Annotated in this window: 53 protein-coding genes and 1 tRNA gene (1 of these 54 running past the window's edge); 26 read left to right on the forward strand and 28 right to left on the reverse strand. The window is 66.2% G+C overall.

The window, feature by feature from the left end; translation table 11 throughout:
- Nucleotides 1–579: energy transducer TonB family protein (locus K1Y73_RS05560; protein WP_225027071.1), on the forward strand; the 579-nt coding region annotated here is incomplete at its 5' end.
- Here K1Y73_RS05560 and K1Y73_RS05565 read toward each other — a convergent pair.
- The 5 genes from K1Y73_RS05565 to K1Y73_RS05585 all read right to left on the reverse strand — a co-directional run bounded on the left by K1Y73_RS05565 (nt 580) and on the right by K1Y73_RS05585 (nt 9,137).
- Nucleotides 580–1,788, reverse strand: a complete 1,209-nt coding sequence (locus tag K1Y73_RS05565; RefSeq protein ID WP_225027073.1) for an ABC transporter permease — start codon at nt 1,786–1,788, stop codon at nt 580–582.
- Nucleotides 1,788–2,522, reverse strand: coding sequence for an ABC transporter ATP-binding protein (locus K1Y73_RS05570; protein ID WP_225027076.1), 735 nt, complete (start codon nt 2,520–2,522; stop codon nt 1,788–1,790). Before K1Y73_RS05570 ends, K1Y73_RS05565 begins: the two co-directional genes overlap by 1 nt.
- Nucleotide 2,523: 1 nt before the next feature.
- Nucleotides 2,524–3,774, reverse strand: a complete 1,251-nt coding sequence (locus tag K1Y73_RS05575; protein ID WP_225027077.1) for an efflux RND transporter periplasmic adaptor subunit — start codon at nt 3,772–3,774, stop codon at nt 2,524–2,526.
- 312 nt (nt 3,775–4,086) lie between these two features.
- Nucleotides 4,087–7,773 (reverse strand): vitamin B12-dependent ribonucleotide reductase, encoded by a 3,687-nt coding sequence (locus tag K1Y73_RS05580; RefSeq protein WP_225027078.1) that lies wholly within the window; start codon nt 7,771–7,773, stop codon nt 4,087–4,089.
- A gap of 467 nt (nt 7,774–8,240) precedes the next feature.
- The gene (locus tag K1Y73_RS05585; RefSeq protein ID WP_225027079.1) at nt 8,241–9,137 is read right to left on the reverse strand and encodes a DMT family transporter; all 897 of its coding nucleotides are present in this window, start codon (nt 9,135–9,137) and stop codon (nt 8,241–8,243) included.
- A gap of 138 nt (nt 9,138–9,275) precedes the next feature.
- Between K1Y73_RS05585 and K1Y73_RS05590 the strand changes: the two genes are divergently transcribed.
- Together K1Y73_RS05590 and eno are read left to right on the forward strand one after the other, a co-directional pair.
- Nucleotides 9,276–10,193, forward strand: coding sequence for a DMT family transporter (locus K1Y73_RS05590; protein ID WP_225027080.1), 918 nt, complete (start codon nt 9,276–9,278; stop codon nt 10,191–10,193).
- A 32-nt stretch (nt 10,194–10,225) separates the two neighbouring features.
- Nucleotides 10,226–11,503: a phosphopyruvate hydratase gene (gene eno, locus K1Y73_RS05595; protein WP_225027081.1), complete on the forward strand. Its 1,278-nt coding sequence runs from the start codon at nt 10,226–10,228 to the stop codon at nt 11,501–11,503.
- A gap of 34 nt (nt 11,504–11,537) precedes the next feature.
- Here the strand turns inward: eno and K1Y73_RS05600 are convergent, their stop codons facing one another.
- Nucleotides 11,538–12,641 carry an NAD(P)/FAD-dependent oxidoreductase gene (locus tag K1Y73_RS05600; protein WP_225027082.1) on the reverse strand — a complete coding sequence of 368 codons (1,104 nt, stop codon included), beginning with the start codon at nt 12,639–12,641 and terminating at the stop codon, nt 11,538–11,540.
- 63 nt (nt 12,642–12,704) lie between these two features.
- On the opposite strand from K1Y73_RS05600, the gene K1Y73_RS05605 reads away from it, so the two are divergent.
- The 3 genes from K1Y73_RS05605 (at nt 12,705) to rarD (ending at nt 14,637) form a co-directional block, all read left to right on the forward strand.
- Entirely contained in the window at nt 12,705–13,241 is a 537-nt protein-coding gene (locus K1Y73_RS05605) for a pseudouridine synthase (RefSeq protein ID WP_225027083.1), read from the forward strand.
- Nucleotides 13,238–13,660 carry a cupin domain-containing protein gene (locus K1Y73_RS05610; protein ID WP_225027084.1) on the forward strand — a complete coding sequence of 141 codons (423 nt, stop codon included), beginning with the start codon at nt 13,238–13,240 and terminating at the stop codon, nt 13,658–13,660. The genes K1Y73_RS05605 and K1Y73_RS05610 overlap by 4 nt, the downstream gene beginning before the upstream one ends.
- Nucleotides 13,661–13,743: 83 nt before the next feature.
- Nucleotides 13,744–14,637: an EamA family transporter RarD gene (gene rarD / locus K1Y73_RS05615; protein ID WP_225027085.1), complete on the forward strand. Its 894-nt coding sequence runs from the start codon at nt 13,744–13,746 to the stop codon at nt 14,635–14,637.
- Here rarD and K1Y73_RS05620 read toward each other — a convergent pair.
- A complete protein-coding gene (locus tag K1Y73_RS05620) occupies nt 14,634–15,608 on the reverse strand; it encodes a DUF808 domain-containing protein (RefSeq protein ID WP_225027086.1) in 975 nt (324 codons plus the stop codon). The two genes, rarD and K1Y73_RS05620, sit on opposite strands and share 4 nt — an antisense overlap.
- Nucleotides 15,609–15,790: 182 nt before the next feature.
- Here K1Y73_RS05620 and gap (K1Y73_RS05625) point away from each other — a divergent pair, with 182 nt between their 5' ends.
- From gap (K1Y73_RS05625) to K1Y73_RS05640, 4 genes are all read left to right on the forward strand, one after another.
- Nucleotides 15,791–16,792, forward strand: a complete 1,002-nt coding sequence (gene gap, locus K1Y73_RS05625; protein ID WP_225027087.1) for a type I glyceraldehyde-3-phosphate dehydrogenase — start codon at nt 15,791–15,793, stop codon at nt 16,790–16,792.
- Between the two features lie 10 nt (nt 16,793–16,802).
- Nucleotides 16,803–16,946 (forward strand): hypothetical protein, encoded by a 144-nt coding sequence (locus K1Y73_RS05630; protein ID WP_225027088.1) that lies wholly within the window; start codon nt 16,803–16,805, stop codon nt 16,944–16,946.
- An 88-nt stretch (nt 16,947–17,034) separates the two neighbouring features.
- Nucleotides 17,035–18,042: a type I glyceraldehyde-3-phosphate dehydrogenase gene (gene gap, locus K1Y73_RS05635; protein ID WP_225027089.1), complete on the forward strand. Its 1,008-nt coding sequence runs from the start codon at nt 17,035–17,037 to the stop codon at nt 18,040–18,042.
- A 170-nt stretch (nt 18,043–18,212) separates the two neighbouring features.
- The gene (locus tag K1Y73_RS05640) at nt 18,213–18,377 is read left to right on the forward strand and encodes a hypothetical protein (protein ID WP_225027090.1); all 165 of its coding nucleotides are present in this window, start codon (nt 18,213–18,215) and stop codon (nt 18,375–18,377) included.
- A gap of 63 nt (nt 18,378–18,440) precedes the next feature.
- On the opposite strand, the gene coaD is transcribed toward K1Y73_RS05640, so the two are convergent.
- From coaD to K1Y73_RS05655, 3 genes are all read right to left on the reverse strand, one after another.
- Complete coding sequence (gene coaD / locus K1Y73_RS05645) at nt 18,441–18,935, reverse strand: pantetheine-phosphate adenylyltransferase (RefSeq protein ID WP_225027091.1); 495 nt, start codon at nt 18,933–18,935, stop codon at nt 18,441–18,443.
- Nucleotides 18,936–19,045: 110 nt separating this feature from the next.
- Nucleotides 19,046–19,480, reverse strand: coding sequence for a CBS domain-containing protein (locus tag K1Y73_RS05650; protein WP_225027092.1), 435 nt, complete (start codon nt 19,478–19,480; stop codon nt 19,046–19,048).
- 41 nt (nt 19,481–19,521) lie between these two features.
- A complete protein-coding gene (locus tag K1Y73_RS05655) occupies nt 19,522–20,445 on the reverse strand; it encodes a LysR family transcriptional regulator (protein ID WP_225027093.1) in 924 nt (307 codons plus the stop codon).
- A gap of 102 nt (nt 20,446–20,547) precedes the next feature.
- On the opposite strand from K1Y73_RS05655, the gene K1Y73_RS05660 reads away from it, so the two are divergent.
- The 7 genes from K1Y73_RS05660 to K1Y73_RS05685 all read left to right on the forward strand — a co-directional run bounded on the left by K1Y73_RS05660 (nt 20,548) and on the right by K1Y73_RS05685 (nt 34,711).
- A complete protein-coding gene (locus tag K1Y73_RS05660; protein WP_225027094.1) occupies nt 20,548–22,047 on the forward strand; it encodes a CoA-acylating methylmalonate-semialdehyde dehydrogenase in 1,500 nt (499 codons plus the stop codon).
- Nucleotides 22,048–22,267: 220 nt separating this feature from the next.
- Entirely contained in the window at nt 22,268–22,468 is a 201-nt protein-coding gene (locus K1Y73_RS05665) for a hypothetical protein (protein ID WP_225027095.1), read from the forward strand.
- A gap of 235 nt (nt 22,469–22,703) precedes the next feature.
- Nucleotides 22,704–22,913, forward strand: coding sequence for a YgaP family membrane protein (locus K1Y73_RS05670; protein ID WP_225027135.1), 210 nt, complete (start codon nt 22,704–22,706; stop codon nt 22,911–22,913).
- 222 nt (nt 22,914–23,135) lie between these two features.
- Complete coding sequence (locus K1Y73_RS21995; RefSeq protein WP_263626527.1) at nt 23,136–23,267, forward strand: hypothetical protein; 132 nt, start codon at nt 23,136–23,138, stop codon at nt 23,265–23,267.
- Nucleotides 23,268–23,379: 112 nt separating this feature from the next.
- Nucleotides 23,380–31,986, forward strand: a complete 8,607-nt coding sequence (locus K1Y73_RS05675) for a GH36-type glycosyl hydrolase domain-containing protein (protein ID WP_225027096.1) — start codon at nt 23,380–23,382, stop codon at nt 31,984–31,986.
- On the forward strand, nt 31,983–32,855 hold the full coding sequence (locus K1Y73_RS05680; protein WP_225027097.1) for a transglutaminase family protein: 873 nt from the start codon (nt 31,983–31,985) through the stop codon (nt 32,853–32,855). The genes K1Y73_RS05675 and K1Y73_RS05680 overlap by 4 nt, the downstream gene beginning before the upstream one ends.
- A 74-nt stretch (nt 32,856–32,929) precedes the next feature.
- On the forward strand, nt 32,930–34,711 hold the full coding sequence (locus K1Y73_RS05685; RefSeq protein WP_225027098.1) for an SLC13 family permease: 1,782 nt from the start codon (nt 32,930–32,932) through the stop codon (nt 34,709–34,711).
- Nucleotides 34,712–34,735: 24 nt separating this feature from the next.
- Here K1Y73_RS05685 and K1Y73_RS05690 read toward each other — a convergent pair whose 3' ends face one another.
- Nucleotides 34,736–35,470, reverse strand: coding sequence for a Crp/Fnr family transcriptional regulator (locus K1Y73_RS05690; RefSeq protein ID WP_225027099.1), 735 nt, complete (start codon nt 35,468–35,470; stop codon nt 34,736–34,738).
- A 150-nt stretch (nt 35,471–35,620) separates the two neighbouring features.
- Between K1Y73_RS05690 and K1Y73_RS05695 the strand changes: the two genes are divergently transcribed.
- A complete protein-coding gene (locus K1Y73_RS05695; RefSeq protein ID WP_225027100.1) occupies nt 35,621–35,863 on the forward strand; it encodes a hypothetical protein in 243 nt (80 codons plus the stop codon).
- 23 nt (nt 35,864–35,886) lie between these two features.
- On the opposite strand, the gene K1Y73_RS05700 is transcribed toward K1Y73_RS05695, so the two are convergent.
- The 15 genes from K1Y73_RS05700 to K1Y73_RS05770 form a co-directional block, all read right to left on the reverse strand.
- Nucleotides 35,887–36,081 (reverse strand): hypothetical protein, encoded by a 195-nt coding sequence (locus K1Y73_RS05700; protein ID WP_225027101.1) that lies wholly within the window; start codon nt 36,079–36,081, stop codon nt 35,887–35,889.
- Complete coding sequence (locus K1Y73_RS05705; RefSeq protein ID WP_225027102.1) at nt 36,078–36,389, reverse strand: hypothetical protein; 312 nt, start codon at nt 36,387–36,389, stop codon at nt 36,078–36,080. The genes K1Y73_RS05700 and K1Y73_RS05705 overlap by 4 nt, the downstream gene beginning before the upstream one ends.
- Before the next feature lie 66 nt (nt 36,390–36,455).
- Nucleotides 36,456–37,256 carry a transglutaminase-like domain-containing protein gene (locus K1Y73_RS05710; protein WP_225027103.1) on the reverse strand — a complete coding sequence of 267 codons (801 nt, stop codon included), beginning with the start codon at nt 37,254–37,256 and terminating at the stop codon, nt 36,456–36,458.
- Nucleotides 37,257–37,499: 243 nt separating this feature from the next.
- Nucleotides 37,500–37,844, reverse strand: coding sequence for a hypothetical protein (locus tag K1Y73_RS05715; RefSeq protein ID WP_225027104.1), 345 nt, complete (start codon nt 37,842–37,844; stop codon nt 37,500–37,502).
- Nucleotides 37,841–38,149, reverse strand: coding sequence for a hypothetical protein (locus tag K1Y73_RS05720; protein WP_225027105.1), 309 nt, complete (start codon nt 38,147–38,149; stop codon nt 37,841–37,843). The genes K1Y73_RS05715 and K1Y73_RS05720 overlap by 4 nt, the downstream gene beginning before the upstream one ends.
- A 235-nt stretch (nt 38,150–38,384) precedes the next feature.
- A tRNA-Arg gene (locus K1Y73_RS05725) sits at nt 38,385–38,461 on the reverse strand.
- 64 nt (nt 38,462–38,525) lie between these two features.
- A complete protein-coding gene (locus K1Y73_RS05730; RefSeq protein WP_225027106.1) occupies nt 38,526–39,746 on the reverse strand; it encodes a cysteine desulfurase in 1,221 nt (406 codons plus the stop codon).
- Between the two features lie 21 nt (nt 39,747–39,767).
- Nucleotides 39,768–40,262, reverse strand: a complete 495-nt coding sequence (locus K1Y73_RS05735; protein ID WP_225027107.1) for a YIP1 family protein — start codon at nt 40,260–40,262, stop codon at nt 39,768–39,770.
- A complete protein-coding gene (locus K1Y73_RS05740; protein ID WP_225027108.1) occupies nt 40,262–41,542 on the reverse strand; it encodes a SufB/SufD family protein in 1,281 nt (426 codons plus the stop codon). Before K1Y73_RS05740 ends, K1Y73_RS05735 begins: the two co-directional genes overlap by 1 nt.
- Nucleotides 41,542–42,309, reverse strand: coding sequence for a Fe-S cluster assembly ATPase SufC (sufC, locus tag K1Y73_RS05745; protein ID WP_225027109.1), 768 nt, complete (start codon nt 42,307–42,309; stop codon nt 41,542–41,544). The genes K1Y73_RS05740 and sufC overlap by 1 nt, the downstream gene beginning before the upstream one ends.
- A 10-nt stretch (nt 42,310–42,319) precedes the next feature.
- On the reverse strand, nt 42,320–42,916 hold the full coding sequence (locus tag K1Y73_RS05750) for a hypothetical protein (protein ID WP_225027110.1): 597 nt from the start codon (nt 42,914–42,916) through the stop codon (nt 42,320–42,322).
- A 75-nt stretch (nt 42,917–42,991) separates the two neighbouring features.
- On the reverse strand, nt 42,992–43,207 hold the full coding sequence (locus K1Y73_RS05755; RefSeq protein ID WP_225027111.1) for a hypothetical protein: 216 nt from the start codon (nt 43,205–43,207) through the stop codon (nt 42,992–42,994).
- Between the two features lie 95 nt (nt 43,208–43,302).
- Nucleotides 43,303–44,814 carry a Fe-S cluster assembly protein SufB gene (gene sufB / locus K1Y73_RS05760; protein ID WP_225027112.1) on the reverse strand — a complete coding sequence of 504 codons (1,512 nt, stop codon included), beginning with the start codon at nt 44,812–44,814 and terminating at the stop codon, nt 43,303–43,305.
- A gap of 13 nt (nt 44,815–44,827) precedes the next feature.
- On the reverse strand, nt 44,828–45,877 hold the full coding sequence (locus K1Y73_RS05765) for a cysteine desulfurase family protein (protein WP_225027113.1): 1,050 nt from the start codon (nt 45,875–45,877) through the stop codon (nt 44,828–44,830).
- Entirely contained in the window at nt 45,874–46,335 is a 462-nt protein-coding gene (locus K1Y73_RS05770) for a Fe-S cluster assembly transcriptional regulator IscR (RefSeq protein ID WP_225027114.1), read from the reverse strand. Before K1Y73_RS05770 ends, K1Y73_RS05765 begins: the two co-directional genes overlap by 4 nt.
- Before the next feature lie 164 nt (nt 46,336–46,499).
- Here K1Y73_RS05770 and K1Y73_RS05775 point away from each other — a divergent pair, with 164 nt between their 5' ends.
- The 4 genes from K1Y73_RS05775 to K1Y73_RS05790 all read left to right on the forward strand — a co-directional run bounded on the left by K1Y73_RS05775 (nt 46,500) and on the right by K1Y73_RS05790 (nt 49,406).
- Nucleotides 46,500–47,159 (forward strand): alpha/beta hydrolase, encoded by a 660-nt coding sequence (locus tag K1Y73_RS05775; protein WP_225027115.1) that lies wholly within the window; start codon nt 46,500–46,502, stop codon nt 47,157–47,159.
- The gene (locus K1Y73_RS05780) at nt 47,159–47,419 is read left to right on the forward strand and encodes a hypothetical protein (protein WP_225027116.1); all 261 of its coding nucleotides are present in this window, start codon (nt 47,159–47,161) and stop codon (nt 47,417–47,419) included. The genes K1Y73_RS05775 and K1Y73_RS05780 overlap by 1 nt, the downstream gene beginning before the upstream one ends.
- Nucleotides 47,420–47,439: 20 nt before the next feature.
- Nucleotides 47,440–48,036, forward strand: coding sequence for an HD domain-containing protein (locus tag K1Y73_RS05785; RefSeq protein WP_225027117.1), 597 nt, complete (start codon nt 47,440–47,442; stop codon nt 48,034–48,036).
- 155 nt (nt 48,037–48,191) lie between these two features.
- A complete protein-coding gene (locus tag K1Y73_RS05790; protein ID WP_225027118.1) occupies nt 48,192–49,406 on the forward strand; it encodes an NADP-dependent isocitrate dehydrogenase in 1,215 nt (404 codons plus the stop codon).
- Nucleotides 49,407–49,450: 44 nt separating this feature from the next.
- On the opposite strand, the gene K1Y73_RS05795 is transcribed toward K1Y73_RS05790, so the two are convergent.
- Complete coding sequence (locus K1Y73_RS05795) at nt 49,451–49,699, reverse strand: hypothetical protein (RefSeq protein ID WP_225027119.1); 249 nt, start codon at nt 49,697–49,699, stop codon at nt 49,451–49,453.
- A 430-nt stretch (nt 49,700–50,129) separates the two neighbouring features.
- On the opposite strand from K1Y73_RS05795, the gene K1Y73_RS05800 reads away from it, so the two are divergent.
- The 4 genes from K1Y73_RS05800 (at nt 50,130) to K1Y73_RS05815 (ending at nt 53,818) form a co-directional block, all read left to right on the forward strand.
- Nucleotides 50,130–50,741: a YitT family protein gene (locus tag K1Y73_RS05800; RefSeq protein ID WP_225027120.1), complete on the forward strand. Its 612-nt coding sequence runs from the start codon at nt 50,130–50,132 to the stop codon at nt 50,739–50,741.
- Between the two features lie 39 nt (nt 50,742–50,780).
- Entirely contained in the window at nt 50,781–51,383 is a 603-nt protein-coding gene (locus K1Y73_RS05805; RefSeq protein ID WP_225027121.1) for a YitT family protein, read from the forward strand.
- A gap of 134 nt (nt 51,384–51,517) precedes the next feature.
- Entirely contained in the window at nt 51,518–53,335 is a 1,818-nt protein-coding gene (gene typA, locus K1Y73_RS05810; RefSeq protein WP_225027122.1) for a translational GTPase TypA, read from the forward strand.
- Nucleotides 53,336–53,434: 99 nt separating this feature from the next.
- Complete coding sequence (locus K1Y73_RS05815) at nt 53,435–53,818, forward strand: hypothetical protein (protein ID WP_225027123.1); 384 nt, start codon at nt 53,435–53,437, stop codon at nt 53,816–53,818.
- A 20-nt stretch (nt 53,819–53,838) separates the two neighbouring features.
- Here K1Y73_RS05815 and uvrA read toward each other — a convergent pair whose 3' ends face one another.
- Nucleotides 53,839–55,961, reverse strand: partial view of an excinuclease ABC subunit UvrA gene (gene uvrA, locus K1Y73_RS05820; RefSeq protein WP_225027124.1) — the 3' portion only. 733 nt of this gene lie beyond the right edge of the window; the window shows 2,123 of its 2,856 coding nt (coding positions 734–2,856); its start codon lies beyond the right edge, outside the window; the stop codon is at nt 53,839–53,841.

The following is a 55,961-nucleotide window of genomic DNA, read 5'->3' on the forward strand; positions in this document are numbered from 1 at the left end:
CCCCCGCCCGAGGCGCTGCCCGATCTGCCCAGGCCCGCGCCGCAGCTGGCGCTGCTGTCCTCTGACACCGCGCCCGCAGCCGAGACCGCACCCCCGCCGCCAAAGCCGAAACCCAAGGCCGACGCCAAGCCGCCTGCCCCGGAAAAGCCGGCAAAACCGCCGGTGCAAAAGGCAAAACCGCCCGCCGGCCCGGCCCCGTCTGGCGCAAAGGCGGCTGGCAGCGGCGGCGGCACGACATCCGGCAGGGGCGGCAAGGCCGAAGCCTCGGGCCTGTCGAAATCGGAAGTTGCCGATCTGAAAGCCGCCTGGGGCGCGAAGATCCAGGCCCAGATCGAAAGGCGCCGCACCTACCCGCGCGATGCCGGCAGGGCCGAGGGGGTGGTGCGGCTGGAGCTGACCGTCGCGCCCTCGGGCGCGCTGCTGGCGGTGCGGGTGATCAAATCCTCGGGCGCGGCCGTGCTGGACCGCGCCGCCGTGAAGGCCGCGCAATCGGCCGGCCGCTTTCCCAAGGCGCCGGCCCAGCTGACCGGCCCTGCCTATAAGCTGATCCTGCAGTTGAAGTACGACCGGCGCGGCTGATCACTGGTGCCGCAGCGCCTCGATCGGGTCCATCTGCGCGGCGCGGCGGGCGGGGAAATAGCCGAAGACCACCCCCACCACCGCCGAGAAACAGAAGGCCAGCGCGATGACCGGGGCCGAAGGCGTGAAGGGGATCGCCATGAACACCCCCGCCCCCCAGGCCAGCGCCAGCCCGACCAGAATGCCGATCACGCCCCCCATCAGCGACAGGACCACCGCCTCGACCAGGAATTGCGTCAGCACCTGCCGCCCCGTCGCCCCGATCGCCAGACGGATGCCGATTTCGCGCGTGCGTTCGGTGACCGAGACCAGCATGATGTTCATGATCCCGATCCCGCCGACCAGCAGACTGACCGCCGCGACCGAAGACAGCATGCCCGACAGGACCGAATTCACCGAATTCAGCATCGAGGCCAGTTCCTTCATGTCGGTGACCGAGAAGTCATCTTCTTGCCCGAAGCCGATCTTGCGCCGTTCGCGCATCAGATCCTCGATCTGGGCGATGGCGGCCTCGGTCGGAACATTGTCGGCCACCGCCGCCTGAATGGTGCTGACATCATCATTGCCGTTCAACCGCCGCTGCACCAGCCGGATCGGCATCACCACGATATCGTCCTGATCCTGGCCGAAACTTCCCGCGCCCTTTTCTTCCAGCAGGCCCACCACCTGGCAGGCAATCGCCTTGACCCGGATCTGCTGGCCCACCGGATCCGCGGCGCCGAAAAGTTTCTCGCGCACGGTCTGGCCGATCACGCAGACCGCCGCGCCCGAGCGGGCCTCGTTCGCGGTCAGATTGCGGCCCGAGGCGAAGGTCCAGCCGGAAATCTCGGCCCAGGCCTCATTCGTGCCGGTGATCGAGGTCGAGGTATTGGCATTGCCATAGACCACGGTCTCGCTGGAGGTGGCCTGCGGCGCCACCGCGCGCAGGCGGGTCAGTTCGGCCAGCGCATCGGCATCGCGCAGGTTGAAGCGGCGCACCGGCGTGCCGCCCGAGGGCGGGCCGAAGCCGCGCTGTCCGGGGCGGATCACCAGCACGTCCGAGCCCAGGCTTTCGACACTGGCCGAGACCTGCGCCGACGAGCCCTGCCCCACGGTCACCATGGCGATCACTGCGGCCACGCCGATCACCACGCCCAGAATGGTCAGGAAACTGCGCAGCTTGTTGCGGAAGATCGACCGCAGCGCCAGACGGATGGCCTCAAGAAGCATCAGACCGCCTCCGCCGCGGTCTCGGTCGCCGCGGCCGTCACCGGCTCGTCCTTGACGATCTTGCCATCGGTGAAGATGACCAGCCGCTTGGCATAGGCCGCGATATCCGGCTCATGCGTGACCATGACGATGGTGATGCCGTCCTTGCGGTTCAATTCCTGCAGCAGAAGCAGGATCTCATGGCTGCGGTGACTGTCGAGATTGCCCGTCGGCTCGTCCGCCAGGATCACCATCGGGTCGCCCGCCAGCGCCCGCGCGATCGCGACCCGCTGCTGCTGGCCGCCCGACAATTGCGAGGGCTGGTGGTGTTCGCGCCCGTCCAGCCCGACTTTGGCCAGCGCCGAGCGGGCGCGCGCGATGCGCTCGGCCGCGGGCAGGCCCTTGTAGATCATCGGCAATTCCACATTCTCCTGCGCCGAACTGCGCGGCAGAAGATTGAAGCCCTGGAAGACGAAACCCAGATAATGCCGCCGCAGCAGCGCCAGCGCATCGGGCGACAGGTCCTGCACCGGCGTGCCCTCGAACAGGTAATCCCCTGCGCTGGGCCGGTCGAGACAGCCGATGATGTTCATCGCGGTCGACTTGCCCGAGCCCGAGGGGCCCATGATCGCCACGAATTCGCCGCGGCAGATCTGCAGATCCACCCCGTCCAGGGCGCGCACCTCGGCCTCGCCGGTGCCGTAGATCCGGCTGACCTTGCGAAACTCGATCAGCGGCGGGGTCGCGTCGACCATCTCAGCCGCCCGCGCTTTGCGACAGGATCACCGCGTCGCCGGGCTTCAATTCGTCCGAGGTCACGGCGATGCGGCTGCCATCGGTCGCGCCCGGGGTGATCTTGACCTGCACCGGCTGGCCCGCGCGCAGCACCCAAAGGCTGGAGCCGTCGACCTTGCCGGTCGTGCCCGCGCCGGGCCGGCTGGGCATGATCATCCCCAGAAGCCCGCTGCCCCGGCGCGACTCGGTCGTGGTGACCGGCGGGGCATAGCGCAGCGCGGCGGTGGGCACGATCAGGGCATCGGTCTGTTCGGCCACCGTGATCGTCGCCGTCGCGGTCATGCCCGGCCGCAACAACAGCCGATCGTTTTCCACCGACAGCACGCCGGTATAGGTGACCACGCCATCGGTCGTCTGCGGCGCATAGCGCAGGCTGGTGATCTCGGCTTCAAAGCGCTTGCCGGCATGGGCATCGACGGTGAAACTGGCCTTCTGCCCCACCGCGACCCGGCCGATATCGGCCTCGTCGATATCGACCTGCAACTCCATATGGGTCAGATCCTCGGCCAGGGTGAACAGGACCGGCGCCTCCAGCGAGGCGGCGACGATCTGGCCCTTCTCGGCCGTGCGGTTCAGCACAATGCCGTTGATCGGCGAGCGGATCACCGCCTTTTCCAGATCGGCCTGCTGCAGGTCCAGATTGGCCTCGGCCAGAAGGACATCGGCCCTGGCCGAGTCCACCGCCGCAAGCGCCCGGTCATGCGCGGCCTTGGCGGGCACCACCACATTGCGGGTGGTCAGGCCGCGCTTGTCCAGCGCCATGGCCGAATCCAGCGCATCGGCAGTTTCCGCAACCGTCGCCTCGGCCGAAGCCAGCTTGGCCTTGGCCGAAGCCAGCTGCGCCTGGGCATTGGTCAGCTGCGCCTTCAGCTTGGTGTCGTCCAGCCGCGCCAGGATCTGCCCCTCGGCGACCTCGTCGTTGAAATCGGCCTCGACCGCGGCGACGGTGCCCGACAGTTCCGACGAGATATCGACCTGCGTCGTCGGCTGCACCGTGCCGGTGGCCACCACCGTCACGGTCAGCGCGCCTTCGGTGACTTCGGCGGTCTCATAGCGCACAGGTGCTGCGGGCTGGTTCAGATAATACCAGCCGCCGCCGGCCAGAAGCGCCAGCACAAGCCCAAGCCAAAGCCAGCGCCGGCCCTTGCGGCCGGACCGCATGCGGCCAAGACTGGCGATATCGGGGCGGGTTTCGGTCTTCGTTTCGCTCAAGGTCCTCGTCCCGGGTTTGCTGCGGGCTGTTGATCAACAACGTCGCCGCGCGGGGTTTCCGTCGCGACGGGTGTGATCACGCCGCACTATAGGGGGCGCATCGGGCGCGGGAAATCACGAAGCCGCATATCGCGGCGATGAGGCCGGGCACAAGTTTTCCAAGATGTGAAATCGGATCAGGGCCTTGCCATGCGATATTCAGAAATCACATGAGGGTGCGGCATTCCTGACCCGCCGTGCGGACCCGGTGGCGCAAAGGACAAGGGGCGCCGGATCGCGCCGGCGCCCCCTGGATGTTCCGAACCCGACCGATCAGCTGCAGCCGGTGGTCGAGCCGCAGGTGTTGCATTTCAGGCAGGTGCCGTTGCGCACCAGGGTGTAATTGCCGCATTCGCCGCAGGGATCGCCGGTATAGCCCTGCATCTTCGCCTTGGTCCGCGCCGCATCGACCGAGGCCGTGCCCAGGGCTAAGCTCGACGTGCCCTCGGACAGGCCCGACACCCGCGCCGTATCGGGCAGCAGCGCGGTCACCGTGTCGGTGCCGGTCGCCAGTGCCGTGGCACCGATTCCGCCCTGAAACACCATCAGCTCTTGCGGCAGGCGCTTGCGCAGATAGCCGGTCGAGGAGATCGACTTCAGCAATTCCACCGATTTGGTGGCGGCCGCTTCGGAAACCTCGCCCAGGTTGCGCTTGCCTTCCTCATTGCCATGGCCCAGCTCGTCGAAGGCATGGCCCTTGGGGGCGACATGCGCCAGATCGGTGCGGTCCAGATAGCTGATCGCCAACTCGCGGAAGATGTAGTCCAGGATCGAGGTCGCGTTCTTCACGCTGTCATTGCCCTGCACCATGCCCGCGGGTTCAAAGCGGGTGAAGGTGAAGGCTTCGACGAATTCCTCAAGCGGAACACCGTATTGCAGGCCGACGCTCACCGCGATTGCGAAGTTGTTCATCATCGCGCGGAAGCCGGCGCCTTCCTTGTGCATGTCGATGAAGATCTCGCCCAGCGAGCCGTCCTGATATTCGCCGGTGCGCAAATAGACCTTGTGCCCGCCAACGATCGCCTTCTGGGTATAGCCCTTGCGGCGTTCCGGCAGCTTTTCGCGATGCGAGCGGACGATTTCCTTGACGATCACCTTCTCGACGATCTTCTCGGCGATGACCTGGGCCTTTTCCTGCGGCGTGCCGGTGGCCAGGATTTCCTCGGCCTCCTCGTCATCCTCGATCAGCGCCGAGGCCAGCGGCTGGCTGAGCTTGGACCCGTCGCGATACAGCGCATTGGCCTTGATCCCCAGCGAATGCGACAGTTCGTAAGCCGCCAGCGTTTCCTCGATCGTCGCCGTGTTCGGCATGTTGATCGTCTTGGAGATCGCGCCCGAGATGAAGGACTGCGCCGCCGCCATCATGTAGATATGGCTGTCAACCGACAGGAAACGCTTGCCTTTCTTCCCGCAGGGATTGGCGCAATCGAAGACCGACAGATGTTCGGGCTTCAGGAAAGGCGCGCCTTCCAGCGTCATCGTCCCGCAGACATGGTCGTTCGCGGCGTCGATCTGGGCCTTCGAGAAGCCAAGGTGGCGCAGCAGATCGAAGGTCGGGTCGTTCAGCTTTTCCGAAGGAATCCCAAGGGTTCCGGTGCAGAACTCAGCGCCAAGCGTCCATTGGTTGAAGACGAAGCGGATGTCGAAGGCGGTCGGCAGCGCGGCCTCGACCTTCTCGATCTCGCGCGGGCCGAAGCCGTGGCCGATCAGCGAGGTGTGGTTCACGCCCGGCGCCTGCGCCAGCGAGCCATGGCCCACCGCATAGGCCACCATCTCGGCCACCTGATGGCCGGCATAGCCCAGCTTTTCCAAAGCCGCCGGAACGGATTGGTTGATGATCTTGAAGTAGCCGCCGCCGGCCAGCTTCTTGAACTTCACCAGGGCGAAATCCGGCTCGATCCCGGTCGTGTCGCAATCCATCACCAGGCCAATCGTGCCGGTGGGCGCGATGACCGTGGTCTGGGCGTTGCGGTAGCCATGCTGTTCGCCAAGCGCCAGCGCCTCGTCCCAGATCGACTTCGACAGCGCGATCAGGGTCTGGTCGGGGCAATTCGCCGCGTCCAGCGCCACCGGGTTGACGTTCAGCGCCTCATAGCCCGCGGTCTTGCCCCAGGCCGCGGCCCGGTGGTTGCGGATGACGCGCAGCATGTGGTCGCGGTTGCGCTCATAGCCCGGGAAGGGCCCCAGCTCCTTGGCCATTTCGGCCGAGGTGGCATAGGCGACGCCGGTCATGATCGCGGTCAGCGCGCCGCACAGCGCCCGGCCTTCGGCCGAGTCGTAGCCCAGCCCCATGTTCATCAACAGGCCGCCGATATTGGCGTAGCCCAGGCCAAGGGTGCGGAAATCATAGGAAAGCTGGGCGATTTCCTTCGAGGGGAACTGCGCCATCATCACCGAGATTTCCAGCGTCACCGTCCACAGACGGCTGGCATGGACATAGGCCTCGGCCTCGAAAGCGCCGTCCTTGAAGAAGGTCAGCAGGTTCATCGAGGCCAGGTTGCAGGCCGTGTCATCGAGGAACATGTATTCCGAACAGGGGTTCGAGCCGCGGATCGGCCCGTCTTCCGGGCAGGTATGCCAGGCATTCACCGTGTCATGGAACTGGATACCCGGATCGGCGCAGGCCCAGGCGGCATGGCCAACCTGTTGCCACAGATCGCGCGCCTTCACCTCGCGGGCGACCTTGCCGTCGGTGCGGCGGATCAGCTCCCAGGTCAGGTCTTCCTTGACCGCGGTCAGGAAGGCGTCGGTCACGCGGACCGAATTGTTGGAATTCTGGCCCGAGACGGTGACATAGGCTTCCGAATCCCAGTCGGTGTCATAGGTCGGGAATTCGATCGAGCCATAGCCCTGCGCCGCGTATTGCAGCACGCGGTTGGTGTAGGTGTCGGGGATCATCGCCTTCTTGGCGCCCCGGATCGCCGCTTTCAGCGCGGCATTCTTGGCCGGGTCGCAGGCATCGGCCTCGGCCCCGTCCCATTGGCGGATCGCGGCGAAGATCTCGTTCAGGCGCATTTCATGCGCCTTGGAACCGGCCACCAGCGAGGCAACCTTCTGCTCTTCGATCACCTTCCAGTTGATGAACTGTTCGATATCCGGGTGATCCATGTCGCAGATCACCATCTTCGCGGCCCGACGCGTGGTGCCGCCCGATTTGATCGCTCCGGCCGCACGGTCCCCAATCTTCAGGAAACCCATGAGGCCGGAGGACTTGCCGCCGCCCGACAGCTTCTCGCCCTCTCCGCGGAGCGATGAGAAATTGGTGCCCGTGCCCGAGCCGTATTTGAACAGGCGCGCCTCGCGGACCCAAAGGTCCATGATGCCGCCCTCGTTCACCAGATCGTCCGAGACGGACTGGATGAAGCAGGCATGCGGCTGCGGATGTTCATAGGCCGAGTTCGACTTGGTCAGCTTGCCGGTGACATGGTCGACATAGAAATGCCCCTGCGACGGGCCGTCGATGCCATAGGCCCAATGCAGGCCGGTGTTGAACCACTGGGGCGAATTCGGCGCCGCCATCTGGCGGGCCAGCATGAAGCGCATCTCGTCGAAATAGGCGCGGGCATCGGCTTCGGTGGTGAAATAGCCACCCTTCCAGCCCCAATAGGCCCAGGCGCCGGCCAGACGGTCGAAGACCTGCTTGGCCGAGGTTTCGCCGACATAGCGCTGCGCCGCCGGCAGTTTCGCCAGCGCCTCCTCATCGGGAACCGAGCGCCACAGGAAATCGGGCACGCCCTTTTCCCGCACGCGCTTCAGCGCCGCCGGAACCCCCGCCTTGCGGAAATACTTCTGGGCCAGAACGTCCGAGGCCACCTGGCTCCAGCCATCCGGCACTTCGACCGCGTCATTCTTGAACACGGTTTTGCCATCGGGATTGCGGATTTCCGAGGTGGTCACCGCGAAATCCAGGGCCCCATAGGCGCCGGTCTCTTCGCTGGTGAATCTGCGCTCGATCTTCATGCCCCTAGGTCCCTTTGCGTGAGGCCGCCATTCGGCGCGCCGGTTGATCATGTCTCGTGCGGCCGGGGCCAGGGGATCGAACGACCAAGACCCGGATCGTTTGACACGATCGGGACGCGGCACCAGTGATACGGGCGCCAGAAATGCGGTCTGTCGGCTTCCCCCTGCCCTACCAGATATTGTGTCTGTTCGGGCCGCTTCGTCAAACTGTCGCAATCGGTCGCAAGCTTCAATTGAAATTTTGGCCCTTGGGGGCGATTTTTCGGCTTGACGGGGTCGCTCAACCTATGGGCGACCAGGCGGCGCCGACCGGGGGGCTGTGGGTAGGGCTGTGGATGAAACTTGGAGCAGTTTCTGAAGAGAGGCGGATTTGCCAGAAACCCGGCCCCTTTGGCGCGCGCAGTGCAGATCGGGGCTGAGCTTGGGATAAGATCTGCAGCCGAGATGCGTCGATTCTCAGGGCCCGATCAGCCGCGCGCCGACTGTGGCGCCGCTGCCCGGTTGATCAGCACGATCCCGGCCGCCACCAGCCCCAGCGCGACCAGAATCGCCGGGCTCAGCGACTCGCCGAAGATCGCCCAGCCCAGGAAAACCGCCAGCACCGGCGTCAGGAAGGAAAAGCTGGCCACCGTTGAGGACGGATAGACCGACATCAGCCAAAGCCACAGGATGAAGCCGCCGCAGACCACCACCACGGATTGGAACACAAGACCTAGTAGGTGGATGGGCGCCAGATCCCGGATCAGGGGGCCGAACAGCGGCGCGGCCAAAAGAAGGATCGGGGCCGAGACCAGCACCATCCAGAACAGCTGCATCTCGGCGCCCTCGGCCCGCATCACCGGACGGCGCGCGATATAGGCGGTAACCGCCCAGCCAAGCGCCGCCCCCAGCGCACAAAGATCGCCCGCCAGGCTGCCGCCCCCGCCCGCCCCGCGCGACAGGATCGCCCAGGCGCAACCCGCGAAGGCCAGGCCCAGCCCAAGCGCCTTTTGCGGCGTCACCCGCTCGGCCAGGCCGTAATGTGCCAGGATCGCGAACCAGACCGGCATGGAATACATGATCACCGAGGCGCGCCCGACCGTGGTCAGATCCAGCGCGACGAACAGGCACAGGAACTCGGCCGCGAAGACGGCGCCGATCAGCAGCCCCGGCCCCAGCGCCGCGCGGCTGAAGCGCGGCGGGCGGCCGCGCCAGACCATCCAGGCCCAAAGGAAGGCCACAGCCAGGGCCGAGCGCAGCCCGGCAAAGAACACCGGCTGCAGCCCGGCATTGACCAGCTTCACCACGACCTGATTGAGCCCCAGGATCAGCTGCACCCCCAGCAGCATCGCCACGCCCGCCGCATCCAGCCTGTCCTTGCGCATCGCCTGCCCCTTTTCGTGCGGCCTCAATGCCCGCGTGGCCGCTCTGCCGCGCGCCCGAAGCCGACACAAGGGGTCGCGGATGGGGTTACGCCGGGGCGCCGCCCGCGCTACGAGAGCGCAGCAGGCAGGGAGACGCGCATGACCACGGCGGCAGCACAGATCGCGGGCGAGAACGCCCGGGCGACGCTGTGGATGGTGGGCGCGATGGCCGGCTTTGCCGTCGAGGATCTGTTCCTGAAACAGGCCGCGGGCGTGGTGCCTCCGGGCCTGGTCCTGCTGATCAATGGCGGGATCGGCGGGCTGATCTTCTGGATCATCGCGCAATCGCGCGGCGAGAAGGTGTTCTCGCTTGAGGCGTTTCGCGGCGCCGCCTTGGTGCGCAATCTGAGCGAGTGCTTCGCGGCCTTCTTCTACATCGTCGCCCTGGCCCTGGCGCCGCTGGCCATGGCCTCGGCGCTGTTGCAGGCCTCGCCCTTGATCGTGACGATGGGCGCGGCGCTGGTTCTGGGCGAAACCGTGGGCTGGCGGCGCTGGCTGGCGGTGGGCCTGGGCTTTGTCGGCGTTCTGGTGATCCTGGCGCCCTGGCGCTCGGGCTTTGACCTTGCCGGCCTGTCGATGGTGGTCTGCGTGATCGCGCTGGCGGCGCGCGATCTGGCGACGCGGCGGATGAAAGCCTCGCTTGGCACGTTCTCGGTCTCGGCCTGGGGCTATCTTGCCTCGGTTCCGGCGGGGCTGCTGCTTCTGGCAGTGCGCGGCGAGGCGCCGGTCATGCCGCCGCCCGGCACCGCGCTGAACCTGGGCGGCGCGCTGCTTTTCGGTCTGATCGCCTATTACGCGATCGTGCATGCGATGCGCATCGGCGAGGTCTCGGCCATTGCGCCCTTCCGCTACACGCGGCTGGTCTTCGCGGTGATCCTGGCCGTCCTGGTTCTGGGCGAGCGGCCCGAGGCGCATGTGCTGATCGGCTCGGCAATCGTCGTCTTGTCCGGACTTTATGCCTTCGCGCGCGAGCGCAAGCGCAAGGCTGCGCTTTCCTTGCAGGCAAAGGGCGGCTAAACGGGGGCAAATCCAGCCCCACGAGGTTTGCCATGAGCACGATTGTCGACATCCATGCCCGCGAGATCCTGGACAGCCGGGGCAACCCGACCGTCGAGGTGGATGTGCATCTGGAATCGGGCGCCATGGGCCGCGCCGCGGTGCCCTCGGGCGCCTCGACCGGCGCGCATGAGGCGAATGAGCGTCGCGATGGCGATGCGTCGCGCTACATGGGCAAGGGCGTTCTGGAAGCCGTGGCCGCGGTGAATGGCGAGATCGCCGAGGAACTGGTGGGCTATGATGCGACCGAGCAGGTCGGCATCGACCGCACGATGATCGAAATGGACGGCACGCCGAACAAGTCGCGGCTGGGCGCCAATGCCATTCTGGGCGTGTCGCTGGCCGTGGCCAAGGCGGCCGCGGAATATACCGGGCAGCCGCTGTATCGCTATATCGGCGGCACCTCGGCGCGCGTTCTGCCGGTGCCGATGATGAATATCATCAATGGCGGCGCCCATGCCGACAACCCGATCGACATCCAGGAATTCATGATCATGCCGGTCGGCGCGCAGGACATCCGCGAGGCGGTGCGCATGGGCAGCGAGGTCTTCCACACGCTGAAAAAGGAACTGTCGGCGGCGGGTCTGGCCACGGGTGTGGGCGACGAAGGCGGCTTCGCGCCGAACCTGAAATCCACCCGCGTCGCGCTGGACTTCATCCTGAAGGCGATCGAGAAGGCCGGCTACCGCCCGGGCGAGGATATGTTCCTGGCGCTGGACTGCGCCTCGACCGAATATTTCATCGAAGGCAGCTATGTGCTGGCCGGCGAGAAGAAGACGCTGACGCCGGCGAAGAATGTCGATTACCTGGCCCGTCTGGTGGCCGACTATCCGATCATCTCGATCGAGGATGGCTGCGCCGAGGATGACTGGGAAGGCTGGAAGATGCTGACCGACAAGCTGGGCTCGAAGGTGCAGCTGGTGGGCGACGACCTGTTCGTGACCAATCCGCGCCGCCTGGCCGAAGGCATCTCGCGCGGGGTGGCGAATTCGATGCTGGTGAAGGTCAACCAGATCGGCACCCTGACCGAGACGCTGGAAGCCGTCGATATGGCGCATCGCGCCCGCTACACCAATGTGATGTCGCACCGCTCGGGCGAGACCGAGGATGCGACGATCGCCGATCTGGCGGTGGCCACGAATTGCGGGCAGATCAAGACCGGGTCGCTGGCGCGCTCGGACCGGCTGGCCAAGTATAACCAGCTGATCCGCATCGAGGAAATGCTGGGCGAGACGGCGGAATATGCCGGCGATTCGATTCTGAAGGGCTAAGCCGGGCCTGAAGGGCTAAGGTCGGGCCGAAGGGCTAAGGCCGGGGGCAATTTTTCGTACAAAAATCGGCGCCCGACCGGGCGAAACGCGACAATCGGAACGGGGCGAGGATCGGCTGATCTTCGCCCCCATCCATTTCCGCGGCGATCCGCTCGGCCGCAACCGCGGCCAGTGTGGCGCCCGAATGCATCACGGCCAGCCACAGGCCCGGCGCCGCCGGCCCGATCACCGGCAGCCCGTCGCCCGGCACCGGGCGGAAGGCCAGTGCGACCTCGGCCCAGTCCAGCGCCAACGCCGGAAACAGCGCCTGCAGCCCCGCCAAGGCCCGGTCGGCATGCGCCCCGGCCAGGCCCGAGACATCTTCGGCCGCATCGCCCTGATGGCCCGCGGCGGTGGGCATCAGGATCCGCCCTGCCCCATCCTGCCGGATCTCGCCCGCCGGGGTGACCAGGATCCGCGGCAAGGCGGGCGGCAGCGGGCGGGTGGCCAGCATCAGGCCGGGCCGCGTCAGCATCGGCAGGTCCAGCCCCAGAGGCGCCAGCAAGGCCGGGCTGCCGGTTCCGGCCGCCACCACCACCGCATCGGCGCCAACCACGCCCTCTGCGGTTTGCACCCCCGTCACCCGCCCCGCGCGCTGCACCAGACCCAGCACCGCAACGCCGCGCCACAGCCGCGCGCCCGACGCCGCCAGCAGGCACCGCGCCAGCGCGGCCGGGTCGACCGCGCCCTCGGCGGGGAACAGCAGCGCCTCGGCCGGCGGATCGGCCAGGGCGGGCACGGTGGCCTCGATCTGGGCCCGGGTCAGCCGCTGCAGCGGATAGCCCAGCCGCGCCAGATCCGCCTCGGTCGCGGCCAGCGCCTCGCCCTGGGTTTCGAACAACAGCGTGCCGGGCCAGCTTGTGGGCGCATCGGGCAGCTGGGCGGCCAGGCGGTGATGGGCGGTGATGCCTTCCATCCGCAGACGGAAATGCGCCTCGCTCAGATGGAAACTGGCATTGATCCAGCCGAAGCTGCGGCCCGAGGCGCCGGCGCCGATTCCGCCCGCGTCCAGCACGGTGACCGCATGGCCACGCCGGGCCAGCTGGAAGGCGATGGCGCAGCCGATGATGCCGGCGCCGATGATCACGGTCTTCTGCATGGCACCAGCCTGCCCGCAGCGCGCGGCTCTGGCAAGGCCGGGCGGCTTGGGCTAGGCAGGGCCATGGCCCGGCTGATCCTGCTGAACAAACCCTATGACATGCTTTGCCAATTCACCGATGGCGAGGGCCGCGCGACGCTGGCCGATGTGCTGCCGGTCAAGGGCGTCTATGCCGCCGGGCGGCTGGACCGCGATTCCGAAGGGCTGGTGGTGCTGACCGATGACGGAAGGCTGCAGGCGCGGATCGCCGATCCCAGGCACAAGCTGGAAAAGACCTATCTGGCCCAGGTCGAAGGCCGCCCGGGTCCCGAGGCTTTGGCCGCGCTGGGCAAGGGGGTGATGCTGAAAGACGGCATGACCCTGCCCGCCGGCGCCCGTATGGTGGATACGCCCGTATGGTTGTGGCCGCGCGACCCGCCGATCCGGGTGCGCAAGACCGTGCCGGATGCCTGGCTGGAACTGACCCTGCGCGAGGGGCGCAACCGCCAGGTGCGGCGGATGTGCGCGGCCGTGGGTCTGCCCTGTCTGCGGCTGATCCGTTGGCGGGTGGGCGATTGGACGCTGGACGGGCTGTCGCCCGGCGGTTGGAGAGAGGCATGAGCGGCACGGCCGAGGCGATCATCGCGGAGTTGAACCTGCAGCCCCATCCCGAGGGTGGCTGGTATCGCCAGACCTGGCAGGGACCGCTGCGCGACGGCCGCGCCTCGGGCACGGCGATCCTGTTCCTGCTGAAAGCCGGCGAGCGCAGCCATTGGCACCGAGTCGATGCCGATGAGATCTGGCTCTGGCATGCCGGCGCGCCGCTGATCCTGTCGCTGGGCGAGACCGCGGCCAGCGATCACCGGCTGGGCCCGGCCGTCCTGGGCGGCGAGCGCCCGCAGATCCTGGTGCCGGCGGGGCATTGGCAGGCCGCGCGCAGCCTGGGCGACTGGACGCTGGTGTCCTGCACCGTCTCGCCCGGGTTCCGCTTTGAAGGGTTCGAACTGGCCCCACCCGGCTGGACCCTGCCACAGGCCTGACCGCCGCGCCAAAGGCCGCGGCAATTGTAAGGGGCACAAGTTTGCCGTGGCGGCACCAGGACCGCGGCGCTAAGCCGGAGAGCATGACCGACCCAGCCCATCCCCAGACCGGCGATACCCGCGCGGGCTTTCTGTACGCGCTTTCGGCCTATCTGCTTTGGGGCTTTCTGCCCCTGTACATGAAGGCGCTGGCCAATGTGCCCGCGGTCGAGGTGATCGCCCATCGGGTGATCTGGTCGGTGCCGGTGGCGCTGGCGGTGCTGATCTGGCTGAGGCGCACGGCCGATCTGAAAGCCGCGCTGCGCAATCCGCAGATGCTGGCCATGGGCGCGGTGACGGCGGCGCTGATCTCGGTCAATTGGGGGATCTATGTCTGGGCCATCGGCTCGGGCCATGCGCTGGACGCGGCGCTGGGCTATTACATCAACCCGCTGTTTTCGATCTTTCTGGGCGCGGTTCTGCTGGGCGAAAGGCTGCGCGGGCTGCAATGGCTGGCCATCGTCTTTGCGCTGATCGCGGTGGTGATCCTGACGGTCGACTCGGGCAAGCTGCCCACCGTCGCCATCGCGCTGTTCCTGACCTGGGGCTTCTACGCCTATTTCAAGCGCCGCCTGCCGATCGGCCCCAATCAGGGTTTCGCGCTGGAAGTGCTGCTGTTGCTGCCCTTCGGCCTGGCCTATGCCGCCTATCTGGGCCTGACCGGCGCGGGGCATTTCCTGATGGGCAGTCCGCGCGATACGCTGCTGTTGCTGGGCTGCGGCGTGGTCACCGCGGGCCCGCTGATCCTTTATGCCAATGGCGCCAAGGGGCTGACGCTGACCACCATCGCGATCATGCAATATATCGCGCCCACGATGATCTTCCTGACCGCGGTCTTCCTGTTCGGCGAGCCCTTCTCGGCCGGCAAGCTGCTGGGCTTTGCCTTCATCTGGGCCTCGCTGGCGGTCTATCTGGTCTCGGTCGCGCGGCGCGGCTAATGCGCCGCCTTGCGGCCGGTGACCGCGGCCCAAAGCGGGCCGATCACCCGTGTCGCAACCGGGATCAGCAGCAGACCCAGCGCAAGACCGCAGATCCCATCCAGCGTGGCCGTCACCCCCCAAGCGACCGCGGCCTGCGCGCCTTCCGGCACCAGATGCGCGGCTTCTTCGGCAAGGTGGTGGATCGTCTCATAGGGCCAGGCCCAGAGATGGGTGACCTCAAGCCCGTGAATCACGATGCTGCCGCCAACCCAAAGCATGGCCGCGGTGCCCACGGTGGACAGGAAGGCCATGACCTTGGGCATGGCCTGTACCAGCCCGCGCCCCAACCCGCGCCCGACGCCCGTATGGGCCCTACGCGCCAGATGCAGCCCGACGTCATCCATCTTCACGATCAGCGCCACCGCGCCATAGACGGCAACGGTGATCATCACCCCGACAATCGCCAGCGTCACCGCCTGCAGCCAGAAGCTGGGGCTTTCGATCGTCGACAGCGCGATGGTCATGATCTCGGCCGACAGGATGAAATCGGTCTTGATCGCGCCGGCGACCTTCTGTTCTTCCAGATGCGCGGGATCGGTCTGGGCGTAATCCTCGGCTACGCCCTGATCGGCATGCGGCGCCAGCGCATGCAGCACCTTCTCGGCGCCCTCGAAACACAGATAGGCCCCGCCAAGCATCAGCAAGGGCGTGATCGCCTGCGGCAGGGCCCAGTCCAGCGCCAGAAGCCCCGGCAGCAGGAAGATCAGCTTGTTGCGCACCGATCCCAGCGCGATGCGCCAGATGATCGGCAATTCGCGCTCGGCCGAAAAGCCATGCACGTATTTCGGCGTCACCGCCGCATCGTCGATCACCACGCCGGCGGCCTTGGCCCCGGCCTTGGTTGCCGCCGCGGCAATATCGTCGACCGAAGCCGCCGCCACCTTGGCAATCGCCGCCACATCGTCCAGAAGCGCCAGAAGCCCGCTCATATGATCCTCGTTCCTGTATCGCTGCCGAGTTAAGCACGTGCGCCGGATTCTGCAAAGCAGCGTCGCCAGTTAGCGCAAACACCGGAAGTTTGCGCTAACATGCTGATAAGACGTCGCTTTCAGGCTTTGCATACTGTCGCGTACTGGTTAGATCAGCCCTGAAACGCGAAAGGGCTGCACCCATGACCATCACCGTCGGAATCAACGGATTTGGCCGGATCGGCCGTTGCACGCTGGCAAGCATCGTCGAATCGAACCGCAATGACGTGCAGGTCGTGGCGATCAATGCGACCGGGCCCGTGGAAACCAACGCGCATCTGCTGAAGTACGACTCGGTCCATGGCCGCTTTCCCGGCGTGGTCAAGGTCACCGATGGCGGGCTGGATCTGGGCCGCGGCCCGATCCGCATGATGTCGACGTACAATCCGCACGAGCTGGACTGGCAGGGCGTCGACGTGGTGATGGAATGCACCGGCAATTTCAACGAACGCAGCAAGGCCGCCGTGCATCTGGAGCGGGGCGCCAAGCGGGTTCTGGTCTCGGCCCCGGCGAAACATGCTGACAAGACCGTGGTCTATGGCGTCAACCATCGCAGCCTGACGGCCGAGCATCTGGTCGTGTCGAACGGCAGCTGCACCACCAACTGCCTGGCGCCGCTGGCCAAGGTGCTGAATGACACGATCGGCATCGAATCGGGGATCATGACCACGATCCATTCCTATACCGGCGACCAGCCGACGCTGGACCGCCGCCACAAGGATCTGTACCGCGCCCGCGCCGCCGCCATGGCAATGATCCCCACCTCGACCGGCGCCGCCAAGGCGATTGCCGAGGTGCTGCCGGAACTGAAGGGCAAGCTGGACGGTTCGGCCATTCGGGTGCCGACGCCGAATGTCTCGGCCGTCGATCTGACCTTCATCGCCGAGAAATCCGTGACCGCGCATCAGGTGAACGAGATCGTGCGCGAGGCCTGCGCCGGCTATATGGGCATGGTCATGGCCTATGACCCCGAGCCCAAGGTGTCGATCGACTTCAATCACACGCCGCAATCCTCTATCTTCGCGCCCGAGCAGACCCGCGTCGTCGGCCGCTCGGTCCGGGTTCTGGCCTGGTATGACAATGAATGGGGCTTTTCCTGCCGCATGGCCGACGTGGCCGGGGTGATGGGTCGGCTCCTCAACTGAGGAGCCGCGCTTGCCCGATCGCGTCGCACTTGTCCTGGCGCTGCTGATCGCCGCCTTCATCGCGGGCGATTTTGCCCTGACCGGCGGCGAGACGCTGCTGTTTCTGGTGCGACGTTTCTTCGACTTGATGGATCATCTGGTATTCTGGGATTGACCGGGGCAGACTGAGGGGGCATTTGGGCGGGACCGGGCGCTGTTAGCGCTATCACCGCCGCCGAACCCATCTCAGCCGGAGGAAGACCATGGTCGTCAAGGTTGCCATCAACGGATTTGGCCGGATCGGCCGCAATGTCCTGCGCGCGATCATCGAATCGGGCCGGACCGATATTCAGGTCGTGGCGATCAACGACCTGGGCCCGGTCGAGACCAATGCCCATCTGTTGCGCTTCGATTCCGTCCATGGCCGGTTCCCGGTCGAGGTGACGACGGGCGCCGACTGGATCGATGTCGGCCGCGGGCCGATGCAGGTGACCGCGATCAAGGCGCCGGCCGAACTGCCCTGGGGCGATGTCGACATCGTTCTGGAATGCACCGGCATCTTCACCTCGAAAGAGAAATGCCTGGCGCATCTCGAGAATGGCTCGAAGCGGGTGCTGATCTCGGCCCCGGGCGATGGCGCCGACAAGACCGTGGTCTATGGCGTGAACCATGACACGCTGACCAAGGACGATCTGGTGGTGTCGAACGCCTCTTGCACCACCAATTGCCTGGTGCCGGTGGCGAAGGTTCTGCATGACGGGCTGGGGATCGAGAAGGGTCTGATGACCACGATCCATTCCTATACCGGCGACCAGCCCACGCTGGACACGCTGCACAAGGATCTGTACCGCGCCCGCGCCGCGGCGCTGTCGATGATCCCGACCTCGACCGGGGCGGCCAAGGCGGTGGGGCTGGTGCTGCCCGAGTTGAAGGGCAAGCTCGACGGGTTCTCGCTGCGGGTGCCGACGCCGAATGTGTCGGTCGTGGATCTGAAATTCATCGCCAAGCGTCCGACCAGCAAGGAAGAGATCAACGACATCATCCGCGCCGCCGCCGATGGCGACGGGCCGCTGAAGGGTATTCTCGGCTATACCGATTTCAAGAATGTCTCGTCCGACTTCAACCACGATCCCCGCTCGTCGATCTTCCATACCGAGAAGACCACGGTGATGGACGGCACCTTCGTGTCGGTCCTGTCCTGGTATGACAATGAATGGGGCTTCTCGTGCCGTATGGCCGATACGGCCGTTGCGATGGGCAAGCTGATCTGAGCCGATCCGGACCTGACCCGACCGGACAGGGGCGCTTCGGCGCCCCTTCATTTTTGCGCAAGCCATGCACCAGGCGCAATGCCGCAGTGCAGCAATCAGGGTTGTTTGCGCTAACGGAATGGCCCATCTTCTGGTCATGCGGAACAGAACCCGCATGAAAGGATGATACCATGATCACGATGATCGAAAGCTGGAAGGAAGCCGCGCGCAAGCGGGCGCTTTACCGCCGGACCCGTGACGAGATCGCCCGCCTGCCCAAGGCCGTGGCCTGGGATCTTGCGATCTCGCCCAGCGATGCGGAACGTCTGGCCCGCGAAGCCGTCTACGGCCGCTGATCCTCAGCGACCGCCGAACAATTCCGACGGTAAGATGCGGGGGGCCTCTGGCCCCCTTTTGCATCAGCGCCGCAGCCGCTCGGTCAGGGCCTCGACCACCGGCGGGGTCACGAAGCGCGAGACGTCACCGCCCAGCCGGGCGATTTCCTTGACCAGTTTCGACGCGATGGCCTGGCGCCGCGCATCGGCCATCAGGAACACCGTCTCGACCGAGGAATCCAGCGCCCGGTTCATGCCAACCATCTGGAATTCATATTCGAAATCCGCCACGGCCCGCAGGCCGCGGATGATGATTCCCGCGCCCACATCCTGGGCGCAGTTGATCAGCAGATTCTCGAACGGATGCACGACGATCTCGCCGCCGGTGCGGGCGACGATCTCGGCGCATTCGGCCTCGATCATGGCGACGCGCTCTTCCAGGGTGAAAAGCGGCCCCTTGTCGCGGTTGATCGCCACCCCGATCACCAGCCGGTCGACCAGCGCCATGGCGCGCTGGATGATGTCGATATGCCCCAGCGTTACCGGATCGAAGGTTCCCGGATAAAGGCCGATGCGCATGTATTGTCCCCCCTGCCCGCCCATGCGGCAGTTGCACGCAACAATATTGCGCCGGCCCTTGCAAGGGTGATTTCGCCGCAGTGCGGAATCTTCGGCCGGCGCAGAGGCGGTCAGAAGCCCTTGATCATGCCTTCCAGCGCGTCCTTTTCGGCATGCAATTCCTCAAGCCGCGCCTTGACCACATCGCCGATCGAGATCAGCCCGACCATCTGGCCGCCTTCCATCACCGGCATGTGGCGGAACCGGCCATCGGTCATCTTTTCCAGCACGGCATCGGTCTGGTCGCCGCGGGCGCAGGTCACCAGACGGCTGGTCATCACCGTCTCGACCCGGTCGGTCAGGCAGGTCGGGCCGCGCCGGCCCAGTTCGCGCACGATGTCGCGTTCCGACAGGATGCCCGCTGCATGTCTGCCGTCGCCGGACACGACCACCGCACCGATGCGCTTTTGCGACAACAGCGCCACCGCATCGGACAGAGTTGCACCCGGAGCGATGGTGACCACCGCCTGTTCGGGCTTGGATTTCAGGATCTGGCTGACAAGCATGGGTTTCCTCCGCAATTCCCACTTGTCAGATCAAGGCTTTGTCATGGGGGCGAGTCTGTCAAGACCGACCTTTGGGCGAGGGCCTCCAGCCGCTGCATTTCCGCCCGGCATTCGCGGATCAGCGCCTCGGCGAAGCCGGTCAGCCGGGCCACGCGCGTGTCCTCGGCGTGACGGATCAGCCAGAAGCTGCGGCGCAGGCGGATCTGCTCGGGCAGGACGCGCAGCAGTTCGGGCGCCGATGGCAGGGCGAAATCATGCACCACGCCCAGGCCCGCGCCCTGGCGCAGGAAATTCAGCTGCACCGAGACCGAGTTCGACGAATAACTGACCGGCGGGGCGCCGATTTCGGCCAGGTAATCCAGTTCCTTGTCGAAGATCAGATCGGGGATGTAGCCGACAAAGCTTTGCCGTTGCAGATCTTCGGCCACCCGGACCGGATGGCGTGCCAGCCAGTCGCGGCTGGCGGCCAGGCTCAGATGGTAGTCGGTCAGCTTCTGCACCGTCAGCCGCCCGGTCTCGGGGCGCGAGACGCCGATCGCCATGTCGGCTTCGCGTTTCGACAGGTTGAACAGGCGCGGCAGGGCGACCAGCTGTACCTCGAGCCCCGGATTGGCGGCGACGATCCGGGTCAGCACCTGCGGCAGCAGGTAATTCGCGCAGCCATCCGGCGCGCCCAGCCGGATCTGACCCGACAGCCCGCCGCCGGCCCCTGCCCCGGCCAGCCGGCCCATCGCCGCCAGCGCCGCCGCCTCGGCCCGTTCGGCATCGGGCACCAGCCGCGCCCCGGCCTCGGTCAGCGCATAGCCCTGCGGGCCCTTGACGAACAGCCTTGTGCCAAGCGCCGCCTCCAGCCGCGCCACCCGCCGGCCGACCGTGGCCGGGTCGATCCGCAGCAGCCGCCCCGCCCCCGACAGGCTTTCCCCGCGCGCCACGCCCAGGAAGATCCGCAGATCGTCCCAATCCATCCCCGGATCCTTTGCGTTTATGCAAGACTGATTTGGAGTATTGCCGCTTTCCTACGCATTTCCGCAAGGGTAAAACCGATGCAGATGCACGGGAGGTTTGCGATGCAAGAGATCGGACACTGGATCAATGGCAAGTTGGTGGCGGGCACGTCCGGCCGCTTTGCCGATGTCTACAACCCTGCCACCGGCGAAGTGCAGGCACGCCTGGCGCTGGCCACCGCGACCGAGCTGGACGATGCGATCCAGAAGGCGGCCGTCGCGCAGAAGGCCTGGGCCAATGTGAACCCGCAGCGCCGCGCGCGGGTGATGATGGCCTTCGGCGCGCTGATCAACAAGAACATGGACCGTCTGGCCGAACTGGTCAGCCGCGAACATGGCAAGACCCTGCCCGACGCCCGTGGCGACGTGCAGCGCGGGCTTGAGGTGGTCGAGGTCTGCATGGGCGCGCCGGCGATGCTGAAGGGTGAATTCACCGACAGCGCCGGCCCGGGCATCGACCTTTACGCCATGCGCCAGCCGCTGGGCGTGGTGGCCGGCATCACGCCGTTCAACTTCCCGGCGATGATCCCGCTGTGGAAGATGGCGCCCGCCATCGCCTCGGGCAATGCGATGATCCTGAAGCCGTCCGAGCGCTGCCCCTCGACCGCGCTGCTGCTGGCCGAACTGTTCCAGGAAGCCGGCCTGCCCGATGGCGTGCTGCAGGTGGTGAATGGCGACAAGGACGTCGTCGACGGCATTCTGGACCATCCGGTGATCCAGGCGGTGGGCTTTGTCGGCTCGACCCCGATCGCGCAATACATCTATGGCCGCGCGGCGACGAACGGCAAGCGGGCGCAATGCTTTGGCGGCGCCAAGAACCACATGGTCATCATGCCCGATGCCGATCTGGACAAGGCGGCCGATGCGCTGATCGGCGCCGGGTTCGGCGCGGCGGGCGAACGCTGCATGGCGATTTCGGTGGCTGTGCCGGTCGGCGAGAAGACGGCGGATGCGCTGATCGAAAAGCTGGTGCCGCGGATCGAGAAGCTGAAGATCGGGCCCTATACCGCGGGCGACGATGTGGATTTCGGGCCCGTGATCACCAGCGCCTCGTTGGCGCGGATTGGCGGGCTGATCGATTCCGGTGTCGAGCAGGGCGCGAAACTGGTGGTCGACGGCCGCGGCTTCAAGCTGCAGGGCTATGAGAAGGGCTTCTTCATCGGCCCGTCGCTGTTCGACAACGTGACCCCGGACATGGAGATCTACAAGCAAGAGATCTTCGGCCCGGTCCTCAGCCAGGTGCGCGCCAAGACCTATGACGAGGCGCTGGCCCTGGTCATGGACAATGAATATGGCAATGGTACCGCGATCTTCACCGCCGATGGCGACACGGCGCGCGATTTCGCATCGCGGGTGAATGTGGGCATGGTCGGGATCAACTTCCCGATCCCGGTGCCGCTGTCCTATTTTTCCTTCGGCGGCTGGAAGCGGTCGGCCTTCGGCGACCTGAACCAATACGGGCCGGATGCGTTCCGCTTCTACACCAAGACCAAGACGGTCACGGCGCGCTGGTTCTCGGGCATCAAGGAAGGCGCCTCGCTGAACTTCAAGGCGATGGACTGAAGACGCCCGCAGGGCCGATACGGGCGAATGGCGAATACGGGCGTATGGTCGATACGCCCGTAGGGTAGATACGGCCGTATGGCAGATACGCGAACGGCGGGGCCGCAGCCCCGCCGTTTTCATTCAGTCATCGAATTCAACGATCGAATTCAGCCATCGCGTTTTTTGGCCAGATTGGGCCAGATCAGCGCCGCTGCGGGCTGCGCGGATCGCCGCCGGCTTGCTGCTGGCCGGGCCGCTGGTCAGGGGCCCGCTGCGGGTTTTGCTGCGGGCTTTCCTGCTCGTGCTGCCGGCCCGGCGCACGCTCGGGCTGCCGATGCGGATCGCCCACCTGGGGCTGCCGCGGATCACGGGGCTGGTCTCGGGTCGGGTCTTTGGGGTCAGCCATCTCTTCTCCTCCGATCTGAGTTTGGTGACCTGACACGTCTTCGCGCCAGGACCTTAACATCGGGACCGCGCGGCCCGATTTTAAGTGCCGAAGCCAGGCCGCAGCCGCGGCCGGCCTGATCCCGCTGAAATCGGCCAATTCGTCCAGCGGGTTCCCGCCCCCTGCCCCTGCGACAAACATTCATTTTAACGCATGTGAAATCTGTGCTAGACTGGCTTTAACCAAGTCCCAGCCACAAGGAGGGCCAGAGATGTCCAAGACCTCAGCCATGTTCAAGACCAATGTCGGCGGCATCGACCGCGTTCTGCGCATCGTCATCGGCCTGGCGCTGATCGTCTGGTTCGTCTTCGACCACGGCGCCGGCCCCTGGCATTGGGCCAAGCTGATCGGCCTGGTCCCGCTTCTGACCGGACTTTTCGGCACCTGCCCGCTTTACAGCCTGCTGGGCCTGTCGACCTGCCCGATGAAACGGGCATAGTCCAAGGCGGCGGCCCGGCCCCCTCGGCCGGGCCACCCGTTCGCTGCAGAAACTTCCGCCGCGGGCTGATGTGAATCAGCATCGCGGCGCCGGTCTTCCCCGATACTCGGCCCTTGCACGGATGCGCGCGGCGCCCCGTCGGATCTCCGGCGTGGGGCGCAGGCGGTCTTCGCCCGACCGGGGCGAGGGCTTTCTCAGGCATCCCTCATCTGGGAGAAGACCATGGCGAAGGGCAAAAGCCGTCGCGGACGGGAAGACAAGAAACCGAAACAGAAGAAGATTGAACCGGCGCCGGCCCCGTCGTTCAGCAAGGGGCTGACGATCGATTCCAAGCCGCCCGGAAAAAAGGCCTGAGCCGGGCGCGCCCTGGCATGCGCCCAGCCCCGACGCACAGCCCGAAGGCCGCCGCGGCCCATCGCGCTGCGGCCTTTCGAACCGGCCGGCCGCTTGGCTTCGGGCCCGTGACATGAGGGCCTGGGCGCTGCGCATCCCGCGCATTCGCGGCAGATGTGGCTCTCCCTGGGCCAGCGCCGCCCCGGTGCGCGCGGATCTGTTCGGCATCGAACGGCTGGAGCAGCATGCCGCCAGCCTGGCCGAGGTGCAAAGGATCTGCACCTCGACACCGCGGGTCACCTCGCTGCGCCAGCGGCTGGATGACAATGCCGCGGCCTTGCGCGCAACGCGCCGGGCCTGCCTGACCGAACTGGCGCAGGGCCGGTCCATCGTTCCGGCCGCCCAGTGGCTGATCGACAATTTCCACCGGGTCGAAGCGCAGGTGCGCGACTGCCACAGCGACCTGCCGCCCGGCTATTACCGGCTGCTGCCAAAGCTGGCACAGGGGCCGTTCCACGGCTATCCGCGGGTGTTCGAGCTGATCTGGGCCTATGTCGCCCATACCGACAGCCACCTTGATCCGCCGGCGCTGACCCGCTTTCTGCGCGCCTATCAGCAGGTGCAGCCGCTGACCATCGGCGAGCTTTGGGCGGTTCCGATCACCCTGCGCCTTGTCCTGCTGGAAAACCTGCGCCGACTTTCCGACCAGATCGCCCAGGGCTACCGGATGCGGCGCAAGGCCGATGCGCTGGCGGACAGGCTTCTGGCGGCGGGCCGGACCGGCTTTGCAAGCCGCGCGGATCTTGGCCCGCCGGGGCTTCTGTCCGAGATCTTCGCCGCACAGCTGGCCAAGCGGCTGCGCGACAGCGACCCGGTGACGACCCCGGCGATCGGCTGGCTGGAGGATCGGCTGGTCGCGCAGGGATCGACGGTCGATCTGGTGGTGCGCCATGCGCAGGAACGTCAGGGCGCGTCGAATGTCACGGTGCGCAATGTCATCACCAGCCTGCGCAGCATCGCCGAGACGGATTGGCCCGACCTGTTCGAAAGCGTCAGCCTGGTCGATGCCAAGCTGCGCCTGCATCCCGGCTTTGCCGAGATGGATTTTGCCAGCCGCAACCTGTACCGCACCGCGATCGAGGATCTGGCCCGCCACAGCGAACTGAGCGAGCTGGACCTGGCCGAGCGGGTTCTGGCGACGGCCGCAGCCGAGGCGCAGGCCGCACCGGGCCCGGTGTCGGGGGCCGAGATGCAGCGCAGAAGCGATCCGGGCTGGCATCTGCTGGCCGAGGGCCGCGCGGCCTTCGAGAAGCAGATCGGCTATCGCCCCAGCACAAGGCGCCGGCTGCAATTCCGGCCCGCGCTTGCGGGCTATCTTGGCAGCATCCTGTCGGTCACGCTTGCGCTGCTGGTGCTGGGCGCCTGGGGCCTGTCGGCTCTGGCGGGCCCGGCGCTGTCCTGGGCGATGCTTGCGCTTTGGCTTCTGGCGGCGCTGCTTCCCGCCAGCGCCGTCGCGCAACTGGTGGTCGACCGTCTGGTGGCCTGGTCCGTGCCCGCGACGGTCCTGCCAGGGCTGGCGCTGGAAGGCGGCGTGCCGGCCGGCTTGCGCACGCTTGTGGTCGTGCCGACATTGCTGACCTCGGCCGCCGATCTGCGCGACCAGCTTGAAGGGCTGGAGGTGCATTACCTGTCGGGCGGCCAGGGCGAGGTGGGCTTTGCGCTTTTGACCGACGGGCTGGATGCGCCCGAGCAGCATATGCCCGCCGATGCGCCGCTGATCGGATGGATCGACGCCGAGATGGCGCGGCTGAACGCGCTTCACGGCCCCGGGCCCTCGGGCGCGCGCTTTCTGCATCTGCATCGGCTGCGACGCTACAATGTGACCGAGCGGGTCTGGATGGGTTGGGAACGCAAGCGCGGCAAGCTGCATGCGCTGAACCGCCTGCTGCGCGGGGCCGAGGATACCGATTACCGCCAGGCGGATGGCAGCGTTCCCTGGGTGCCCGGCGGGGTGCGCTATGTGCTGACGCTGGATTCCGACACAAGGCTGCCGCGCGACGCGGCCCTGCGGCTGATCGGCAAGATGGCGCATCCGCTGAACCGGCCGATCCTGGATCCGGTGCTGAACCGGGTCACCGCCGGCCACGCTATCCTTCAGCCGCGGATCACCCCGTCGCTTCCGACCGCACGGCGCGGCACCGCCTTTCTGCGCGCGACGGCGGGCCCGGGCGGGATGGATCCCTATGCGGCCGCGGCCTCGGATGTCTATCAGGATCTGTTCGGCGAAGGCTCGTTCACCGGCAAGGGCATCTATGATGTCGATGTCTTCCAGGCGGCGATGGCCGGGCGGGTGCCGGAGAACAGCCTTCTCAGCCATGACCTGCTGGAAGGCATCTTCGCGCGGGCCGGGCTGGTTTCGGATGTGGAACTGATCGAATCCTTTCCCGACCGGCAGGATCTGGCGGCGCGGCGGCTGCATCGCTGGTGTCGCGGCGACTGGCAATTGCTGCCCTGGCTGGGCCGGGACGGCGGGCTGGGGGCGCTGGGACGCGTCAAGGTGCTGGACACGCTGCGCCGGTCGCTGCTGGCGCCCGTCACGCTGGCGATGTTGGCCCTGGGCTGGCTGCTGCCCGGCCCGGCCGCCGTGCTGGCGACGCTGCTGGCGCTGATCGCGCTGAGCCTTCCGGCCTTCCTGCATGCGGCCCTTTCGGCCGTGCCGCATCACAAGCGCCTGCATGTCGGCAACCATCTGCGCCTGATCCGCGAAGACCTGGCGCTTGCCCTGCTGCAGACCGGGCTGTCGGTCAGCCTGCTGGCCGATGCGGCCTGGCGGGCGCTGGATGCGATCGCCCGCACGCTGTGGCGGCTTGGCGTATCGCGCCGCCATCTGCTGGAATGGACCACCGCCGCCTCGGCCGCGGCCGCGCCACGCCCCGATCTGCCGGGATTTGCGCGGGCCATGGCGCCGGGGATTGCCCTGGGCCTTTGCACAGCGGGCCTTGCGGGCCTGACCGCCCCCGGCGCGCTGCCGCTGATCCTGCCCTTCGCCATGCTCTGGCTGGCCGCGCCGCTGATCGCGTTTCGCGCAAGCCAGCCGTCGCGGGCCCAGGCCGACGCCCTGCTGACCCCTGAGGATGCGCAGGCGCTGCGGCTGATCGCGCGCCGGACCTGGCATTATTTCGAAACCTTCGTGACCGCCGAAGACAGCCATCTGCCGCCCGACAATTTCCAGGAAGAGCCGCAGCCCGCCATCGCGCATCGCACCTCGCCCACCAATATCGGGCTTTACCTTCTGGCCACGGTCACCGCGCGCGATCTGGGTTGGATCGGCCTGCACCAGGCCACCCGCCGCATCGCCGCGACCCTGGCCACGCTGGAAACGCTGCCGCGGGTCAAGGGGCATTTCTACAACTGGTATGACACGCGCGACGGTCGGGTCCTGGACCCGCCCTACATCTCGTCGGTGGACAGCGGCAATCTGGCCGGCCATCTGATTGCCCTGGCCAATGCCTGCGAAGACTGGGCCGCCCGCCCCGACGCTGCGACCGACCCGCGATCCCCAGGGCTGACCGATCTGCTGGACCTGGCAGAAGCCGAGGCCCCGCCGCAGGCCGCCCCGCCCGGCGGTGCCGCGGACGATACGATGGCCGCCCTGCGCGAGGGTCTGAAACAGGCGAAGGTCAACTGGCCCTTCCTGCAGCGCCTGGCCGCCAAGGCCGAAGCCCTGTCGCCGCCGCCGGCCGCCCTGCCCCCGCATGCGCCGCGCTGGCTGGCCGTGTTGCGCGATGGTCTGGCCGAAGCGGCGGCCGATGCCACCGCAAGCGCCGCCGACCAGCCCTATCTGGCGGCAGAGCTGCTTCGGCTGGGCGCGCTGGCCCGCCGATTTGCCGTCGAGATGGATTTCGGCTTCCTGCTGGACCCCGAGCGCAAGCTTCTGTCGATCGGCTATGCGGTGCATGAGAACGCGCTTGACCCGTCCTGCTATGACCTTCTGGCCTCGGAGGCGCGGCTGGCCAGTCTTTTCGCCATCGCCAAGCAGGACCTGCCGCTGCGGCACTGGTTCCGCCTGGGCCGCACGGTCATGGCAACGCCGGGCGGCGCCGCGCTGGTGTCCTGGGCCGGGTCGATGTTCGAATATCTGATGCCGGGTCTGGTGATCGAGGAACCCGAAGGCGGCCAGCTGGGCCGCACCTGCCGCCTGATCGTCGAGGGCCAGATCGCCTATGGCCGGACGCAGGGCGTGCCGTGGGGCATTTCGGAATCCGGCTTCAACGCGCGGGATGTGGATTTCAACTATCAGTATTCGACCTTCGGGGTGCCGGGGTTCGGGCTGAAGCGCGGGCTTGCGGGCGATCTGGTGATCGCGCCCTATGCGACGGGCCTGGCCGCGATGCTGGATCCGGGCGCGGCACGGCGGAACTATGACGCGCTTGCCGCACTGGGCGGGCTGGGACATTGCGGCTTCTACGAGGCGCTCGACTTCACTCCCGACCGGGTGCAGCCAGACCGCCGCCTTGCGCTGGTGCAAAGCTATATGGCGCATCATCAGGGCATGACCATCGTCGCGATCGCCAATGCCCTGACCGGCGGCCTGATGCGCCGCCGCTTCCACCGCGAACCGATGAACCAGGCCAGCGAGTTGCTGCTGCAGGAACGGCTGCCGCGCGATATCAGCCGCGCCCTGCCGGCGCTGGAAGATGCCACGCCGCGCGATCTCATCCCCTCCGAGGCCGACCGCGCGCGGCGGATCGCCGGCCGCCCGGACGGGCCGCCGGTAACGCATCTGATGTCGAACGGCCGCTATGCGGTGATGCTGACCGCCACCGGCGGCAGTTTCAGCCGCTGGGGCGCCATCGCGCTGACCCGCTGGCGCGAGGATGCGACACGCGACCATCACGGCGCCAGCCTTCACATCCGCACGCTGTCGGACGGGTCCGAACTGTGCTTCGGCCCGGGCGCGCCGGACACGGCCGAAGACGCGGATGTGCAGTTCTTCGAGGATCACGCCACCTTCACCGCCCGCAGCGGCCGGCTTGAGACGGTGCTGGACATTCTGGTCTCGGGCGAGGCGGATGCGGAAGTGCGGCGCCTGTCGGTGACCAATGGCGGGCGCAAGCCATGCGAGCTGGATGTCACCTCCTATGTCGAACTGACCCTGGCTGAACCCGGCGCGGAACGGGCGCATCCGGCCTTTTCGCGGATGTTCGTCCAGACCGAATTCCTGCCCGAATATGGCGCGCTGATCGCCTGGCGCCGGCGGCGAAGCCCCGAAGAGCCCGAGGTCTGGGTGGCGCAATTCACCGTGGTCGAGGGCAAGACCGTGGCCCCCCTACAATATGACAGCGACCGCGACAGCGCCTTCGGGCGCGACCATGACCAGACCCAGCCGCGCGCCATCACCGATCCGGCGCCGCTGGCCGGAGGCACGGGCACGGTGCTGGACCCGGTTTTCGCCTTGCGCAACCGGATTCTGGTCGCGCCCGGGCGGACGGCGCGGGTCCTGCTGTGGATGGTGGCGGCCGACAGCCGCGCGGCGCTGCTGGATCTGATCGACCGCCATCACGACCGCAACGCCTATGAGCGGGCCCGGACCCTGGCCTGGACGCAGGCGCGGGTGCAGCTGCGCCATCTGGCGATTTCCTCGACCGAAGCAGCCGATTTCCAGCGCCTTGCCGCGCCGATCCTGTATCACGACCGCCGCTTCCGCCTGCCGCCCGCCGCGCTGAGCCAGGGTGCGGGGCGCCAGTCCGGGCTTTGGCCACTGGCGATCTCTGGCGATCTGCCAATCGTGGTGCTGCGCATCGACGATCCGGCCGATATCGGCCAGGTCCGGGCCCTGCTTCAGGCGCATGAATACTGGCTGGGCAAGCAGCTGGCCGTCGATCTGGTGATCCTGAACGAACACCCGGCCTCTTATGTCAAGGATCTGCAGACCGCGATCGACATTGCCCTGCGCAGCAGCCATTTCCGCCCGGGCGAGCCGCGCGCGCCGGCCCGCGGCGCGGTGTTCGCGCTCCGCGCCGATCTGATCGCGCCCGACACGCGGGCGCTGCTTCTGGCCGCGGCCCGCGTGGTCTTGCTGGCGCGGCGTGGCCGGATCGGCGACCAGCTTGATGCGCTGCTGGCCGAGCCCGGGCTGACGCAGGCCCCGAGCGGCGACCTCTGGCCCGCTGCGATCCATCGCAGGGGCGCCCTGCGCTGGGACAGGACGGCGCGCGCCCGCGCCGAAGCCGCGCGCCCGGCCGAGGGAAAGGACCTGGAATTCTTCAACGGAACCGGCGGGTTCGACCGCGACGGGCGCGATTATGTGATCCGCCTTGGCCCCGGCGACAGCACCCCTGCCCCCTGGATCAACGTCATCGCCAATCCGGGCTTCGGCTGTCAGATCTCGGCCAGCGGAAGCGGCTTTGTCTGGGCCGAGAACAGCCGCGACAATCAGCTGACGCCCTGGTCCAATGACGCTGTCGCCGACCCTGCGGGCGAGGCATTCTACATTCGCGACGAAGACAGCGGGGCGGTGTTTTCGCCGCTCGCCCGCCCGCTGCCGCCCCAGGCCGGCGCCCAGCCGCATGTGGTGCGGCATGGCTTCGGCTTCAGCCGGTTTCAGCATCTGGCCGAAGAGATCGCCTGCGATCTGGTCCAGTTCGTGCCACGGGAAGACCCGGTCCGGATCTCGCGGCTGCAGCTGCGCAATGCCGGGACCCGGCCGCGCCGGCTGAGCGTGATTGCCTATGCCGAGCCGGTGATGGGCCTGTCGCGCGCCGCCGCGGCGCCCTTCCTTGTCACCGCGCATCAGCCGGAAACCGGGGCCCTGCTGGTGCGCAACCCCTGGAACACCGCCTTTCCGGGGCGGGTGATGTTCGCCGCGCTGGCCTCGGCCACCGGGCCGGCCGAGGCCTGGACGGGCGACCGCACGGAATTCCTGGGCCATGGCGGCAGTCTGGCGCATCCCGCCGCGCTGCGCCCGGGCGGCCGGATGTCGGGCCGGATCGGGGCGGGGCTTGACCCCTGCCTTGCGCTGATGAAGACCCTGACGCTTGCGCCGGGGGAAAGCGTCGAGATCGTGCATCTTCTGGGCCAATGCCGCGATGCGGCGGCGGTTGCGGCGCTGCTGAACCGGCTTGGCGCGGCCGACATGCAGGCCGAACTGGACGCGGTCCAGCGCCACTGGCACGACAGGTTGGGCGATGTTCAGATCGCGACGCCGGATCGGGCGATGGACATCATGGTCAATGGCTGGCTGCCCTATCAGGCGCTTGCCTGCCGGATCGAGGCGCGCGCGGCCTTCTACCAGGCCAGCGGCGCCTATGGGTTCCGTGACCAGCTGCAGGACAATATGGCCTTCATGCTGACCCGCCCCGAACAGACCCGCGCCCATCTGCTGCGGGTCGCCGGCCGCCAATTCCCGGAAGGCGACGTGCAGCACTGGTGGCTGCCGCATTCCGGCCAGGGCGTGCGCACGCGCATTTCCGACGATTGCGTCTGGCTGGGCCATGCGGTAGCGGCCTATGTGACGGCGACGGGCGATGCGGCGATCCTGGACGAACAGCTGGGCTTTCTGGAAGGCCATCGCCTTGGCGAGGCCGAGCAGGACGCCTTCTTCCTGCCCGACGATGCCGGCCATGGCGCCTCGCTGTTCGAGCATTGCGCCCTGGGGCTGGACCGCGCGCTTGGCCTGACGGGGCGGCATGGCCTGCCGCTGATCGGCAGCGGCGACTGGAATGACGGGATGAACCGCGTCGGCGCCGCGGGCCGGGGCGAAAGCGTCTGGCTGGGCTGGCTGCTGCTGCAGACGCTTGCGGCTTTCGCACCGCTTGCGCAACAGCGCGATCCGGCAAGGGCACAGCGCTGGCGCGCGCGGGCCAAGGCGCTGCGCCAGGCGATGGAAAGCCAGGCCTGGGATGGCGACTGGTATCGCCGCGCCACCTTTGATGACGGAACCTGGCTGGGGGCGGCGGGCGGACTGGCCTGTTGCATCGACACGATCCCGCAAAGCTGGGCGGTGCTGTCGGGCCAGGCCGATCCCGCGCGGGCGCGGCTGGCAATGATCTCGGCCGAGCGGCTGCTGGTCGACCGCGACCAAGCGCTGATGCGGTTGTTCACCCCGCCCTTCGGCACCGGGCCTGACCCGGTCAGGCCGGATCCGGGCTATATTGCCGGCTATCCGCCGGGCCTGCGCGAGAATGGCGGGCAATACAGCCATGCGGCGATGTGGGCCGTCCTGGCCTGGGCGCAGCTGGGGGAAGGCGCGCGCGCGGTCGATCTGTTCAGCATGCTCAATCCGATCAACCACAGCCGCACGCCCGAAGCGCTGCGGCGCTACCGGACCGAACCCTATGTCGTGGCGGCCGATGTCTATTCGGTGGCCCCGCATGTCGGCCGCGGCGGCTGGAGCTGGTATACCGGCTCGGCCGCCTGGATGCATCGCGCGGCCATCGAGGGCATCCTTGGGGTGACGCGGCAGGGCGACCATCTGCGGATCGCGCCCAGCATTCCGCCGGACTGGCCGGGCTTTTCCATCACGCTGCGGGTGGCGGGCACCGATTGCAGGATCCGGGTCCTGCGCGCCAGCCCCGCCGACGACGCGGCCGCGGACAGGACCGAGGCTGGCGCCGATGGCGGCACGGTCCTGCGCGGGGCGGTGGCGCTTTTGCCGCTGAACGGCCAGCCCCAGACCGTGACCCTGCTTCTCGACGCGGGCCCGCCCGTCGCCTCCGAACCCGAAAGACACCGGCCATGACCACGCTGACAACCTGTCACCGGACCGAATATCTCTATGGCCAACCGGTGCTTCTGGGCCCGCACCGGATGATGTTGCGCCCCCGCGAAGCGCGCGAGCTGCGGCTGGTGTCGCATGAGATCACCCTCACGCCCGAGGCCGACATCACCTGGGCGCATGACGTGGCCGGAAATGCGGTGGCAACCGCGCAATTCCATCAGCCCACCGACCGGCTTCTGATCGAAAGCCGCGCGACGGTGGATCTGACCGCGCCGGTCTGGCCGGTCTTCGCCATCTCGGCCGAGGCGATCAGCTTTCCCTTCCTGTATTCCGCCGATGACTGGGCCGACCTGGGCGCCCTGACCCTGCCGCAATATCCCGATCCCGACGGCCGGCTGTCGGCCTGGGTCGAGGGGTTCGTGCGCCAGCGCCCGACCCATACGCTGTCGCTGCTGAAGGACATCGCCAACGGGGTGTCGCAGCAGATATCCTATCAGGGACGCGAGCGGGAAGGCACGCAGGCGCCGCTGGAAACCCTGTCCCGCGGCTGGGGGTCGTGCCGCGACTTTGCGGTGCTGTTTGCCGAAGCGGTGCGCACGCTCAGCCTGGGCGCGCGGATCGTTTCGGGCTATCTCTTCGATCCCGAAACCCGGCTTGTCGGCTCGGGGGGCGCGGGGTCGACCCATGCCTGGGCCGAAGTCTTCGTGCCTGGCGCGGGCTGGGTGGCCTTTGATCCCACCAATCAAAGCGTCGGGTCGAAGAACCTGATCCCCGTCGCGGTCGCCCGCGGCATTCATCAGGTCGTCCCGGTCGCGGGAAGTTTTCTGGGGCCGGGAAACACAATGCGCAGCCTCAGCGTCGAGGTGTCGCATACGGTGATCGCCTCATAGGGCAAAGGCGCGCCCCGCCCGTGATCGCTGCCCTGCCCGGCCCATGTCTGCCACAGCCACCCAGAGACACAAGCATGCCCGATCTGCCCGCCTATCAGCCCTATCTTGCGCTTGCGCTGCTGGTCCTGCTGTTCGCAGGCTTCTTGTACGAACGCTTCGCCCCCGAAGTCACCGCCGCTGCCGTCGCGGCCGGGTTTGTGGTGTTCGGGCTGGTGGCGGAAGACCGGGTTCTGGCGGCGTTTTCGAACCCCGCGCCCCTGACCATCGCCGCGATGTTCATCCTCAGCGGCGCGCTTGTGCGCACGGGCCTGCTGGATGCCCTGGCAAACCGCGTCGTGGCGGCGGCGGCGCAGCGCCCCGTCGCCGCAACGGCGCTGTTTCTGGGTGCCACGCTTCTGGCTTCGGCGCTGATGAACAACACGCCGGTGGTGCTGGTGCTGATCCCGGTCGCCATCCGGCTGGCGCAAAGCCTGGGGCTTGCGGCGACGCAGCTGCTGATTCCGCTTTCCTATATGGCGGTCCTGGGCGGGACCTGTACGCTGATCGGCACCTCGACCAATCTGCTGGTCGATGGCGTCGCGCGCGAGATGGGGATGGCGCCCTTCTCGATCCTGTCGATCACCCCGGTCGGGCTGATCGTGGCGCTGACCGGCGGGGCGACACTGCTGCTGCTTGGCCCGGTCCTGCTGCCCAACCGCCGGGATCAGGCCGATCTGGGCGCGGCGGGCGAAGCCGATTTCCTGACCGAACTGCGCCCGACCGACGATTTCCAGGGCCTGGGCCGCCCCCTGGCCGAGATCGACGACCTGACCCGCCCGGGGGTGACGATCATCGGCGTGCGCTCTGGCGCCGAGATCAAGCGCGCGGACGCGATGCGCCACATCCTGGCCGCGGGCGACCGGCTGATCGCGATCATCCGCACCTCCGAGCTTCTGACCTTCCGCAGCCGGAACGGCTGGGATGTCGGCTTGCGTCAGGGCCCGCGCGCCGAAGAGACCGCCGAGACAACCGTGGCCGAGGCGATCGTGACCCTGGCGCATCGCCGCCGCGGCGTGCGCATCGCGCAGCTGACCATGGGGGTCCGCTACGGAATGCGGGTGCTGGGCGCCCATCGCCATGGTGAAAGCCTGGGCCCCGACCTGTCGACCATGCTGCTCAGGCCGGCCGACAAGCTGCTGCTTGAAGGCACCGAGGAAAGCTATGACCGCCTGATCGAGGCGGGCGATCTGGCCGGGGTCACGGTGGCCGGCGGCCGGCCCTTCCGGCGCGGCAAGGCGCCCGTCGCGCTTGCGGCGCTGGTGGCAGTGGTTGCCCTGGCCGCCATGGGGGTTGCCGATATCAGCCTTGTCGCCCTGGTCGCCGTGGCCGGTCTTCTGGTGCTGCGCTGCATCGACAATGACGAGGCCTGGGGCTCGATCGACGCGGGCGTGCTGGTGCTGATCTTTTCCATGCTGATCGTCGGCGCGGGGCTGCAGCAATCGGGGGCGATTGCGCTGATCGTCGGGGCGGTGGCGCCGCTGCTTGACGGCCTGCCCCCGATCGTCACGCTGGCCGCGGTCTATCTGCTGGCCTCGATCCTGACCGAGGCGGTCACCAACAGCGCCGTCGCGGTCGTGCTGACCCCTTTGGCCATCGGCCTTGCCTCGCAGATCGGCGTCGATCCGCGCCCCTTCGTCGTTGCCGTCATGTTCGGCGCCAGCGCCAGCTTCGCCACGCCCATCGGCTATCAGACCAACACGCTGGTCTATGGCGCCGGCAATTACAGGTTCGCCGATTTCGTGAAGATCGGCCTGCCGATGAATGTCATCGTGGGCATCGCCGCGGTGCTGGCGATTCCGGTGTTCTTCCCGTTCTAGCCCGCGTTCTACCCTGGGCCCGGCCTACTTCAGCAGCGGCCCGGTCTGGTCCAGATAGGCCGGATCGAAACCCGCGAAATCCACCAGGCCGCCGTAATCGTGAAAGGTCACATGGCCGTCGCGGAAGGTCACCAGACCGCTTTCGCGCAATTGCCGCAACACCCGGTTCACATGCACCGCGCTTAGCCCAAGCGCATCGGCCAGATGATATTGCGTCAGCGGGCAGTCATAGCCCTGCTTGCTGCCCATGCCGACCAGCGCCAGCCTTGCACCCAGTTCCAGCAGGAAATGCGCCATGCGCGCCCCCGCATCGCGCCGACCGATGCCGACCAGATGTTCCACCACCATCGCCTCGTCGCGCGATGCCGCCCAGAGAATGGCCATGGCAAGCCGCGGCGTCTGCGCGAAGACATCGAGCAGATCGCCCGTCAGAACCTCGGCCGCCTGGATGTCGACGATCGGCTCGAACCCGTGATCCGAGGTGCGCAGCAAGACGCTGCGCAATCCCAGAAAATCGCCCGGCACCTGGAAATCGACGATCTGCCGCCGGCCATCGGGCTGGATCTTGTAGGAACAGACCCAGCCCGCCGACAGGATATAGGCGGCCTGGTCGGACTGGCCCTGATGCGCCATGTCGCGCCCCGCGACAAAGGCCCGCCGGCGCCCGTGCAGGCGGGCAAGCATGGCAAGCTCGGCCTCGGACAAGGCCGCAAAGGCCGAAAGCTTTCGCGCAAGCGGGCTTTGGATCGCCGCTGTCATGAGCCGGTCCTTTCGGATGCCAAGGAGATGTCGAGACTGGCTCGGGGACTGCTCTCGATCAGCGCAGCTTACCCCATTCCGTGCAAAAAGGGGGAACAGATCGGGCCGGCATCACGGCCAGGCTGCGACGCGGTGAAAGGACCCTACCGGATGTCTACGTCAAGCGACGCTGCAGGACTGGCCGCCCTTTCGATCTGCGAGTCGCTGCTGCTGGCGATGACCGATCGCAAGCTGCTGCCCGAGCATGAGATCACCGGAATTCTTCGCGACGCCGCGGCAACGCATGAGAATATTCCCCTCTGGTCACCGGATGGCGACATGCACCGTCAGGCCGCGGCGCTGATCAACCAGATCATCGCCCAGGGCCAGACCCCGCAGCGCCCGCCCGGCTAGCGGCCGGCGCACGCGCAAAGCGCCTATCGCCGCCGCCCCGAGGACACCATCGACTGCACCGAGGACCGCCACGAGGTTGTGCCCTTGCAACGCCGGCAGATCCTTTCGCCGAACCCCTCGCTTGGAAACTGCGTGTGGCAGCGCAGGCAAAGCCGTTCGCGCGGCACGTCATTCGGGGCCCGCACCGGCCCATTGTCGGGATCCATGACATCGCTCATTGCTCGGCGCCATCCTCTTCGATCAGACGGGCAAGATCCCCCAACGCGCGCTCGATCAGCTGCTGGCGCCGGGCATCGCTGCCCTCGGCCGTCTCGGCATAGCGCCGGATCAGATATTGCGCCTTGAGCGCGGCCTCGTGCCACGAGGTGGCCGGTTCGGCCAGAAGCTGAACCTCAAGCTCTTCCTGGCGCTGACGCAGGGCGCGCTGATCGGCTTCGAAATCCTTCAGCGCAAAGCGCCGGAAATCGGTGGCCATACGGCCTTCGGCACTGCGCCGCGTGTCCAGATCGACCGGCTTGTCCGTCATTTCATTTTCTCCGATCCATCCGGATTTCCCGAGATCTACAATTCCTGCCGCCAGATCGAAAACCGATCAGGTCAGCTGATCGGTCCAGACCTGGAAATCCTGCAAGGTGTTGGGCCCGAAGGTCTGGGTCAAAGGCACATCGGCGGCATCCCGGCCGCGAGCAATCAGAATGCGCGCGATGCGTGGGGAATTGTTGCGCGGATCGAAGACCCACCAGCGACCATCCAGGAAAACCTCCATCCAGGCGGCGAAATCTCCGGGCGGATAGGGCGTGGGCTGGCCGATATCGCTGAGATATCCGGTGCAATAGCGCGCCGGAATGTTCATGCAGCGGCAAAGCGCAATGGCAAGATGGGTGAAATCCCGGCAAACGCCCGTCCGGCCCGCCAAAGTCTGCGAGGCGGTTCGCGTGGCGCTGGCCTGCATATAGTCGAAAACCACCGTCCGATGGACGAAATCGCAGATTGCCTGCACCCGGGCCCAACCGGATTGAGTGTTTTCAAACAGTTGCCAGGCCCGATCCGAAATCAGATCCGTATCGCAATAGCGGCTGCCCAGCAGATAGACCAGCGTATCGAAGGGCAGATCCTGCACGGCGTGTTGCGCGGCATTCGGCATCACCGGATCCGGAAATCCGGCATCGCGGAAAATCCCGTCCGAGGACAGGGTGAAATCTCCGGCCGGTGCGACCATGCGTGTACACCAATTCCCGAAATCGTCGCGATAGCTTTCCAGCGGAACGCTGGGCGAGGTCACCAGATAATCGGCCCGCTCCAGATCGCCGAAGCGCGAGTAATGCACATTCAGCATCGCAATCATCGGCGTCGGCTGGACGAATGCATAGCGCAGCCGGCAGCCAATGCTCATGCGCAAGCCGGGCGGTGCGGTGCGGGAATTGCCAGAGTTATCGTCCAATCGCATTGGCCCTTTCGCAGGAAGGAAATCTGAATTGCACATGCATCGTGATTCTTGGCTTTACTGCAAAGAATGGGGGCAGCCCGCCTGGCCACCGCGCCTTGGGCCAGCCGGCAGCGAAAGATCGCCTGGCGCCCGAGGGCCGGCGATCGTTCAACTGCGGCAAGGCCGGCGCGCGCGCCCCGGGCCCCTGCCCTAAAGCTCCAGCTTGGCCAGACAGGCCTGCGCAATGTCGCGGTCCGGGGCATCGCTGCCAGGCACGGTCGCCCATCCAGCCTCCATGACGGCGTCGCGCCGTTGATAGGTCGTGGCGGCCTTGATCTTTTCCAGCTTCGCCGCCCGCGCCGGATCGGTGCGCGCCATTTCCAGGCAGACCGGCACCATCGCCGCAACGACATTGTCATGCGCCATGGTCGTCGCCCTGTCGCGGGACGTTCCGCCGGTGACCCAGCCACCCCAGGTGAAGCCGACGATGCCGACGATCACCGCGCCGATCGCAGCGCCATAAAGGCCGGGTCTGAGCCATTCGGGAGTGTTCATGTCAAGTCCTCCGACGGGGAAAGCGCCGTCTCGCTGTCATGGGTCGCAGGTCTTCGGCCCCGGCCAAGGGCCACGTCCAGATCGGCCGGACTGGTCGGCCGCAACTCGACCCGCCCCGCCATCTGCCCGCTGCCGTGAACCGCCAGATAGGTGCCGGTCCGTCGATAGGCCTCGAAGCTTAGACCTTGCAGAAGCTCTTCATGAACGATCAGCTCGTAATCGCCGGGCGGCAGTTCGTCCGTGTAGCCCGGCAGAAAAAACGCGTGGCTGAAAGTCACCGTCGAATGGGTCGAGCGCATGGACATCGCTGCTCTCCGGGCTGTCGCGGGGCGCCCGCGGCGCCGCCTGCCCCCGGGCTTCGGAGGAAGGCGCAGATCGCGGGTCTTCTTGCTTTTACGACAGGTTGGACAGGCGCGCCCTGACCCATGTTAGTCTGGCCCGCGAGCGGCGGCGTCTTTTGGGCCGGCCAAAGCCTTGGCACGCGCCGCGCAAGCACATGGCGCGCGCCAAGGCGCGAAATATCTGGAATATCAGGGGATTTGGCGCACCCGACAGGATTCGAACCTGTGACCTCTGCCTTCGGAGGGCAGCACTCTATCCAGCTGAGCTACGGGTGCCTGCGGCGTCTATATCCGCTGGCGAACCCACCCGCAACGGCTAATGCGCGGGCGGGACAACGGCTTAGCCGAAAAGCTCGTGGCAAAGCTCCAGCGCCGAGACCAGCGCATCCACCTCGGCCTCGGTATTGTACAGACCAAGCGAGGCGCGGCAGGTCGCCGTCACGCCCAGCCGTTCCATCAGCGGCATGGCGCAATGGGTACCGGCGCGAACCGCGACGCCGCGCTTGTCGAGAACGGTCGAGATATCATGGGCATGCGCCGCACCCTGAAGGGTAAAGCTGAAGATCGCACCCTTGTCTTTTGTAATTCCTTGCAGATTTAGCCAGTTTAGGCCTTCCAGCCGGCCGCGGGCGTAATCGCGAAGGGCGCGCTCATGGGCGGCGATGTTGTCCATCCCCAGTCCCATCATGTATTCCAGCGCCACGCCCATGCCGATCTGGTTGACAATGCCCGGCGTGCCGGCCTCGAACTTCATCGGCGGATCGGCATAGGTAACGGTATCGCGCGTGACTTCGCGGATCATATCCCCGCCGCCCAGGAAGGGCCGCATCTCTTCCATCCTCTCACGCCGGATGAAGATCGCGCCAGAACCGCTTGGTCCGTAAAGCTTGTGCCCCGTGATGGCGTAGAAATCGCAGCCGATGGCCGCAACATCGACCGGCATGTGAACCGCCCCTTGCGAGCCGTCGACCAGCACCGGCACGCCCTTGGCCCGAGCCGCGGCACAGATCGCCGCCACATCGACGACCGTGCCCGTGACATTCGACATCTGCGTCACCGCCACCAGCCGCGTCTTCGGCCCGATCGCGTCGATCACCGCCTGCGGATCCAGATGGCCCGCATCGTCGCAATCGACCCATTTCAGCTGCACGCCCAGCCTTTCGCGCAGAAAATGCCAAGGGACGATATTCGCGTGATGTTCCAGAATGCTCAGCACGATTTCATCGCCCGGCTGCAGCCGCGGCGCGGCCCAGGCGTAAGAGACCAGATTGATCGCCTCGGTCGCGCCGGTCGCGAACACGATCTCGTCTTCCGAAGGCGCATTCAGAAACCGCTTCACGATGCCGCGCACGGCTTCGTACTTTTCAGTCGCCAGGTTCGAAAGATAGTGTAAACCCCGGTGAACATTGGCATATTCCATCGAATAGGCCTGAGTCACCGCGTCGATCACCGCCTGAGGCTTCTGCGCAGACGCGCCATTGTCCAGATAGACCAGCGGCTTGCCGTTGACCTGGCGCGCCAGGATCGGGAAATCGGCGCGGATCTTCGTCACGTCATACATGTCAGGCTCCGGGTTGCGGGCTTATCGCCAATGCGCCTCGTGCAGGAAAGTCAGCCACAGGGTCAGGAAACCGATGCCGATCAGCGCGCCCAAGCCGGTCAGTGCCGGGCCCGCGCCCAGGAAACCGGCCGCCAGCCCCTGCAACAGCATCAGGGGCGCCGTGGCAAGAAGGGCCCAGAACAGCGCCATCCGGCTGGAAAATCCGCTGCCTTTCCCCCCCAGTGCCCGGGCGATCAGATGCGACAGACCGGCCAGGGCGTAAAACAAAACCGGCGCCACGAAGACCAGCGCAAAGAGGTTGATCCCCATCAGCGCCTGCAGCCCCGGCGCATGGGCCTGCCCCTCGGCCAGCGCGACCTGGCGCGACAGCGCCGGCCAGCGCGCCACGAAGATCAGCAGACAGGCGGCAATCAGCACCGCCAGCGCCCGATCCTCGCGCGGGGCCGTGCCCAGCCAGCGCCGGAACACCGCGCGCGGATGGCGCCAGGTCGACAGAATGTCCGTTGTGACCGACATCAGCTTTCGTGGCGGTGAAGCCAGTCCTCCAGCCGGGCGCGGATGTCCTCGGCGATGCGCTCATCCTCGATCTCGCCGATCGCTTCGGCCAGGAAGGCCAGCACCAGCAGAGATTGCGCCGCCCGCTTCGGCACACCGCGCGATTGCAGATAGAACAGCGCCGTCTCGTCAATCGCGCCCGAGGTCGAGCCATGCGAGCATTTCACGTCGTCGGCATAGATCTCCAGCTCGGGCTTGGCCAGGAACTGACTGTCGCCGTCCAGAAGCAGAGACTGGGAAATCTGATATCCGTCCGTCTGTTGCGCGGCCTGCTTCACCAGGATCTTGCCCTGGAAAACCCCGGTCGCGCCGTTCTTCAGCACCTTCTTGAACACCTGGCGGCTTTCGCAACCGGGCGCGGCATGCGTGACGAAAACCGTATCGTCATGATGGAAATCGCCGTCGCCCACCGCGGCCCCGGCAATATGCGCCACCGATTCCGCGCCGTTTAGCTCGATCACCGCCTCATTGCGCGTCATCACGCCGTTCATGGTCAGCGTGAAGCTTTTGAACAGCGCTTCCGAGGCGATGCGGGCGAAAAGATGGGTCGCCATCTGCCGGCCATGCGCACGGCCCTGCGGGCGGATGTGATGCAGCCGGCCGCTTTGGCCGACATCGACCTCCATCACCACATTGGCGCGCGCCCCGGCCGAGCCGGTTTCCAGCAGCACCAGTTCGGCGCCCGGCTCGACCTTCACGCAATGATGCAACATCACGTCCGAAGTATCGGAACTTGCGCGATAAGAGATGTGCAGCGGCTTTGGCGCCTTGCCCGTGACCCGGATCAGCAGCCCTTCGCGCGCCGCGGCCGTATTCAGCGCCGCCAGCGGCCGCGCCACCGGCGTCTGCCCGGCCTCTTCCAGCGTACCATAGACCGCGCCGGCCCAGTGGATATCCTGCGCATCTGCCTGGGACAGAAGGGAAATCTCTATCCCGGCCAGGGTCAGGTCATCCGAGGCTTCGGCATCGAAGACACCATCGGTGAAGATCACCCGCAGCTTGTCCAGCCCGGTGAAGATCGGCCGCTCCACCCGCAGCGCCGTGGCGGGTTGCGGATGCGGGTCGCTCAGCAGCGCCGGATTGGTGTAGCGCCAATATTCGTCGCGGCGCCCGGGCATGCCCATCGCCTGCAGCCGTGCCATGGCCGCGACGCGCGCCGCCTTGGTGAAGCCGCCCCGCGGCAGATCCAGAACCGCCAGCCGCGCGGCCAGCGCATCTTCCTTGGCCTTGGGCAGCGCCATCACTTCGCCCCCATGCCTTCGGCGGCCAGCAGATCGGCATAACCGTTGTTTTCAACCTCAAGCGCCAGTTCCGGCCCGCCCGAGCGGATGATCCGCCCCTCGGCCATGATATGCACGACATCGGGTTTGATATGGTCCAGAAGCCGTTGATAATGCGTGATAACCAGGAAAGCCCGGCCGGCATCGCGCAGCGCGTTCACCCCGTCGGCGACCAGCTTCATCGCATCGACATCCAGGCCCGAGTCGGTCTCGTCCAGGATGCACATCTTGGGCTCCAGCATGGCCATCTGCAGGATCTCGTTGCGCTTCTTCTCGCCGCCGGAAAAGCCCACATTCACCGGCCGCTTCAGCATTTCCGCGTCGATCTTCAGCTGCTTGGCCTTTTCGCGCACCAGCTTCAGGAAGTCGCCCGCCGACAATTCCTCTTCGCCCCGCGCCTTGCGCTGCGCGTTCACCGCGGTGCGCAGGAAGGTCATGTTGCCGACGCCCGGGATCTCGACCGGATATTGGAAGGCCAGGAACAGGCCGGCAGCGGCGCGTTCCTCGGGCTCCATCTCCAGCAGGGCCGCGCCGTCCAGGCTGGCTTCGCCCTCGGTCACCTCATAGCCCTCACGGCCGGCCAGAACATAGGACAGGGTCGATTTTCCCGAGCCGTTCGGACCCATGATCGCATGGACCTCGCCCGCCTTCACGACCAGGTCGACCCCTTTCAGGATCGCCTTGTCCTCTTCCTCAAGTTTCACGTGCAGGTTCTTGATCTCAAGCATCTTTCTCTCCTTACACCGGCTGCATCAGCGCGCGGGTATAGGCGCGGATGCGGTCGGGGGTCAGCGGGGTTGGGGTCAGGTCGAACCGCGCCATGCGGCCAATGATCCCTGTGGGGCGGGCCAGCGCCTCGGCCCTGTGATAGGCCTCGCGCGGGGTGTAATCGTCGAAAAACAGCGTCACCGGCCGGGTGATCCGGTAGGCGACCGTCAGAAAGGCGCCCAGGCGGAACCGGCCGTCGACCAGCACGACATCCGGATGAACGAAATCCGGCAAGTCCCAGACTTTCAGACAATATTCAGGCCAGGTTCGGGCATGGCTATCATCCTGCGGATGGCCCCAATCGCGGGTCGGGCCGATATCGACATGCAGGATCTGCGCCGGATAACCGGCCAGGGCCGCGGTCATCATCTGCGCCCAGGCCGCGTCGCTTTCCACCGCCCAGACCTTGGCCCCCGCTTCGGCCGCCATCACGGTCGACCCGCCCGAGCCATATTCCAGCACGACATCCGCCGCTTCATAAGCGGCCCGCAGCGCTGCCGCCTCGGCCGGCGGCAGGGTCAGCTCGGGGCGCGGCGGCGCGGCAGATACAGAGCCGAGTTCAGCCATGGCTGCCTCCGGCCACGAAGCGGCTTTGTCCGAAGGATCCCTGCCGGAAGCCAGCGGAAAGATCGTCGCGTAAGCCTAAGCCATACCGATAAAAATCAGCGCGACCACCGCTGCGGCCAGCCCCAGTGCCAGCCAATTGCCCGAGATCGCGCGCCGCCCGGCCTTGCGATGCCGCGGCGCATAGGTGAAGCGCAGATCCTGCCCGACGAAGACCGTCGCCTTGCAGGTGCCGCTGCCAGCCTTGATCCGCGCGATCCGGTCCTGGAACTCGGCCTTCTGAATCGACATCATCCCACGCCCTCCGGTTCCCGCACCGGGACCGAGCATAGGAACCGACATGGCCACAATGGGACGCAATTGGTTCGACGGCGTGATATTTCGTCAGATCAGCCAACGCTGCCTTCCAGCGAGATCGCGACCAGGCTTTGCGCCTCCATGGCGAATTCCATCGGCAGGGCCTGCAGGACCTCTTTGCAGAACCCGTTGACGACCAGCGCCACCGCCTCTTCCTCGTCCATGCCGCGCGACCGGCAGTAGAACAGCTGATCCTCATCAACCTTCGAGGTGGTCGCCTCATGCTCGCAGCGCGAGGAATTGTTCCGCACCTCGATATACGGCACCGTATGGGCCCCGCATTTGTCGCCGATCAGCAGGCTGTCGCATTGGGTATAATTGCGCGCGCCCGTGGCCTTGGGGTGAACCGAGACCAGGCCGCGATAGGTGTTCTGCGCGCGCCCCGCCGAGATGCCCTTCGACACGATCCGCGATTTCGTGTTGCGGCCGAGATGGATCATCTTGGTGCCGGTATCGGCCTGCTGGGCATTGTTTGCGATGGCGATCGAGTAGAATTCGCCCTGGCTGTCATGGCCGCGCAGGATGCAGGACGGGTATTTCCAGGTGATCGCCGAGCCGGTTTCCACCTGCGTCCACATCACCTTCGCCCGGTCGCCCCGGCAATCGGCGCGCTTGGTCACGAAGTTGTAGATGCCGCCGCGGCCTTCCTCATCGCCCGGATACCAGTTCTGTACGGTCGAGTATTTGACCTCGGCATCTTCCAGGATGACGATTTCCACCACGGCCGCATGCAGCTGATGGGTGTCGCGCTTGGGCGCGGTGCAGCCTTCCAGGTAGCTGACATAGCCGCCCTTGTCGCAGATGATCAGCGTGCGTTCGAACTGCCCGGTGTTTTCGGCATTGATGCGGAAATAGGTCGACAGTTCCATCGGGCAGCGGGTGCCCGGCGGGATATAGACGAAAGAGCCGTCGCTGAAGACGGCGCTGTTCAGCGTGGCGAAGAAATTGTCCGATTGCGGCACGACCGAGCCCAGATATTTCTGCACCAGCTCGGGATAGTCGCGGATCGCCTCGGAAATCGGGCAGAAGATCACGCCCGCCTTCTTCAGCTCTTCCTTGAAGGTGGTGCCGACGCTGACGGAATCGAAAACCGCATCGACGGCAACCCGACGCTCGCCCTCGGGCGCCTCGACACCGGCCAGGATCGCCTGTTCCTTCAGCGGAATGCCCAGCTTCTCATAGGTCGCCAGCAGCTTCGGATCGACTTCATCCAAAGACTTAGGTTTCTGCGCGAAGCTTTTGGGTTTGGCGTAATAATACTGATCCTGATAGTCGATGTCAGGATAGTTCAGCATCGCCCAGCGGGGCTCTTCCATCTGCAGCCAGCGCCGATAGGCGGCCAGGCGCCAGTCCAGCATCCAGTCCGGCTCGCCATTCTTCTGGCTGATCAGGCGGACGATATCTTCGGACAGGCCCTTGGGGGCATATTCCATCTCGATATCGGTTTCCCAGCCGTATTTGTACTTCCCGGCCATGGCCTGGACGGTTTCGATCGTCTCGCGGTCAACACCGTCGCGGATTTCCTCGACCATCGGCTTGTTCATCGCACCCTTCCCGTCATGCGGCCCGCGCGCGGGCCTTCGCATAGGCCTTGGTCCACGTCTCGGCGAACCGCAGCACATCCTGTTCCGTCACGCCCGGCCCGATCGAGATGCGGATCGCCTGACCCGCCTCGTCCGCGCCAAAGCCCATCGCCGTCAAGACCCGGCTGGCCCGCACCTTGCCCGACGAACAGGCCGATCCGGCCGAGATCGCGAACCCCGCCAGATCCATCGCCATCACCTGGGTTTCCCCCTTCCAGCCGGGGGCGATCAGGCAGAGCGTGTTCGGCAGGCGGCCAGCGGCAGCGTCTTTTCCGACTGAAATAGTCTTCTTTTCCAGATTCAGCAATGCTGATTCTAGAACATTTCTAATCTGGGCCACTTCCTCCCAGATGCCAAGCGCCAGATCGCGGGCCGCCGCCTCGGCCGCGGCGGCAAAACCGGCGATTCCGATCAGGTTCTCGGTGCCGGCGCGCCGGCCCATTTCCTGCCCGCCGCCGCGCAATTGCGGTTGCAGATCAATCCCTTGCCGAAGGATCAGCGCGCCGATCCCCTTGGGCCCGCCCAGCTTATGCGCCGAGACAAGCCCCATCTCGCAGCCCAGCCAGTTGAAGGCCAGCGGCAGCTTGCCAAAAGCCTGGGTCAGGTCCGACACGGCCAGGCCCTGCGGAAGATCCTGCAGCACGCCGGTCTCGGAATTCGCGATCTGCAGCGCCATACGCCCCGGTATGGCGCCCGATACGGCCCCGTCTGGCGCAACCGCCAGGCCCGGGTTGCACCAGGCCGCCACCGCATCATGTTCGACCGGCGCACAGTCCAGGCCCCGCCCTGCCAGCGCCAGCGCCGCGGCCTCGGTCGCGCCGCTGGTAAAGACGATATCGGCCCCGTCCGCGCCCAGGGCGGCGGCGATCTTCGCCCGCGACTTTTCGATCAGCGCCTTGGCCGCCCGCCCCTCGGCATGGACCGAGGACGGATTGCCGACCAGATCCATCGCCTCGGCCATCGCGGCCTTCGCCTCGGGCCGCAAGGGCGTGGTGGCGTTCCAGTCAAGATAGAGCCGGCTCATTCCTCATCCACCACCCGAAACAGCGAGGGCACCGCCGGACAGGGCGTCAGGTCGTTGCGGATGACATCCGACAGCCGGACCTGATGCAGGAAGACATAGACATTGGCCGACAGCGATTCCCACAGCCGGTTGGTCAGCGATTGCGCCCGGGTGCCCGACACCGCGCCGGTCGCCCCGGCCCCGGCATGGGTGGCATCGACGGTCTCCTCGACCGCCTGCAGCACCTCGCTGACCCGGATCGTCTCGGGCGTCCGGGCCAGGCGATAGCCGCCCCCGGGCCCGCGCACCGCCTCGACCAGGCCCGCCCGTCGCAGCTTGACGAACAGCTGCTCCAGATAAGGCAGCGAAATGTCCTGGCGTTTCGAGATCTCGGCCAGCGACATCCGGTCCTCGCCCCGCACCAGCGCCAGATCGGCCAGCGCGACCATCGCATAGCGGCCTTTGGTCGACAGCTTCATCTTTCCCACCCATGGGCCCGAACGGATTGGCCCTATATCCATTGACGCCGCGCGCAGCGCCCATTACCTCGAATGCCGACCCAGGAGCGCCGCGGCGCGCCTTAGAACAATTCTAACTTCCCTGAGCGAAACAGTCAAGAATCGCTCACAGTCAGGCGAGTACAATGCCCGAAGTCATCTTTGCCGGCCCCGACGGCCGTCTCGAAGGCCGCTACCACCCGCAAAAGGACCGCGACGCCCCGATCGCCATCGTGTTGCATCCCCACCCCGCCTATGGCGGGACGATGAACAACAAGGTGGTGTATAATCTGCATTACGCCTTCCACAACCTCGGCTTCACGGTGCTGCGGTTCAATTTCCGCGGCGTGGGCCGCAGCCAGGGCGAATATGATCAGGGCATCGGCGAATTGTCCGATGCGGCCTCGGCGCTGGATTACCTGCAGTCGATGAACCAGAATGCCAAGCATTGCTGGGTCGCGGGCTTCAGCTTCGGCGCCTGGATCGGCATGCAGCTGCTGATGCGCCGGCCCGAGATCACCGGCTTCGTCTCGGTCGCGCCGCCGGCGAACCTGTATGATTTCTCCTTCCTTGCCCCCTGCCCGTCTTCGGGGCTGATCATCAACGGCTCGGCCGACAAGGTGGCGCCGCCCAAGGATGTGAAGGGTCTGGTGAACAAGCTGCACGAGCAGAAGGGCATCACGATCACCCATAAGGAGATCGAGGGCGCGGACCACTTCTTCAAGGATGAAGAGGCACATATGAAGCCGATGATCGAGACGGTTTCGGAATATGTGAAGCGCCGGATGACCGAAGGCACGCGCTGATGTCCTTCATCCAGGATCTGGCCGACCAGCTGGCAAAGGATGTGATCGCCGCGCAGGACGAATTGCAGGACGATCGCTTCTACGAACAGGTCGGCCGGGTGCTGCTGGCGGCCTCGCCCACGCTGAACGAGGCCTTCATGACCTCGATCCGCATCCGTCTGGCGGAAAAGCGCGGCCGGGATTTCCTGGCCCGGGTGCTGAAGGCCAAGCGCGAGGGGGCGAAGGCCCCCGAGGCGCCCAAGGATCTGAGCGCCCAGTGAGCCACGCAGAGACCCGCGCAGTGAGCCCGGCCCAGACAGAGCGGCTTGACCGGCAGTTCGCCTTCCTGAACGAGGCGGACCGGCTGAAATCGGTGCTGCGGGCGACGACGCTGTGCGACGGGTCGCGGCGCGAGAATTCCGGGGAACACAGCTGGCATCTGGCGCTGTATGCGCTGGCCCTGGCCGACCATGCGGGGCCGGATGTTTCCATCGACAGGGTCATCCGCATGCTGATCCTGCATGATCTGGTAGAAATCGACGTGGGCGATGTGCCGATCCATTCGGCGAACGGTCAGGCCCATGCCAGCGCCGCGACGCAGGAAGCCGAGCAGCGCGCCGCCGATCGGATCTTCGGCCTGCTGCCCGCCGATCTGGCGGCCGAGTTCCGCGCGCTGTGGGATGAATTCGAGGCCGCCGAAACCCCGGATGCGGTCTTTGCCAAAAGCCTGGACCGGGTGCAGCCTGTCATGGCGAACCTTGCCTCGGGCGGCGGCACCTGGGCCACCTACAATGTCACCTTCGACCAGCTGGAAACCCGCGTCGGCTCCAAGATCGCCCGGGGCGCGCCGCGGATCTGGGATTGGGTGAAGGTCAAGGCGCGACCCTGGTTCGGCTGATCGGCGCAAGGCGCTGCCCCCGGCCGGGCGGTGCCGGGCAAAAGCCGCGGAAAGCTGCGACATCTTCGGTATACCTTCGCATACCACCTTTCCCGGCCCGGGCTTTTCCGCTATAGGCCGCTCAGCGACTCCTATCACAGCAAAGGGCGGAACCGATGACCAAGATCAAGGTGGCAAATCCCATCGTCGAGATGGACGGCGACGAGATGACCCGGATCATCTGGGACTTCATCAAGAAGAAGCTGATCCTGCCCTATCTGGATGTCGACCTGCTGTATTACGATCTGGGCATCGAAGAGCGCGACCGCACCAACGACCAGATCACCATCGATTCCGCGATGAAGACCAAGGAAGTCGGCGTGGCGGTGAAATGCGCAACCATCACCCCCGACGAGCAGCGGGTCGAGGAATTCGGCCTGAAGCAGATGTGGAAATCGCCGAACGGCACGATCCGCAACATCCTGGGCGGCGTGATCTTCCGCGAGCCGATCATCTGCAAGAACGTGCCGCGCCTGGTTCCGGGCTGGACCAAGCCGATCGTCATCGGCCGCCATGCCTTTGGCGACCAGTATCGCGCCACCGATTTCCACTTCCCCGGCAAGGGCAAGCTGACGATGAAATTCGTCGGCGAAGATGGCACGGTGATCGAGAAGGACGTGTTCGATGCCCCCGCCGCCGGGGTTGCGATGGGCATGTACAACCTGGACCAGTCGATCATCGACTTCGCCCGGTCCTCGATGAACTATGGCCTGCTGAAGGGCTGGCCGGTCTACCTGTCGACCAAGAACACCATCCTCAAGGCCTATGACGGTCGCTTCAAGGATCTGTTCCAGAAGGTCTATGACGAGGAATTCGCCGACAAGTTCAAGGCCGCCGGCATCACCTATGAGCACCGTCTGATCGACGACATGGTGGCTTCGGCGCTGAAATGGTCGGGCGGCTATGTCTGGGCCTGCAAGAACTACGATGGCGACGTGCAGTCCGACACCGTGGCGCAGGGCTTCGGCTCGCTGGGCCTGATGACCTCGGTCTTGATGACGCCCGATGGCAAGATCGTCGAGGCCGAGGCCGCCCATGGCACCGTGACCCGCCACTATCGCGAGCATCAGAAGGGCAAGGAAACCTCGACCAACTCGATCGCGTCGATCTTCGCCTGGACCGGCGGGCTGAAGCACCGCGCCAAGCTGGACGGCAACGATCAGCTGATGCGCTTTGCCGAGACGCTGGAAAAGGTCTGCGTGCAGACCGTCGAGGATGGCTACATGACCAAGGACCTGGCGCTGCTGGTCGGGCCCGATCAGAAATGGCTGACCACGATGGGCTACCTGGAAAAGGTCGACCAATATCTGAACAAGGCGCTGGCGGGCTAAGCCGTCACGCAGCAAGGGCCGGGGTGATCCCCCGGCCCTTTTTCTTAGCGCGGCCGGAAGGCGGCCGGGCCATGGGCAAGCCAGTCGGGCGCAGGCGCGCGGGGCGGCAGACCGATATCGGCGCGGATATGGTCATCAAGATGCCGCGCATCCGGCGGCCGTGCCTTGCGCATCCGCCCGCGCATCAGCGCAGCAGCGGCGGCAATCAGCACGCGCCAGGCGCCATGGGCGGCAATCGCCGCCTCAATCGTCGTCGAATGGCGCAGGTCTTTCCGGGACAGGGTCTGAGTCATCTGTGTTCCGGCGCGGGTTTCCCGGCGGCCGGCCTTCTGGGTTGCGTTGAAAAGAAGGCCCCGGACGCGGCGCATACGCCCCGGTATGGGGGCGTCAGACGGATCGAAGGGCCAGGGGTTCAGAGGAAATGCCCGAAACGGGCACGGCAGATCAGGCGCGCGAGATGCCGCGTCGATTGCCCCCGGTCGACAGGGCGTTGGTGAATGACGTCATCTCGGCCCCTCCTCTTGTCGATCTGTGGGTGCATCTTCCCTGCCCCGGCCTGCCGCCGTCTGGCAAGCCCCGCCTGGCAAGGCCGCCTGGCAAAACCGGCCTCCTGCGGCGGCTGTGCCACAGATTTGGGCAAGGCCGCGATCGCATGGCCCCGCGCGGCCCGCGCGACGGCACGGAACAGTGGACGCGGCGCGAAAACAGGCGCAGATTAAGGTCATGCCTGTTGACCCTTCTTCCCGCCGCTACACGCTGTTCGAGGATATCCAGGGCCTCGTGATCGCCTCGGCGCAGGCGGCACTGGGGATCCATCTGCTGCGCGCGGCGGGGCTGGTCACCGGCGGCACGGCGGGCACGGCGCTGATCCTGAGCTACGCTTTCGACTGGAATTTCTCGGTGGTGTTCTTTCTGATGAACATCCCGTTTTTCGGTTTTGCCTGGGCCAGCCGCGGGCCGGTCTTCTGCCTGAAATCGCTGGCCACCGTGGCTTTCGTCTCGGTGATGGCCGAGGCGCTGAAGCCGCTGGTGCAGATCGCCCATATCCATCCCGGCGCCGCGGCCGTGCTGTTCGGCATCTCGGCCGGCGTCGGGCTTTTGGGCCTGTTCCGCCATTCCGGCTCGCTGGGCGGGGTGTCGATCGTGGCGCTGATCCTGCAGGACCGCACCGGGTTCAAGGCGGGCTGGACCCAGCTGATCCATGACCTGATCCTGTTTGCGATCGCCCTGGTGCTGTTGCCGCTGGACCGGGTGATGTGGTCCTTTCTGGGCGCGGTAATCCTGAACGCGGTCATCGCCTTCAACCATCGCCGCGACTGGTACGTGGTCAGCTGACCCCTTCCCCGGCGCGCCGGCCCGCGCTATGCCAAGATCATGGCAGAGCCCGCAAAACATACGTTGTTCGAAGACGCCCAGGGCATTGCCTATGGCGCCACCATGGCCGCCTTCGGCATCGTCATCCTGACCCATCTGGGCCTGGTCACCGGCCAGACCGCGGGCCTTGCCGTACTGATCGCCTACGCCACCGGATGGAGCTTTGGTCCGGTGTTCTTCCTGATCAACATCCCCTTCTACATTGCCGGCTACCTGCGCATGGGCTGGGTCTTTACAGTGAAAACATTCGTCGCGGTGGCGCTGCTGTCGGGCCTGTCGATCTGGATGCCCCAGCATCTGAGCTTTGCGTCGCTGGATCCGATCCTCGGTGCGGTGCTGTTCGGCTGCGTCTCGGGCTCGGCGCTGCTGGCGCTGTTTCGGCATGGCGCCAGCCTGGGCGGGGTCGGGATCGTGGCGCTGATCTTGCAGGAACGGCTGGGCTGGCGGGCGGGCTGGGTGCAGCTGGGCTTTGACGCCGCCCTGTTCGCCGCGGCCTTCGCGCTGCGCGATGCGACAACCGTGGCGATCAGCTTTCTGGGCGCGGTGGTCGTCAATCTCATCATCGCCATCAACCACCGCCGCGACCGCTACATCGCCACCTGACGGTTTGCGGCGCTAAAAAACCGCCATCTCCGCCCTGACGCACCGTCCTGCGGGCCCGCGCAGCGCGCGCCCCTCTGGCCATGCCGGAGAAAAGGCTGTAAGGCCGCCGCAACCCTCCTCCTCCCGGATGCCTCATGGAACTGCGAAACATCGCGATCATCGCCCACGTCGACCACGGCAAGACCACGCTGGTGGACGAGCTATTGAAACAGTCCGGCACGTTCCGAGAGGGTCAGGCCACCACCGAACGCGCGATGGATTCGAATGACATCGAACGCGAGCGTGGCATCACCATTCTGGCCAAGGCCACGTCGGTGGAATGGAAGGGCACGCGGGTCAACATCGTCGACACGCCCGGCCACGCCGATTTCGGCGGCGAGGTGGAACGGATCCTGTCGATGGTCGATGGCGTCTGCCTGCTGGTCGACGCGGCCGAAGGCCCGATGCCGCAGACGAAATTCGTGCTGGCCAAGGCGCTGGCCCTGGGTCTGCGCCCGATCGTGGTGCTGAACAAGGTCGACAAGCCCGATGCCGAACCCGACCGGGCGCTGAACGAAGTGTTCGATCTGTTCGCCAATCTGGGCGCCTCGGACGAACAGCTTGATTTCCCGCATGTTTATGCCTCGGGCCGCTCGGGCTGGGCGGATCTGGAGCTGGACGGGCCGCGCAAGGATCTGTCGGCGCTGTTCGATCTGATCGTGCGCCATGTGCCGGCGCCGAAGCAGCAGGCCCAGGATGGCGAACCCTTCAGCATGCTGGCGACCACCCTGTCGGCCGACCCCTATCTGGGCCGCATCCTGACCGGCCGGGTCGAATCCGGCCGCATCACCACCGGCACCACGCTGAAGGCGCTGTCGCGCACCGGCGAGCGGCTGGAGCAGTTCCGGGTGACCAAGATCCTGGCCTTCCGCGGTCTGGCCCAGACGCCGATCGACGAGGCCGTCGCCGGCGATATCGTGACGCTTGCCGGCATGACCAAGGCCACCGTGGCCGATACGCTTTGCGCGCCGGAAGTGGACATTGCCCTTCCCGCCCAGCCGATCGACCCGCCCACCATCACCGTGACCTTCGGCATCAACGACTCGCCCCTGGCCGGGCGCGACGGCTCGAAAGTGCAGTCGCGGGTGATCCGCGACCGGCTGATGAAGGAAGCCGAAGTCAACGTGGCGATCAAGATCGCCGATACGCCCGGCGGCGAGGCCTTCGAAGTGTCGGGCCGCGGCGAATTGCAGATGGGTGTCCTGATCGAGAACATGCGCCGCGAAGGGTTCGAGCTGTCGATCTCGCGCCCGCGGGTGATCATGCGCGAGGAAGACGGCCAGCGGCTGGAGCCGATCGAGGAAGTCATCGTCGATGTCGATGACGAATATTCCGGCGCGGTGATCGACAAGCTGACGGGTGAACGCAAGGGCGACCTGGTCGAGATGCGCCCCGCCGGCGTCGGCAAGACCCGGATCATCGCCCATGTGCCCTCGCGCGGGCTGATCGGCTATCACGGCCAGTTCCTGACCGACACGCGCGGCACCGGCGTGCTGAACCGCATCTTCCACGGCTGGGCCCCCCATAAGGGCCCGATCCAGGGCCGTCGCCAGGGCGTACTGATCAGTATGGAGACCGGCGTCTCGGTCGCCTATGCGCTGTGGAACCTGGAAGATCGCGGCAAGCTGTTCGTGGGCCCGCAGGAACAGATCTATGTCGGCATGATCATCGGCGAACACAGCCGCGACAATGATCTGGAAGTGAACCCGCTGAAGGGCAAGAAGCTGACCAACATCCGCGCCTCGGGCACGGATGAGGCGGTGCGCCTGACCCCGCATATCCGCATGTCGCTGGAAGAGGCGATTGCCTATATCGACGATGACGAGCTGGTCGAGGTCACGCCCAAGATCATCCGCCTGCGCAAGCGCCATCTGGATCCGCACGAGCGCAAGCGGCAATCGCGCTCCGAATAAGCGCTGACGGGCGGCGGAGTACCGCCGTCCCGTTCGGCCCGGGCTGGAACCCTGCCCGGGCTTCTGCGTTTCCTGCGCAAGTTGCGACAGGAGACCTGAATGAAACGCATCTTCCTTCTTTCGGCGCTGGCGCTTTCGCTGGCCACCGCCCCCGCGCTTGCCGATGGCAAGAAGGGCAAGGGCCATCACAAGCACGGCCATGCCCAGGCGGTTCAGTTCTGCCCGCCGGGTCTGGCGAAGAAAAACCCGCCCTGCGTGCCGCCCGGCCAGGCCCGCAAACATGTGGATCCCGACCCGCATTACCATGTCTATCGCGTCGGCGATTACATCCAGCGCGATTATGTGGTTGTGCGCGACCCCGCGCCCTATGGGCTGGATCCGCGCGGCACCTATTGGCGCGTGGGCGACAATCTGTTCCGGGTCGATGGCCAAAGCGGCCAGGTCCTGGCCACGCTGGGGCTGGTATCCGCGCTGCTGAACTAAGAAAGGCGCAGGCGGCGGATCTATTCCGCCGCCACCCGCCGCCGCGGCTTCAGCATGTCCTTCAGATAGCGCCCGGTATGACTGGCCTCGACCTTGGCAATGTCTTCCGGCGTGCCGGTCGCCACGATCTCGCCCCCGCCATCGCCGCCTTCCGGCCCGATATCGATGATCCAGTCCGCGGTCTTGATCACGTCCAGATTGTGCTCGATCACCACGACGGTGTTTCCCTGTTCCACAAGGGAATGAAGCACTTCCAGAAGTTTCCTTACATCTTCGAAATGCAGGCCGGTGGTCGGTTCGTCCAGGATGTACAGCGTCCGGCCGGTGGCCCGGCGCGACAGTTCCTTTGACAGCTTGACCCGCTGCGCCTCGCCGCCCGACAGGGTGGTGGCCTGTTGGCCGACCTTGATATAGCCAAGCCCCACTTCGCACAGCGCATCCATCTTTTCCCGGATCGCTGGAACCGCCTGGAAAAACTCGCGCGCATCTTCACATGTCATGTCAAGAACATCGGCAATGCTTTTGTTCTTGAAGCGGATTTCCAGGGTTTCCCGATTGTAGCGCTGGCCCTTGCAGGTCTCGCAGGTCACATAGACATCGGGCAGGAAATGCATCTCGATCTTGATGACGCCATCGCCCTGGCAGGCCTCGCAGCGTCCGCCCTTGACGTTGAAGCTGAAGCGCCCGGGCTGATAGCCGCGCGCCTTGGCTTCGGGCAGGCCTGCGAACCAGTCGCGAATTGGTGTGAAGGCCCCGGTGTAAGTGGCTGGATTCGAACGCGGAGTCCGCCCAATCGGGCGTTGGTCGATATCGATCACCTTGTCCAGATGTTCGAACCCTTTGATCGTTTCGCAGGGTGAAGGCGTCTCATGTGCGCCATTCAGCTTCAGCGCCGCGGTCTTGAACAGGGTCTCGATCGTCAGCGTCGATTTCCCGCCGCCCGACACGCCGGTGACACAGACGAATTTCCCCAGCGGGAAATCCACCGTCACGTCCTTGAGGTTGTTCCCCGAAGCCTTGACCACGGTTAGCTTTTTCCCGCTACCCTTCCGCCGGGTCTTCGGCACGGCAATCTCGCGCGCACCCGACAGATACTGCCCGGTCAGGCTGGCCGGATCCGTCGCGATTTCGGCCGGCGTGCCGCGCGCCACGATCTGGCCGCCATGCACCCCCGCGCCGGGGCCGATGTCGAAGACATAATCCGCCTCGCGGATCGCATCCTCGTCATGTTCCACCACCAGCACGGTGTTGCCCTGGTCGCGCAGGCCTTTCAGCGTGCCAAGAAGCCGGTCATTGTCGCGCTGATGCAGCCCGATCGAGGGCTCGTCCAGCACATACAGCACCCCGGTCAGGCCCGAGCCGATCTGGCTGGCCAGCCTGATCCGCTGCGATTCGCCACCCGACAGCGTGCCGGCATTGCGGCTCATCGTCAGGTAGTCCAGCCCGACATTCACAAGGAATCCAAGGCGTTCTCGGATTTCCTTCAGAATCGCCCGGGCGATTTCATTCTTCTGGGCGGTCAGCGCGCCGGGCACGGTTTCCACCCAGCCATGCGCCTCGCGGATCGACAGGCGCACGACCTGGCCGATATGCAGCCCGCCGATCTTCACCGCCAGCGCCTCGGGCTTCAGCCGGTAGCCGCCGCAGGCATGGCAATCGCGATTGGCCTGATAGCGCTCCATCTCTTCGCGGCTCCAGGCCGAGTCGGTCTCGCGATAGCGCCGTTCCATATTCGGGATCACGCCTTCGAAGACACGCCGCACATGATAGCTGCGCCCGCCTTCATCATAGGTGAAGTCAATCTCCTCACCCTTTGATCCATAAAGGAAAAGCAGCTTCACCGCATCCGGCAGGTCGCGCCATTTCGTCTTCTTGTCAAAGCCGTAATGCTTGGACAGCGCGTCCACCGTCTGGGTGAAATAGGGCGATTTCGACTTGGCCCAGGGCGCGATGGCGCCTTGCGGGATCGACAGGCCCTGATCGGGCACGACCAGGCGTTCGTCAAAGAACAGCTCGACCCCCAGCCCGTCGCAGACCGGGCAGGCACCGAAGGGCGCGTTGAACGAGAACAGCCGCGGCTCGATCTCGGCAATGGTAAAGCCGGAAACCGGACAGGCGAATTTCTCGGAATATGTCGTTCTTT

Source organism: Xinfangfangia pollutisoli (assembly GCF_020179405.1).
In the GTDB taxonomy this organism is placed as follows: Bacteria; Pseudomonadota; Alphaproteobacteria; order Rhodobacterales; family Rhodobacteraceae; genus Pseudogemmobacter; species Pseudogemmobacter pollutisoli.

What these genes read in the sequence shown, in the direction of transcription:
- K1Y73_RS05565 (WP_225027073.1), bottom strand. Translation starts at nt 1,788, where the DNA reads ATGCTTCTTGAGGCCATCCGTCTGGCGCTGCGGTCGATCTTCCGCAAC.
- K1Y73_RS05570 (WP_225027076.1), bottom strand. Translation starts at nt 2,522, where the DNA reads ATGGTCGACGCGACCCCGCCGCTGATCGAGTTTCGCAAGGTCAGCCGG.
- K1Y73_RS05580 (WP_225027078.1), bottom strand. Translation starts at nt 7,773, where the DNA reads ATGAAGATCGAGCGCAGATTCACCAGCGAAGAGACCGGCGCCTATGGG.
- K1Y73_RS05585 (WP_225027079.1), bottom strand. Translation starts at nt 9,137, where the DNA reads ATGCGCAAGGACAGGCTGGATGCGGCGGGCGTGGCGATGCTGCTGGGG.
- K1Y73_RS05590 (WP_225027080.1), top strand. Translation starts at nt 9,276, where the DNA reads ATGACCACGGCGGCAGCACAGATCGCGGGCGAGAACGCCCGGGCGACG.
- eno (WP_225027081.1), top strand. Translation starts at nt 10,226, where the DNA reads ATGAGCACGATTGTCGACATCCATGCCCGCGAGATCCTGGACAGCCGG.
- K1Y73_RS05600 (WP_225027082.1), bottom strand. Translation starts at nt 12,641, where the DNA reads ATGCAGAAGACCGTGATCATCGGCGCCGGCATCATCGGCTGCGCCATC.
- K1Y73_RS05605 (WP_225027083.1), top strand. Translation starts at nt 12,705, where the DNA reads ATGGCCCGGCTGATCCTGCTGAACAAACCCTATGACATGCTTTGCCAA.
- K1Y73_RS05610 (WP_225027084.1), top strand. Translation starts at nt 13,238, where the DNA reads ATGAGCGGCACGGCCGAGGCGATCATCGCGGAGTTGAACCTGCAGCCC.
- rarD (WP_225027085.1), top strand. Translation starts at nt 13,744, where the DNA reads ATGACCGACCCAGCCCATCCCCAGACCGGCGATACCCGCGCGGGCTTT.
- K1Y73_RS05620 (WP_225027086.1), bottom strand. Translation starts at nt 15,608, where the DNA reads ATGAGCGGGCTTCTGGCGCTTCTGGACGATGTGGCGGCGATTGCCAAG.
- gap (WP_225027087.1), top strand. Translation starts at nt 15,791, where the DNA reads ATGACCATCACCGTCGGAATCAACGGATTTGGCCGGATCGGCCGTTGC.
- gap (WP_225027089.1), top strand. Translation starts at nt 17,035, where the DNA reads ATGGTCGTCAAGGTTGCCATCAACGGATTTGGCCGGATCGGCCGCAAT.
- K1Y73_RS05640 (WP_225027090.1), top strand. Translation starts at nt 18,213, where the DNA reads ATGATCACGATGATCGAAAGCTGGAAGGAAGCCGCGCGCAAGCGGGCG.
- coaD (WP_225027091.1), bottom strand. Translation starts at nt 18,935, where the DNA reads ATGCGCATCGGCCTTTATCCGGGAACCTTCGATCCGGTAACGCTGGGG.
- K1Y73_RS05650 (WP_225027092.1), bottom strand. Translation starts at nt 19,480, where the DNA reads ATGCTTGTCAGCCAGATCCTGAAATCCAAGCCCGAACAGGCGGTGGTC.
- K1Y73_RS05655 (WP_225027093.1), bottom strand. Translation starts at nt 20,445, where the DNA reads ATGGATTGGGACGATCTGCGGATCTTCCTGGGCGTGGCGCGCGGGGAA.
- K1Y73_RS05660 (WP_225027094.1), top strand. Translation starts at nt 20,548, where the DNA reads ATGCAAGAGATCGGACACTGGATCAATGGCAAGTTGGTGGCGGGCACG.
- K1Y73_RS05670 (WP_225027135.1), top strand. Translation starts at nt 22,704, where the DNA reads ATGTTCAAGACCAATGTCGGCGGCATCGACCGCGTTCTGCGCATCGTC.
- K1Y73_RS21995 (WP_263626527.1), top strand. Translation starts at nt 23,136, where the DNA reads ATGGCGAAGGGCAAAAGCCGTCGCGGACGGGAAGACAAGAAACCGAAA.
- K1Y73_RS05675 (WP_225027096.1), top strand. Translation starts at nt 23,380, where the DNA reads ATGAGGGCCTGGGCGCTGCGCATCCCGCGCATTCGCGGCAGATGTGGC.
- K1Y73_RS05680 (WP_225027097.1), top strand. Translation starts at nt 31,983, where the DNA reads ATGACCACGCTGACAACCTGTCACCGGACCGAATATCTCTATGGCCAA.
- K1Y73_RS05685 (WP_225027098.1), top strand. Translation starts at nt 32,930, where the DNA reads ATGCCCGATCTGCCCGCCTATCAGCCCTATCTTGCGCTTGCGCTGCTG.
- K1Y73_RS05690 (WP_225027099.1), bottom strand. Translation starts at nt 35,470, where the DNA reads ATGACAGCGGCGATCCAAAGCCCGCTTGCGCGAAAGCTTTCGGCCTTT.
- K1Y73_RS05695 (WP_225027100.1), top strand. Translation starts at nt 35,621, where the DNA reads ATGTCTACGTCAAGCGACGCTGCAGGACTGGCCGCCCTTTCGATCTGC.
- K1Y73_RS05700 (WP_225027101.1), bottom strand. Translation starts at nt 36,081, where the DNA reads ATGAGCGATGTCATGGATCCCGACAATGGGCCGGTGCGGGCCCCGAAT.
- K1Y73_RS05705 (WP_225027102.1), bottom strand. Translation starts at nt 36,389, where the DNA reads ATGACGGACAAGCCGGTCGATCTGGACACGCGGCGCAGTGCCGAAGGC.
- K1Y73_RS05710 (WP_225027103.1), bottom strand. Translation starts at nt 37,256, where the DNA reads ATGAGCATTGGCTGCCGGCTGCGCTATGCATTCGTCCAGCCGACGCCG.
- K1Y73_RS05715 (WP_225027104.1), bottom strand. Translation starts at nt 37,844, where the DNA reads ATGAACACTCCCGAATGGCTCAGACCCGGCCTTTATGGCGCTGCGATC.
- K1Y73_RS05720 (WP_225027105.1), bottom strand. Translation starts at nt 38,149, where the DNA reads ATGTCCATGCGCTCGACCCATTCGACGGTGACTTTCAGCCACGCGTTT.
- K1Y73_RS05730 (WP_225027106.1), bottom strand. Translation starts at nt 39,746, where the DNA reads ATGTATGACGTGACGAAGATCCGCGCCGATTTCCCGATCCTGGCGCGC.
- K1Y73_RS05735 (WP_225027107.1), bottom strand. Translation starts at nt 40,262, where the DNA reads ATGTCGGTCACAACGGACATTCTGTCGACCTGGCGCCATCCGCGCGCG.
- K1Y73_RS05740 (WP_225027108.1), bottom strand. Translation starts at nt 41,542, where the DNA reads ATGGCGCTGCCCAAGGCCAAGGAAGATGCGCTGGCCGCGCGGCTGGCG.
- sufC (WP_225027109.1), bottom strand. Translation starts at nt 42,309, where the DNA reads ATGCTTGAGATCAAGAACCTGCACGTGAAACTTGAGGAAGAGGACAAG.
- K1Y73_RS05750 (WP_225027110.1), bottom strand. Translation starts at nt 42,916, where the DNA reads ATGGCTGAACTCGGCTCTGTATCTGCCGCGCCGCCGCGCCCCGAGCTG.
- K1Y73_RS05755 (WP_225027111.1), bottom strand. Translation starts at nt 43,207, where the DNA reads ATGATGTCGATTCAGAAGGCCGAGTTCCAGGACCGGATCGCGCGGATC.
- sufB (WP_225027112.1), bottom strand. Translation starts at nt 44,814, where the DNA reads ATGAACAAGCCGATGGTCGAGGAAATCCGCGACGGTGTTGACCGCGAG.
- K1Y73_RS05765 (WP_225027113.1), bottom strand. Translation starts at nt 45,877, where the DNA reads ATGAGCCGGCTCTATCTTGACTGGAACGCCACCACGCCCTTGCGGCCC.
- K1Y73_RS05770 (WP_225027114.1), bottom strand. Translation starts at nt 46,335, where the DNA reads ATGAAGCTGTCGACCAAAGGCCGCTATGCGATGGTCGCGCTGGCCGAT.
- K1Y73_RS05775 (WP_225027115.1), top strand. Translation starts at nt 46,500, where the DNA reads ATGCCCGAAGTCATCTTTGCCGGCCCCGACGGCCGTCTCGAAGGCCGC.
- K1Y73_RS05780 (WP_225027116.1), top strand. Translation starts at nt 47,159, where the DNA reads ATGTCCTTCATCCAGGATCTGGCCGACCAGCTGGCAAAGGATGTGATC.
- K1Y73_RS05790 (WP_225027118.1), top strand. Translation starts at nt 48,192, where the DNA reads ATGACCAAGATCAAGGTGGCAAATCCCATCGTCGAGATGGACGGCGAC.
- K1Y73_RS05795 (WP_225027119.1), bottom strand. Translation starts at nt 49,699, where the DNA reads ATGACTCAGACCCTGTCCCGGAAAGACCTGCGCCATTCGACGACGATT.
- K1Y73_RS05800 (WP_225027120.1), top strand. Translation starts at nt 50,130, where the DNA reads ATGCCTGTTGACCCTTCTTCCCGCCGCTACACGCTGTTCGAGGATATC.
- K1Y73_RS05805 (WP_225027121.1), top strand. Translation starts at nt 50,781, where the DNA reads ATGGCAGAGCCCGCAAAACATACGTTGTTCGAAGACGCCCAGGGCATT.
- typA (WP_225027122.1), top strand. Translation starts at nt 51,518, where the DNA reads ATGGAACTGCGAAACATCGCGATCATCGCCCACGTCGACCACGGCAAG.
- K1Y73_RS05815 (WP_225027123.1), top strand. Translation starts at nt 53,435, where the DNA reads ATGAAACGCATCTTCCTTCTTTCGGCGCTGGCGCTTTCGCTGGCCACC.